The organism is Pseudomonas sp. Irchel 3F6, assembly GCF_900187595.1.
Taxonomy (GTDB): domain Bacteria; phylum Pseudomonadota; class Gammaproteobacteria; order Pseudomonadales; family Pseudomonadaceae; genus Aquipseudomonas; species Aquipseudomonas siliginis.
In genome coordinates this window covers 572,761-630,431 of the sequence record NZ_FYDP01000004.1, presented here as the reverse complement: position 1 = coordinate 630,431, position 57,671 = coordinate 572,761, and the positions used below count along the sequence as shown (strand labels likewise).

General features: G+C 60.0%; 52 protein-coding genes and 1 tRNA gene (2 of these 53 only partly in view). 29 read left to right on the top strand and 24 right to left on the bottom strand.

Features of this window, described 5'->3' with window-relative positions; translation table 11 throughout:
* Nucleotides 1-305 carry the final stretch of an anhydro-N-acetylmuramic acid kinase gene (locus tag CKW30_RS17390; RefSeq protein ID WP_095181424.1) on the top strand. 787 nt of this gene lie to the left of the window's left edge, so only the last 305 of its 1,092 coding nucleotides appear in the window; its start codon lies off the left edge, out of view; its stop codon occupies nt 303-305.
* 69 nt (nt 306-374) lie between these two features.
* On the opposite strand, the gene erpA is transcribed toward CKW30_RS17390, so the two are convergent.
* Nucleotides 375-725 (bottom strand): iron-sulfur cluster insertion protein ErpA, encoded by a 351-nt coding sequence (gene erpA, locus CKW30_RS17385; RefSeq protein ID WP_003228776.1) that lies wholly within the window; start codon nt 723-725, stop codon nt 375-377.
* A gap of 147 nt (nt 726-872) precedes the next feature.
* The gene (gene argC, locus CKW30_RS17380) at nt 873-1,907 is read right to left on the bottom strand and encodes an N-acetyl-gamma-glutamyl-phosphate reductase (protein ID WP_095181423.1); all 1,035 of its coding nucleotides are present in this window, start codon (nt 1,905-1,907) and stop codon (nt 873-875) included.
* 134 nt (nt 1,908-2,041) lie between these two features.
* On the opposite strand from argC, the gene hemJ reads away from it, so the two are divergent.
* The 6 genes from hemJ to coq7 all read left to right on the top strand — a co-directional run bounded on the left by hemJ (nt 2,042) and on the right by coq7 (nt 6,589).
* A complete protein-coding gene (gene hemJ / locus CKW30_RS17375) occupies nt 2,042-2,470 on the top strand; it encodes a protoporphyrinogen oxidase HemJ (RefSeq protein ID WP_039757756.1) in 429 nt (142 codons plus the stop codon).
* 33 nt (nt 2,471-2,503) lie between these two features.
* Nucleotides 2,504-3,472 (top strand): nitronate monooxygenase family protein, encoded by a 969-nt coding sequence (locus tag CKW30_RS17370; RefSeq protein WP_056786714.1) that lies wholly within the window; start codon nt 2,504-2,506, stop codon nt 3,470-3,472.
* Nucleotides 3,473-3,552: 80 nt separating this feature from the next.
* Complete coding sequence (locus CKW30_RS17365; protein ID WP_095181422.1) at nt 3,553-4,500, top strand: DUF805 domain-containing protein; 948 nt, start codon at nt 3,553-3,555, stop codon at nt 4,498-4,500.
* Between the two features lie 61 nt (nt 4,501-4,561).
* Entirely contained in the window at nt 4,562-5,350 is a 789-nt protein-coding gene (locus tag CKW30_RS17360; protein ID WP_041476677.1) for an SDR family oxidoreductase, read from the top strand.
* 56 nt (nt 5,351-5,406) lie between these two features.
* Nucleotides 5,407-5,745: a histidine triad nucleotide-binding protein gene (locus CKW30_RS17355; RefSeq protein ID WP_017128660.1), complete on the top strand. Its 339-nt coding sequence runs from the start codon at nt 5,407-5,409 to the stop codon at nt 5,743-5,745.
* Between the two features lie 196 nt (nt 5,746-5,941).
* Nucleotides 5,942-6,589, top strand: a complete 648-nt coding sequence (gene coq7 / locus CKW30_RS17350) for a 2-polyprenyl-3-methyl-6-methoxy-1,4-benzoquinone monooxygenase (RefSeq protein ID WP_056786706.1) — start codon at nt 5,942-5,944, stop codon at nt 6,587-6,589.
* A gap of 111 nt (nt 6,590-6,700) precedes the next feature.
* Here the strand turns inward: coq7 and speD are convergent, their stop codons facing one another.
* Nucleotides 6,701-7,495, bottom strand: a complete 795-nt coding sequence (speD, locus tag CKW30_RS17345; protein ID WP_024014530.1) for an adenosylmethionine decarboxylase — start codon at nt 7,493-7,495, stop codon at nt 6,701-6,703.
* Between the two features lie 237 nt (nt 7,496-7,732).
* Nucleotides 7,733-8,155: an OsmC family protein gene (locus CKW30_RS17340; protein WP_016772921.1), complete on the bottom strand. Its 423-nt coding sequence runs from the start codon at nt 8,153-8,155 to the stop codon at nt 7,733-7,735.
* A gap of 235 nt (nt 8,156-8,390) precedes the next feature.
* Here CKW30_RS17340 and crp point away from each other — a divergent pair, with 235 nt between their 5' ends.
* Nucleotides 8,391-9,035, top strand: coding sequence for a cAMP-activated global transcriptional regulator CRP (gene crp / locus CKW30_RS17335; protein ID WP_041476679.1), 645 nt, complete (start codon nt 8,391-8,393; stop codon nt 9,033-9,035).
* Here crp and CKW30_RS17330 read toward each other — a convergent pair.
* From CKW30_RS17330 to CKW30_RS17315, 4 genes are all read right to left on the bottom strand, one after another.
* Entirely contained in the window at nt 9,032-9,730 is a 699-nt protein-coding gene (locus tag CKW30_RS17330) for a lipoate--protein ligase family protein (protein WP_095181421.1), read from the bottom strand. The two genes, crp and CKW30_RS17330, sit on opposite strands and share 4 nt — an antisense overlap.
* 127 nt (nt 9,731-9,857) lie before the next feature.
* Nucleotides 9,858-10,694 carry an indole-3-glycerol phosphate synthase TrpC gene (gene trpC / locus CKW30_RS17325; protein WP_041476681.1) on the bottom strand — a complete coding sequence of 279 codons (837 nt, stop codon included), beginning with the start codon at nt 10,692-10,694 and terminating at the stop codon, nt 9,858-9,860.
* Entirely contained in the window at nt 10,691-11,740 is a 1,050-nt protein-coding gene (trpD, locus tag CKW30_RS17320) for an anthranilate phosphoribosyltransferase (RefSeq protein ID WP_041476682.1), read from the bottom strand. The genes trpC and trpD overlap by 4 nt, the downstream gene beginning before the upstream one ends.
* A 9-nt stretch (nt 11,741-11,749) precedes the next feature.
* Entirely contained in the window at nt 11,750-12,343 is a 594-nt protein-coding gene (locus tag CKW30_RS17315) for an aminodeoxychorismate/anthranilate synthase component II (protein WP_041476683.1), read from the bottom strand.
* A gap of 407 nt (nt 12,344-12,750) precedes the next feature.
* Here CKW30_RS17315 and estP point away from each other — a divergent pair, with 407 nt between their 5' ends.
* Nucleotides 12,751-14,658, top strand: coding sequence for an esterase EstP (gene estP, locus CKW30_RS17310; RefSeq protein WP_095181420.1), 1,908 nt, complete (start codon nt 12,751-12,753; stop codon nt 14,656-14,658).
* A gap of 172 nt (nt 14,659-14,830) precedes the next feature.
* On the opposite strand, the gene trpE is transcribed toward estP, so the two are convergent.
* The 10 genes from trpE to CKW30_RS17260 form a co-directional block, all read right to left on the bottom strand.
* Nucleotides 14,831-16,312 (bottom strand): anthranilate synthase component I, encoded by a 1,482-nt coding sequence (gene trpE / locus CKW30_RS17305; RefSeq protein ID WP_095181419.1) that lies wholly within the window; start codon nt 16,310-16,312, stop codon nt 14,831-14,833.
* 70 nt (nt 16,313-16,382) lie between these two features.
* The gene (locus CKW30_RS17300; RefSeq protein WP_095181418.1) at nt 16,383-17,201 is read right to left on the bottom strand and encodes a phosphoglycolate phosphatase; all 819 of its coding nucleotides are present in this window, start codon (nt 17,199-17,201) and stop codon (nt 16,383-16,385) included.
* Nucleotides 17,198-17,872 carry a ribulose-phosphate 3-epimerase gene (gene rpe, locus CKW30_RS17295; protein WP_007918813.1) on the bottom strand — a complete coding sequence of 225 codons (675 nt, stop codon included), beginning with the start codon at nt 17,870-17,872 and terminating at the stop codon, nt 17,198-17,200. Before rpe ends, CKW30_RS17300 begins: the two co-directional genes overlap by 4 nt.
* A 114-nt stretch (nt 17,873-17,986) precedes the next feature.
* On the bottom strand, nt 17,987-19,135 hold the full coding sequence (locus CKW30_RS17290) for an iron-containing alcohol dehydrogenase (protein WP_071173763.1): 1,149 nt from the start codon (nt 19,133-19,135) through the stop codon (nt 17,987-17,989).
* Nucleotides 19,136-19,420: 285 nt separating this feature from the next.
* Entirely contained in the window at nt 19,421-20,245 is an 825-nt protein-coding gene (locus tag CKW30_RS17285) for an ABC transporter permease (RefSeq protein WP_095181417.1), read from the bottom strand.
* A 12-nt stretch (nt 20,246-20,257) separates the two neighbouring features.
* Complete coding sequence (locus CKW30_RS17280; protein ID WP_095181416.1) at nt 20,258-21,505, bottom strand: ABC transporter permease; 1,248 nt, start codon at nt 21,503-21,505, stop codon at nt 20,258-20,260.
* A 258-nt stretch (nt 21,506-21,763) separates the two neighbouring features.
* On the bottom strand, nt 21,764-22,807 hold the full coding sequence (locus tag CKW30_RS17275; protein WP_016772907.1) for an ABC transporter substrate-binding protein: 1,044 nt from the start codon (nt 22,805-22,807) through the stop codon (nt 21,764-21,766).
* Nucleotides 22,808-22,855: 48 nt separating this feature from the next.
* The gene (locus CKW30_RS17270) at nt 22,856-23,980 is read right to left on the bottom strand and encodes an ABC transporter ATP-binding protein (protein ID WP_041476689.1); all 1,125 of its coding nucleotides are present in this window, start codon (nt 23,978-23,980) and stop codon (nt 22,856-22,858) included.
* Nucleotides 23,981-24,313: 333 nt separating this feature from the next.
* Nucleotides 24,314-24,943 carry a response regulator transcription factor gene (locus CKW30_RS17265; protein ID WP_003228820.1) on the bottom strand — a complete coding sequence of 210 codons (630 nt, stop codon included), beginning with the start codon at nt 24,941-24,943 and terminating at the stop codon, nt 24,314-24,316.
* Nucleotides 24,944-25,027: 84 nt separating this feature from the next.
* Nucleotides 25,028-27,424 (bottom strand): PAS domain S-box protein, encoded by a 2,397-nt coding sequence (locus CKW30_RS17260; RefSeq protein ID WP_056786693.1) that lies wholly within the window; start codon nt 27,422-27,424, stop codon nt 25,028-25,030.
* A gap of 73 nt (nt 27,425-27,497) precedes the next feature.
* Between CKW30_RS17260 and CKW30_RS17255 the strand changes: the two genes are divergently transcribed.
* Nucleotides 27,498-28,484 carry an alpha/beta hydrolase family protein gene (locus CKW30_RS17255; RefSeq protein WP_095181415.1) on the top strand — a complete coding sequence of 329 codons (987 nt, stop codon included), beginning with the start codon at nt 27,498-27,500 and terminating at the stop codon, nt 28,482-28,484.
* Between the two features lie 97 nt (nt 28,485-28,581).
* Here CKW30_RS17255 and CKW30_RS17250 read toward each other — a convergent pair whose 3' ends face one another.
* Genes CKW30_RS17250 through CKW30_RS17240 form a run of 3 tightly spaced genes read right to left on the bottom strand, consistent with a single transcriptional unit; the run spans nt 28,582 to nt 31,038 of the window.
* A complete protein-coding gene (locus CKW30_RS17250; RefSeq protein WP_095181414.1) occupies nt 28,582-29,349 on the bottom strand; it encodes a TerB family tellurite resistance protein in 768 nt (255 codons plus the stop codon).
* 1 nt (nt 29,350) lies between these two features.
* Entirely contained in the window at nt 29,351-30,022 is a 672-nt protein-coding gene (murU, locus tag CKW30_RS17245) for an N-acetylmuramate alpha-1-phosphate uridylyltransferase MurU (RefSeq protein ID WP_056786684.1), read from the bottom strand.
* The gene (locus tag CKW30_RS17240; RefSeq protein ID WP_095181413.1) at nt 30,019-31,038 is read right to left on the bottom strand and encodes an aminoglycoside phosphotransferase family protein; all 1,020 of its coding nucleotides are present in this window, start codon (nt 31,036-31,038) and stop codon (nt 30,019-30,021) included. The genes murU and CKW30_RS17240 overlap by 4 nt, the downstream gene beginning before the upstream one ends.
* A 130-nt stretch (nt 31,039-31,168) precedes the next feature.
* Here CKW30_RS17240 and CKW30_RS17235 point away from each other — a divergent pair, with 130 nt between their 5' ends.
* From CKW30_RS17235 to CKW30_RS17185, 11 genes are all read left to right on the top strand, one after another.
* On the top strand, nt 31,169-33,967 hold the full coding sequence (locus CKW30_RS17235; RefSeq protein ID WP_095181412.1) for an LPS-assembly protein LptD: 2,799 nt from the start codon (nt 31,169-31,171) through the stop codon (nt 33,965-33,967).
* Nucleotides 33,942-35,264: a peptidylprolyl isomerase SurA gene (gene surA, locus CKW30_RS17230; protein ID WP_177434216.1), complete on the top strand. Its 1,323-nt coding sequence runs from the start codon at nt 33,942-33,944 to the stop codon at nt 35,262-35,264. Before CKW30_RS17235 ends, surA begins: the two co-directional genes overlap by 26 nt.
* Nucleotides 35,261-36,250 (top strand): 4-hydroxythreonine-4-phosphate dehydrogenase PdxA, encoded by a 990-nt coding sequence (gene pdxA, locus CKW30_RS17225; RefSeq protein ID WP_016772897.1) that lies wholly within the window; start codon nt 35,261-35,263, stop codon nt 36,248-36,250. Before surA ends, pdxA begins: the two co-directional genes overlap by 4 nt.
* Nucleotides 36,247-37,065: a 16S rRNA (adenine(1518)-N(6)/adenine(1519)-N(6))-dimethyltransferase RsmA gene (rsmA, locus tag CKW30_RS17220; protein WP_016772896.1), complete on the top strand. Its 819-nt coding sequence runs from the start codon at nt 36,247-36,249 to the stop codon at nt 37,063-37,065. The genes pdxA and rsmA overlap by 4 nt, the downstream gene beginning before the upstream one ends.
* A gap of 113 nt (nt 37,066-37,178) precedes the next feature.
* Nucleotides 37,179-37,559: a Co2+/Mg2+ efflux protein ApaG gene (apaG, locus tag CKW30_RS17215; RefSeq protein ID WP_095181410.1), complete on the top strand. Its 381-nt coding sequence runs from the start codon at nt 37,179-37,181 to the stop codon at nt 37,557-37,559.
* On the top strand, nt 37,559-38,440 hold the full coding sequence (locus CKW30_RS17210; RefSeq protein WP_056786666.1) for a symmetrical bis(5'-nucleosyl)-tetraphosphatase: 882 nt from the start codon (nt 37,559-37,561) through the stop codon (nt 38,438-38,440). Before apaG ends, CKW30_RS17210 begins: the two co-directional genes overlap by 1 nt.
* A gap of 34 nt (nt 38,441-38,474) precedes the next feature.
* Nucleotides 38,475-38,804 carry a thiosulfate sulfurtransferase GlpE gene (gene glpE / locus CKW30_RS17205; protein ID WP_095181409.1) on the top strand — a complete coding sequence of 110 codons (330 nt, stop codon included), beginning with the start codon at nt 38,475-38,477 and terminating at the stop codon, nt 38,802-38,804.
* A gap of 296 nt (nt 38,805-39,100) precedes the next feature.
* Complete coding sequence (locus CKW30_RS17200; protein WP_016772892.1) at nt 39,101-41,023, top strand: PrkA family serine protein kinase; 1,923 nt, start codon at nt 39,101-39,103, stop codon at nt 41,021-41,023.
* 119 nt (nt 41,024-41,142) lie between these two features.
* Entirely contained in the window at nt 41,143-42,414 is a 1,272-nt protein-coding gene (locus CKW30_RS17195) for a YeaH/YhbH family protein (RefSeq protein ID WP_039757709.1), read from the top strand.
* Entirely contained in the window at nt 42,411-43,973 is a 1,563-nt protein-coding gene (locus tag CKW30_RS17190) for a SpoVR family protein (RefSeq protein WP_024014545.1), read from the top strand. The genes CKW30_RS17195 and CKW30_RS17190 overlap by 4 nt, the downstream gene beginning before the upstream one ends.
* 63 nt (nt 43,974-44,036) lie before the next feature.
* Entirely contained in the window at nt 44,037-45,266 is a 1,230-nt protein-coding gene (locus tag CKW30_RS17185) for a multifunctional CCA addition/repair protein (protein WP_095181408.1), read from the top strand.
* A gap of 85 nt (nt 45,267-45,351) precedes the next feature.
* Here CKW30_RS17185 and folK read toward each other — a convergent pair whose 3' ends face one another.
* Together folK and folB are read right to left on the bottom strand one after the other, a co-directional pair.
* Entirely contained in the window at nt 45,352-45,870 is a 519-nt protein-coding gene (folK, locus tag CKW30_RS17180; RefSeq protein WP_095181407.1) for a 2-amino-4-hydroxy-6-hydroxymethyldihydropteridine diphosphokinase, read from the bottom strand.
* Nucleotides 45,861-46,217, bottom strand: coding sequence for a dihydroneopterin aldolase (folB, locus tag CKW30_RS17175; protein ID WP_016772885.1), 357 nt, complete (start codon nt 46,215-46,217; stop codon nt 45,861-45,863). The genes folK and folB overlap by 10 nt, the downstream gene beginning before the upstream one ends.
* Before the next feature lie 74 nt (nt 46,218-46,291).
* Between folB and plsY the strand changes: the two genes are divergently transcribed.
* The gene (gene plsY / locus CKW30_RS17170; protein WP_041476705.1) at nt 46,292-46,861 is read left to right on the top strand and encodes a glycerol-3-phosphate 1-O-acyltransferase PlsY; all 570 of its coding nucleotides are present in this window, start codon (nt 46,292-46,294) and stop codon (nt 46,859-46,861) included.
* Nucleotides 46,862-46,884: 23 nt separating this feature from the next.
* Here plsY and tsaD read toward each other — a convergent pair whose 3' ends face one another.
* The gene (tsaD, locus tag CKW30_RS17165) at nt 46,885-47,910 is read right to left on the bottom strand and encodes a tRNA (adenosine(37)-N6)-threonylcarbamoyltransferase complex transferase subunit TsaD (RefSeq protein WP_039757706.1); all 1,026 of its coding nucleotides are present in this window, start codon (nt 47,908-47,910) and stop codon (nt 46,885-46,887) included.
* 199 nt (nt 47,911-48,109) lie between these two features.
* On the opposite strand from tsaD, the gene rpsU reads away from it, so the two are divergent.
* From rpsU to CKW30_RS17130, 7 genes are all read left to right on the top strand, one after another.
* The gene (gene rpsU / locus CKW30_RS17160) at nt 48,110-48,325 is read left to right on the top strand and encodes a 30S ribosomal protein S21 (RefSeq protein WP_002551877.1); all 216 of its coding nucleotides are present in this window, start codon (nt 48,110-48,112) and stop codon (nt 48,323-48,325) included.
* A gap of 486 nt (nt 48,326-48,811) precedes the next feature.
* Nucleotides 48,812-50,776: a DNA primase gene (gene dnaG, locus CKW30_RS17155; RefSeq protein WP_024014549.1), complete on the top strand. Its 1,965-nt coding sequence runs from the start codon at nt 48,812-48,814 to the stop codon at nt 50,774-50,776.
* Nucleotides 50,777-50,843: 67 nt separating this feature from the next.
* A complete protein-coding gene (rpoD, locus tag CKW30_RS17150; protein ID WP_024014550.1) occupies nt 50,844-52,691 on the top strand; it encodes an RNA polymerase sigma factor RpoD in 1,848 nt (615 codons plus the stop codon).
* A gap of 125 nt (nt 52,692-52,816) precedes the next feature.
* Nucleotides 52,817-56,563, top strand: coding sequence for a bifunctional diguanylate cyclase/phosphodiesterase (locus tag CKW30_RS17145; protein WP_095181406.1), 3,747 nt, complete (start codon nt 52,817-52,819; stop codon nt 56,561-56,563).
* 15 nt (nt 56,564-56,578) lie between these two features.
* Nucleotides 56,579-56,655 (top strand) — tRNA-Ile (locus CKW30_RS17140).
* 179 nt (nt 56,656-56,834) lie between these two features.
* Complete coding sequence (locus CKW30_RS17135) at nt 56,835-57,296, top strand: Lrp/AsnC family transcriptional regulator (protein WP_095181405.1); 462 nt, start codon at nt 56,835-56,837, stop codon at nt 57,294-57,296.
* Nucleotides 57,297-57,519: 223 nt separating this feature from the next.
* A protein-coding gene (locus CKW30_RS17130) for an NAD(P)/FAD-dependent oxidoreductase (RefSeq protein ID WP_016772878.1) crosses the window boundary here: on the top strand, nt 57,520-57,671 show its 5' end (the start). The gene runs 1,531 nt beyond the window's last position; only the first 152 of its 1,683 coding nucleotides appear in the window; it begins with the start codon at nt 57,520-57,522; its stop codon lies beyond the right edge, outside the window.

The window sequence follows — 57,671 nt, the reverse complement described above, 5'->3', positions numbered from 1 at the left end:
CCACCCTGCTCGAACTTACGGCGCTGACCATCGTCGAGTCGCTACAAAGCGCTCAATCGGGCACTCAGGAACTGCTGGTCTGTGGCGGCGGCGCGCACAACGCCACGCTGATGAAACGTCTGGCGGACCTGCTGCCAAATACCCAAGTCGCCAGCACCGCAACTCACGGGGTTGATCCAGATTGGGTGGAAGCCATGGCCTTCGCCTGGCTCGCCCATTGCTGCCTGGAAGGCATCGCCGCCAATCGGCCAAGCGTCACCGGCGCTCGCGGCCTGCGCGTACTCGGCGCCATCTACCCGGCATAACCTTCAGAAACAAAAACGCCGCAGAACCGAAAGGCTCTGCGGCGTTTTGTTGTGTGCTGTAAAGCGCGATCAGATCGAGAACGACGACCCGCAACCACAAGTCGTTGTCGCGTTCGGGTTCTTGATCACGAAGCGCGAACCTTCCAGACCTTCCTGGTAGTCCACCTCCGCACCGGCCAGGTACTGGAAACTCATCGGATCAACCACCAGACTCACGCCTTCGCGCTCGACAATGGTGTCGTCCTCGGCAACATCTTCATCGAAGGTGAAACCGTATTGAAACCCTGAACAACCGCCGCCCGTAACAAATACGCGCAGCTTCAAGCGATCATTCCCCTCTTCATCGACCAGGCTCTTCACCTTGTGCGCAGCACCTTGGGTGAATTGCAAAGCCGTGGGGGTGAAGGATTCGACGCTCATGCTGACTATCTCCCGGCGTTACGCCGCCATAATGCGTGATGACGCGCATTATCCGCTTGTCCTAGAAAATTGGTCAACTATTAGAAAGGCAGCTGCAAGCTTCAAGCGGTGAGCTTCAAGCTTGCGGCGCCTGACCTGTGACGGCCGTTAAGGAAGCATACCGGCGTGGGACAGACCGAAGCGCTCATCCAGTCCGAACAGAATGTTCATGTTCTGCACCGCCTGGCCCGAGGCGCCCTTGACCAGGTTGTCGATCACCGAGAGTACGACCACCAGATCGCCATCCTGTGGACGATGCACGGCGATGCGGCAGACGTTGGCGCCGCGCACGCTACGGGTTTCCGGGTGGCTGCCCGCAGGCATCACATCGACGAACGGTTCGTTGGCATAGCGCTTTTCGAACAGTGCCTGCAGATCCACCGAGCGATCGACCACAGTCGCGTAGAGCGTCGAATGGATACCGCGAATCATCGGCGTCAGGTGCGGGACGAAGGTCAGGCCGACATCCTTGCCCGCCGCGCGACGCAGGCCCTGGCGAATTTCCGGCAGGTGGCGATGACCTTTTACCGCGTAGGCCTTCATGCTTTCCGACGTCTCGGAGTACAAAGAACCTACAGCCGCGCCACGCCCGGCACCACTGACACCGGATTTGCAGTCGGCGATCAAACGCGATGCGTCAGCCAGACCTGCTTCCAGCAATGGCAGGAAACCCAATTGCGTTGCGGTCGGATAGCAACCTGGTACCGCGATCAGGCGCGCTTTCTTGATCTGCTCGCGATTGACTTCCGGCAGACCATAGACCGCTTCGTCCAGCAATTGCGGTGCGCCGTGCGGCTGGCCGTACCACTTGGCCCATTCATCAGCGTCTTGCAGACGGAAGTCGGCGGACAGGTCGATGACCTTGGTGCCCGCCGCCAGCAGCTCGCCTGCCAAGGCGTGAGCCACACCGTGTGGCGTGGCGAAGAAAACCACATCGCAGGCGCCAAGGGTTTTCACGTCCGGCACGCTGAACGCCAGCCCGTCATAGTGACCGCGCAGGTTCGGGTACATGTCAGCCACGGCCAGACCGGCCTCGGATCGGGAAGTGATGACGACCACTTCTGCCTGCGGATGCTGTGCCAACAGACGCAGCAGTTCGACACCGGTGTAACCCGTGCCGCCGACGATACCGACCTTGACCATAAACCTGCCCTCAACGAACCCACTGGAAAGCCGTCGATAATAGGGGCCGCGCGCGCCTGCGACAACCGCCAAGGTGACGCGCGGACGCTCAAGCCTCTACTATCTGGCTACCGTGAATGAGGGAATACCCAAAAATGCTCTATCTATGGCTCAAAGCGTTTCACATTGTCAGCGTCGTCTGCTGGTTTGCCGGACTGTTCTACTTGCCGCGCCTGTTCGTTTACCACGCGCAAAGCGCAGACACGATCAGCCAGGAACGCTTCAGCGTCATGGAGCGCAAGCTGTATCGCGGCATCATGGGCCCGGCGATGATCGCCACGCTGATCTTCGGTGGCTGGCTGATCTACCTCAACCCTAGCCTTTTCAGCCAGGGCGGCTGGATCCACGCCAAACTGACCCTGGTCGTATTGCTGATCGGCTACCACCACATGTGCGGCGCGCAGGTCAAACGCTTTGCCCGTGGCGAAAACACCCGCAGCCATGTCTTTTATCGCTGGTTCAATGAAGTGCCGGTTCTGATATTGCTGGCTATCGTAATTCTGGTCGTGGTCAAGCCGTTCTAACTTCAATCAATAAAAATCTTCGGGGTGTTCACAATGTCGCTGCCCGCTTTGCTCGAACAACGTCTGCGTCTGCCCGTGGTGGCGGCACCGATGTTCCTGATCTCCAATCCGGAACTGGTGCTCGCCTGCTGCCGCAATGGTGTGGTCGGCAGCTTTCCGGCGCTGAACCAACGCGAAAGCAGTGGGTTCAAGGCTTGGCTGGAACAGATCGAAGCGGGCCTGGCGACGCTGGATAATCCGGCCCCTTATGCGGTGAACCTGATTGTTCACCACAGCAATCCGCGCCTGCAGGCGGATCTGGACATCTGCGTGGAGCATAAGGTGCCGATCGTGATCACCAGTCTCGGCGCGGTGAAGGAACTGGTCGACGCGGTGCACAGCTATGGCGGTCTGGTGTTTCACGACGTGACCACGCGGCGCCATGCCGAGAAAGCCGCTGAAGCCGGTGTTGACGGGCTCATTGCCGTTGCGGCCGGTGCCGGCGGGCATGCTGGTACCTGGAGCCCGTTTGCGCTGATTGCCGAGATTCGTGAGTTCTTCGACAAGACACTCTTGCTTGCAGGATGTCTGAACCACGGCCATGAGATTCTCGCCGCACAGTTGCTCGGTGCGGATTTGGCCTACTTCGGTACGCGATTTATCGGCACCACAGAAAGTCACGCGCCTGACGCATACAAAGACATGCTGCTGACAGCCAAGGCCGCCGACATCATTCATACTCCAGCAGTGTCGGGAGTGCCGGCCAGTTTCATGCGCCAGAGCCTGGAGGCGGCCGGTTTCGACATGGCGGCACTGCAAGGCAAGGGCGAGGTGAACTTCGGCGACAAGCTCAAGCCGATCAACGATGAAGCCAAAGCCTGGAAGACCGTGTGGTCGGCGGGCCAGGGTGTTGGCCAGATTGGTGACCTGCCAAGCGTGGATCAGTTGATCGCACGGCTCGACGCAGAATATCGTCAGGCTCAGGCGCGCGCCGCACAGCTGCCGGAACGCTGGCCGCGCTGAGCAATACCCCCGGCCAGTCGCTATCAGACTGGCCTTGAACTGACTACTGCAAACCTAATCGCGACAAGGATGCCTCGGCCATGAGCGACACCCGTTACAAGATCGTCTTCGACGGCGCGCTGCAGCCCGGCGTCGACCTCACCACCGCCAAACTGAATCTGGCGGATCTGTTCAAAAGCGATGTGGCCGCCATCGAGCGCCTGTTCAGTGGCCGCACCGTCGCCCTCAAACGTGATCTGTCCCACAGCGATGCCCAGACGTATCTGCAGGCATTGAACAAAACCGGGATCGATGCGCGGATCGAAGCGGAAACCACCATTGAGCTGGATCTGGCGGATGTCCACGATAACCCTGCAGCGGCGGCGGAACCGGACTCGCCTTACGCCCCACCGCGCGCCAATGTCGGTGAAGCCCTGCCGCCATTCGCCACGCTCAAGCCATTCAGCGTCGAAGGCCGGATCGGTCGCCTGCGCTTTCTCGCCTGGACCATGGTCTTGAGCCTGGTGACCCTGCCCATCGTCGGCGTGTTTGCCTTGATTGCGCTGGGCCTGGTCAGCGGCGACTCGACTACCGGCCTGATCCTCGGCGGCATTCTGGCGGTCTTCCTGTTCCTCGGCTTCATGATCGTCAGCATTCTGTTCAGCGTTCAGCGCCTGCACGATATCGGCTGGTCGGGCTGGCTGTGGCTGTTGAATCTGGTGCCGTTCGTCGGCAGTTTCTTCCCGCTGGTAATGATGGTCGTACCCGGCAATACCGGCGCCAACCGCTATGGGCCGCCGCCACCGCCGAACAGCACGGCCGTCAAAGTGCTGTGCTCGTTATGGATCGTATTCTTCGCACTGATTTTTGCCGGAGGCCTTCTTGGCGGCTTCTCGGCTGTGCAGGAAGAATATGAAAGCAATCTGGAGAGCAGCTATGACAGCGGCGCGGTGACCACCGACGAAGTTGAGGTCGTCGAACCGCCAGTGATTTCCGCCGACGAGGCAGCCGAACCGGCGCAGGCCCCTGTAGACTCTGCGCAAGAATGAACAGCGCTCCCTGCCGCGACAACCGCGTCGCCGGCGCGGAGCTGTTGCGATGGAGAACTGCATGACCCGTTACGCTCTGATCACCGGTGCTTCCAGCGGCATCGGCCTGGCCATGGCCGAAGCACTGGCCCGGCGCGGCCGCAGCCTGATTCTGGTGGCACGACAGCGTGATCAGCTGGAAAGTATCGCCATCGAGCTGACCCAGCGTTTCGATGTCGAAGTATTGTTTCGCGCCTGCGACCTCGGCGAACCGTTGCGCCTTTCCGGTTTTTTGCTGGAGCTCGAAGAAGGTGACCGGCAGATCGATCTACTGGTCAACTGCGCCGGCATCGGCACTTGCGGGCCATTCCTCGCGCAGGACTGGATGACCGAGCAGGACCTCATCGAGGTCAACATTCTCGCCCTCACCCGCCTCTGTCATGCGGTGGGTAACAGCATGGCGCTGCTGGGTGGCGGGCAGATTCTCAACGTCGCGTCGGTCGCCGCCTACAGTCCTGGCCCGTGGATGAGCACGTACTACGCCAGCAAAGCCTATGTGCTGCATTTTTCCGAAGCCTTGCGCGTGGAGCTCAAACAAAGCGGCGTGAAAGTTTCGGTGCTGTGCCCCGGCCCGACGCGCACACCGTTCTTCCGAACCGCACAGATGAGTAGCGAAAAGATCGAAAGCAGCCACTCGCTGATGAGTCCGGAAGAAGTGGCACTGCATGCCGTACGCGCACTGGATAAAAACCGCGCCATCATCATTCCGGGACGACGCAATCGCTGGCTGGCGTTCCTGCCGCGGCTGGGTTCGCGCTGGCTCAATCGCACCATCGTCGGCATGATCAACAAAGCTTACTGCCCCCGCTAGGAAGACAACTTCGAAGCGGTACACTCGATTCAGCCCAACTCAACGGAGAAACAGCAGTGGATACTCTGTTCACCAAGATCATCAACCGGGAAATCCCGGCGAAGATCATTTACGAGGACGACCAGGTTCTGGCCTTCCACGACATCGCCCCCCAGGCTCCGGTGCACTTTCTGGTAATCCCGAAAAAACCGGTGCGCACGCTCAACGACCTGACCGAAGACGACAAGGCGCTGGCCGGGCACATCCTGTTCACCGCGCAGCGTCTGGCGCTGGAACTGGGTTGCGAAGAAGGCTTCCGCGTAGTGATGAACTGCAATGAACTTGGTGGGCAGACTGTCTATCACATTCATATGCACGTGCTGGGTCAGCGCCAGATGAACTGGCCGCCGGGCTGACTGGCGACAACCAACTGTGGGAGCGAGCCTGCTCGCGAAGGCGCCGATACATTCAACACTTCAGTATCCGATAATCCGCTTTCTCGAGCAGGCTCGCTCCCACAAAAAAGCCTGACCGCGCAGCAAGTGACCCAGCGCAAACCCTCGCCGGCCGATTCGGTTAAACTGGCCGCCGAGATTCTTCCCGGAGGTCAGCATGACTACCCAACGTCACTACTCGCCCATAGACCGTCTGCTGCTGCAAGCCGATGCCGCGATGCGCACTCTGTTGCCCTTCAGTGGCCAGCCGTACCGCCCGTCGCCAGCGATTCTGCAGCCGGATACGCAGATGAGCGATGAAGACACTCGCCACGTCGCCGGTCTGATGCGCATCAACCATACCGGCGAAGTCTGCGCTCAGGCGCTTTATCAGGGGCAAGCGCTGACCGCCAAGTTGCCGCAGGTACGCGCAGCCATGGAGCACGCGGCTGAAGAAGAGATCGATCATCTGGTCTGGTGTGAGCAGCGCATCCATCAGCTGGGTAGCCACACCAGCGTGCTGAACCCACTGTTTTACGGCATGTCGTTCGGTATCGGCGCGGTGGCCGGACTGATCAGCGACAAGGTCAGCCTTGGTTTCGTTGCGGCGACCGAGCATCAGGTCTGCAAACACTTGAACGAACATCTGGAGCAATTGCCGGCCAAGGACGAGAAGTCCCGGGCGATTCTTGAGCAGATGCGCATCGATGAAGAACACCATGCGGAAAGTGCCCTGGATGCGGGCGGGTTTCGTTTTCCGGCGCCGGTCAAGTTCGGGATGAGCTTGTTGGCCAAGGTGATGACCAAGAGTACTTATCGGATCTGAGATATGTATCGCCCGACATTGCCCTATCGCTGGCAAGCCAGCTCCCACAGGGGTTTTGTCTGAAGCATGAAAAAGGCGACCAGGAGGTCGCCTTTTTTGTTTCCGGGAATCTTAGGTCGGCATGTTGCGCGCGTAGAAGATTTCCAGCATTTCGTGTTTCACACGGTCGGTCACCTGGGCACGTTGCTCGGGCGAGAGGTTGCTGGTGGCGTCGCCGAACAGGTAGTTGTCCAGTTCGAAGTTCTTCAGCAGCATTTTGGTGTGGAACAGGTTTTCCTGGTACACGTTCACGTCGGTCATCTGGTACGCGTCGCGGGTGTCTTCGGAGAGGTAGTTCTGGATCGAGTTGATCTCGTGGTCGATGAAGTGCTTGTTGCCTTCAACGTCACGGGTGAAGCCGCGCACACGGTAATCCACGGTCACGATGTCCGAATCGAACTGGTGAATGAGGAAGTTGAGCGCTTTGAGCGGTGAAATGACACCACAGGTCGACACGTCGATATCCACACGGAACGTTGCAATACCGTCGTCCGGATGGATTTCCGGATAGGTGTGCACCGTGATGTGGCTCTTGTCGAGGTGGGCCAGAATGATTTCGGGCAACGGGCCCGGCGATTCTTCGATCTGGCTGTCAGTCGGGGTTACCGGCTCTTCCGAAATCAGAATCGTGACGCTGGCGCCCTGGGGTTCATAGTCCTGACTGGCGATGTTCAGGATGTTGGCACCAATGATCTCGACAACTTCTGTGAGAATCTGCGTCAGGCGTTTCGCGTTGTACTCTTGATTGATGTACTCAACGTAAGCCTGCTGGTCTTGCGGGGTTTCCGCGTAGCAGATGTCATAGATGTTGAAGCTCAAGGTCTTTGTCAGGTTATTGAACCCGTGGAGCTTGAGTTTGCTTTTCACCGTTAAAAACTCTCTATGTATGCGGCGCGGCCGCGTGATCAAGCATGCCCGTCAAGTGCGAACAACGCACCTGCGTAGGACGGTTAACACCTCTTCGCGATGGCGATTTTGGTTATCTGTTCAGGCGGATGACCTGCCGGCTGACCGATCACTGCCCTGAAAAAAGTGGCGCATTATGCAGACGTCAGCGGGGGATCGCCAGAGTCTGCACTGCTTTTATGATAGTTGAATGTCGGTTCAGCCGAGTTCGACGATTTCATAATCGTGAGTGATTGCCACGCCAGCCGCGCCGAGCATGATCGACGCCGAGCAATACTTCTCGGCCGACAGCTCGATGGCGCGCTTGACCTGAGCTTCCTTCAGGCCCCGGCCCTTGACCACGAAGTGCATGTGGATCTTGGTAAACACCTTGGGATCTTCAGTCGCACGCTCGGCGTCGAGAAAGGCTTCGCAGCTTTCAACGGCCTGGCGCGACTTCTTCAGGATGCTGACCACGTCGAAGTTGCTGCAACCGCCGACACCCAGCAAGAGCATTTCCATCGGGCGAACCCCGAGGTTACGGCCACCGGCGTCCGGCGGGCCGTCCATCACCACGACATGACCACTGCCGGATTCGCCGAGGAACATGGCTTCGCCAGCCCATTGGATGCGTGCCTTCATCGCCCAGACTCCACTGTAAAAAAAGGGTCGCCAGCTTAGCACAGCACTTTGTCCCGACAGGAACGACGTCCTAGGACCGATACTTTCTGGCTGTAGGTAATTTCTCGAATTTTCGACGAAGTGTCTGGTAAGCTGGCGCCAATTCGCTGGCGCCAATTCGTCAGCTCTGTAGCGACCGCCTTCAGCGCCTCATAAAAACTCAAACATCACCGTGCAGTCTTTTCGGGATACAACCATGGTTGCTATTACCCCCACACCCAAAATCAAGAACATCGACAAGCTGTTGATGCATTGCCAGCGCCGGCGTCATGCGGCCAAGAGCAATATCATCTGCGCCGGGGATCGCTCGGACACGCTGTTTTTCATCATCAAAGGCTCGGTCACCATCCTCATCGAAGACGACGATGGTCGCGAGATGATCATCGCTTACCTGAACGCCGGGGATTTCTTCGGCGAACTGGGTCTGTTCGAGCAGGCAGGTCAGGAGCAGGAACGCAGCGCCTGGGTGCGAGCCAAGGTTGAATGTGAAACCGCAGAAATCAGTTACGCCAAGTTCCGCGAACTGTCGCAGCAGGATCCAGACATTCTTTACGCCCTCAGCGGACAAATCGCACAACGCCTGCGTAACACCACGCGCAAAGTCGGCGACCTGGCATTTTTTGACGTCACCGGCCGCGTCGCCCGCTGCCTGCTGGAGTTGTGCAAACAACCGGACGCCATGACTCACCCGGACGGCATGCAGATCAAGGTCACCCGCCAGGAGATCGGTCGTATCGTCGGCTGTTCTCGAGAGATGGTCGGCCGCGTGCTCAAGGATCTGGAAGAACGCAACCTGGTCGATGTGAAAGGCAAGACCATGGTGGTCTTCGGCACGCGCTAGACGTAAATCTGCGCCAGCATCAAACGAAACAATTCATCGAGACGCGCCAATGCCTGTGGCGCGTTGAATTTCTCATACAGGGCAATGTGGCTTTGCGCCCTCACCCGCTGATCCAGGCCGCAGGCTACATTGAAGCGATTGACCGCAGCAACCATCGCTTCGCGCTCGTCATCCATCAGCATCGCACCATGCACCAGGCCAACCGGACGCTGGCCTCCCTGACTCTGGCGCCAGCGCTGGGCGGTGCCGACCATCTTGCGACCGTCGAGATTGACGTTGAAACGGCCGTCGCAGAATGCGCCGTCGATTTCCCCGACCGACGAGGTGCCACCCAACTCATCCAGCAACTGACAGATCGGATCGCACAGGCGGCGGTAGCCGGTTTCGATGCGGTTCAGATCGCCTTCGCTGCGAGGCGGGGCATATACCAAGGCAATGTTGACGGTCGCAGCGGATTGCGGGACGGGCTCACCGCCGGTTTCACGCAACAGCACCGGCCAGCCAGCAGCAGCGGAAACTTCGCAGGCGTGGTCGAAATGCGGGAGACGGTTGAGGCGGCGCGGCATGACCAGCGCGCGATCGGTGGGTTGCCAGAACAGCAGGCCGAATTCGGCGTCGCCGGCGCAGACCGAGGCCAGCAAGTCCTGTTCGGCTTGCAGGCCGGATTCGATGGTCAGCGGGGTTGGCAGCGACATGGTGAGCTCCGGCAGATTGAATCTCTTTAGCGGAATTTAGCGCCCCTTCGCGAGCAGGCTCGCTCCCACAGGGGGAAATGCATTCCAAATGTGGGAGCGAGCCTGCTCGCGAATGAGGTCGACTCGGTCAGTCGAGGGTCGAACCACTGATCGGCACACCACGCTCCGGAAAGAACAGGCGCTGCAATTCAATGCCCGGATTTTCCGCGCGCATGAACGCTTCGCCGACCAGGAACGAGTACACATCGCTGATTTCCATCAGCTCGACGTCGGCCCGATTGAGGATGCCGCTCTCGGTGATCACCAGGCGATCGCGCGGGATGCGCGGCAGCAGGTCGAGGGTGGTTTCCAGACTGACGTCGAATGTGTGCAGGTTGCGGTTGTTGACCCCGACCAGCGGCGTGTCGAGGGTCTTCAGCGCGCGCTCCAGCTCGTCACCGTCGTGCACCTCCACCAAGACGTCGAGACCGACGCCTTTGGCCACGGCGGCCAGCTCGGCCATTTTCACGTCGTCCAGGGCGGAGACGATCAACAACACGCAATCGGCGCCAAGCGCGCGGGCTTCAACGATCTGGTACGGATCGATCATGAAATCCTTGCGGATCACCGGCAATTTGCAGGCGGCGCGCGCCTGTTGCAGGTAGGCATCGGCGCCCTGGAAGTAGTCGATATCGGTCAGCACCGACAGACAGGTGGCCCCACCCTTTTCGTAGCTCTTGGCAATGTCTGCCGGCACGAAGTCTTCGCGGATCACGCCTTTGCTCGGCGAAGCCTTTTTGATTTCGGCAATCACGGCCGGTTGTTTCTTCTTCGCTTGCGCCAGCAAAGCCTGGGCAAAACCACGGGGTGCATCGGCCGCCTTGGCCAGACTTTCCAGCTCGCTCAGGCTGACCCGAGCGCTGCGCTCGGCGACTTCCTCAACCTTGCGCGCCAGAATGTTTTCCAGAACCGTCGGTACACTCATCCTTCATTCTCCACTTTGAATACCGCGGTAAAGGCACCCAGCTCCTCGAGCTTTTCCCGAGCGAGGCCGGTGTGCAGCGCGTCGTGCGCCAGCTCCACACCTTGTTTCAGACTGCTTGCGAGGTCGGCGGCATACAGCGCCGCACCGGCATTGAGCACAATCATCTCGGCAGCTTTCTGGCCGTTTTCGGTTTTGCGCTTGCCGAGGGCATCGCGGATCAGCGCCAGCGACGCTTCCGGGCCTTCAACCGACAGGCCGTGCAGGCTCTGGCTCTTCATGCCGAGGTCTTCCGGTTCGACCCAATACTCAGTGATTTCGTTGTTCTTCAACTCGGCAACAAAAGTCGGCGCGGCGAGGCTGAATTCGTCCAGGCCGTCCTTCGAATGCACGACCAGAACGTGTTTGCTGCCCAGTCTTTGCAAGACTTCGGCCAATGGCCGGCACAGCGCCTGAGTGAATACGCCGACGACCTGATGTTTCACACCGGCCGGATTCGTAAGCGGGCCGAGCATGTTGAACAGCGTGCGCAGACCGAGTTCGCGGCGCGGGCCGGCGGCGTACTTCATCGCTTTGTGGTGAGTCTGGGCGAACATGAAACCGATGCCGACGTTGTCGATGCAGCGCGCGACCTGCACCGGGGTCAGGTTCAGATAAATGCCGGCAGCTTCCAGCAGATCGGCACTGCCGCTCTTGCCGGACACCGCGCGGTTGCCGTGCTTGGCGACGGTGCAACCGGCGGCTGCGACAACAAAGGAAGACGCGGTCGATACGTTGAAGATATTCGCACCGTCACCGCCGGTGCCAACCACATCGACTACGCCGTCGAGGGTTTTCAGCTCGACCTGATCGGCCAGCTCGCGCATCACCGACACGGCGCCGACGATTTCGTCGATGCTCTCGCTTTTCATGCGCATGGCCATCATAAACGCGCCGATCTGCGCTTCGGTGCACTGGCCGGTCATGATCTCGCGCATCACATCGCGCATTTCATCGGTGCTGAGGTCGAGGTGTTCGACGATACGGCTGAGGGCTGTCTTGATATTCATGGGAAGTCCTTAGCGCGTGCCGCCGGTTTGTTTGAGGAAATTGGCAAACAGTTCATGACCCTGCTCGGTGAGGATCGATTCGGGGTGGAACTGCACACCCTCGATGTTCAGGGTCTTGTGACGCAGGCCCATGATCTCGTCGACCGAGCCGTCATCGTGCTGGGTCCATGCGGTCAGCTCGAGGCAATCGGGCAGGCTGTCGTGCTTGACGATCAGCGAGTGATAACGGGTAACGGTGAGCGGATGATTGAGGCCGGCAAACACGCCCTTGTCCTCGTGGAATACCGGGCTAGTCTTACCGTGCATGACTTGGCGGGCGCGGACTACATCACCGCCGAAGGCCTGGCCGATGGACTGGTGGCCGAGGCAGACGCCGAGGATCGGCAGTTTGCCGGCAAAGTGCTTGATCGCGTCGATGGAAACGCCCGCCTCGGTGGGCGTGCACGGCCCCGGGGAAACCACGATGCGCTCGGGATTCAGCGCTTCGATTTCGGCGATGGTCAGTTCGTCGTTGCGCACCACTTTGACCTCGGCACCCAGCTCGCCGAGGTATTGCACAACGTTGTAGGTAAAGGAGTCGTAGTTGTCGATCATCAGCAACATGGCGTTTCGAACCTCTTGAATTCTGACTTGATGACAGCCTTCAGATGACTTGCCCGCGGGTGGCTGCGCGATGTCGGACGCGCACAGGGCGCCAGCACAGCGGCATTTCAAACAGACAAGGAAGGCAAAGCGATACAGATCCGGCGGAGCCGGCAGAGAAGATTCAGGCGCGCCAACGCCAGCGGGCGTGTGCCTTGATGACTTGATCCAGGAGTTTGCTGGTGATCAACACGGGGAAGGTCTCGTTCATACGTTCCGGCACAGTAACTTAGCTGGGCGGAGCGTGCAATATGGCGGGGCCTGCGGGTTATAAAACGGCAGAGGGATTCACGACCGATGGCAAAACGCCGAACGTTTTTGGTACTGTCGTTTCGTTCACCTACAACAATAAATAAACGGACTTGCTCATGATCAGACAGACGTTGTTTGTACCGCTGGCCAGCTGCTTGCTCGCACTCGCTTGCGCTCAGGCCAATGCAGCGCCCAATCCTTATTCGAGTTTCATCGTCTTCGGCGACAGCCTCAACGATGCCGGCACCTTCGCCGACACCGGTGGCCCGGCGGGCTCCACCGAGCGTTACACCAACCGCACCGGGCCGGTGTATCAGGATGGCAGCGGCGAAGTTTTTTCATTGAATTCCACCCAGTTGCTCGGCGGCCGCCTGGGCTTTTCGCCCGACCAGACAGCCTCTTCCAGCTCCGCAGTGCGCGCGGAAAACGGCCAGCCCGACGGCAACAACTGGGCGGTCGGTGGTTATCGCACCGACCAGATTCTCGATTCGATCACCACCCAATCGGCCACCGGCGAGCGCACCCGCGCCGGTTACCTGCCGTCGAACGGCTTCCGCGCCGACCCGAATGCGCTGTATTACATTTCCGGTGGCGGCAACGATTTCCTCCAGGGCCGCATTCTCAGCCTGCCCCAGGCCAACGCCGCAGCCGATCGACTGGCCGATAGCGTGCAAACCCTGCAGACCGCCGGCGCCAAATACGTGATGGTCTGGCTGCTGCCCGACGTGGGCCTGACACCTGCTCTGAACGGCACGCCGCTGCAAGCGTTCAGCAGCACCCTCGCCAACCAGTTCAACAGTCAGTTGGTGACGCGCCTGCAAGGCATCAACGCCGAAGTCATTCCGCTGAACATTCCGGTGCTGCTCTCGGAAGTCTTCGCCGACCCGGGGCGCTTTGGTCTGGCTACCGATCAGAACCTAACCGCGACCTGCTTCAGTGGCAATAGCTGCACGGAAAACGCCCGCTACGGGATCAACAGCGCCACGCCGGATCCGACCAAACTGATCTACAACGATGGCGTACACCCGACCGAATCCGGGCAAAAACTGATCGCCGATTACGCCTATTCGCTGTTGGCTGCGCCATGGGAATTGAGCCTGCTACCGGAAATGGCCCACGGCACCGTGCGCGCGCATCAGGATGAATTGCGCAACCAATGGCAGGCGGACTGGGAGAACTGGCAAGCGGTCGGCCAATGGCGTGCGATTGTCTCGGCCGGCGGACAGCATCTGAATGTCGACAGCCAAAGCAGCGGCGCCAGCGCCGATGGCAGCGGTTACAACCTCAACGTCGGCGGCAGCTATCGCCTCAATGAGGCCTGGCGCGTGGGCGTGGCGGCCGGTTTGTACCGGCAGAATCTCGAGGCCGGGCACAACGATTCCGACTACAAACTCAACAGCTACATGGCCACCGCGTTCGCCCAGTTCCAGCAGAACCGCTGGTGGGCCGACGCGGCGCTGACCGGCGGCAAACTCGACTACGACAACCTCAAGCGCAAGTTCGACCTCGGCGCCAGCGAGGGCGCGGAGAAAGGCGATACCGACGGCAGCCTGTGGGCGTTCAGCACGCGCCTGGGCTATGACATTGCGCAACCGGGCAGCCAATGGCATCTGTCGCCGTTTGTCAGCGCCGATTACGCCAGTGTCGATGTCGACAGTTACTCTGAAAAGAGCAACCGCGCCACCGCGCTGACCTTCGATGACCAGAGCCGCGATTCGAAACGCCTGGGCCTGGGGATTCAAGGCAAGTACAACTTCACCGCGCAAACCCAGGTATATGGCGAATACGCTCACGAGCGTGAGTACGAAGATGACGTGCAGAAGGTCAACATCGCCCTCAACACCCTGCCGGCCAATGACTTCACCCTCGAAGGCTACACACCGGCAAGTCACCTGAACCGCTTGAGCCTGGGTGTCAGTCACAAGCTGACGGCAGATCTGGCCCTGCGTGGCGGTTATACGTTCCGCAAGGATGATGACTTCAAGCAGCAGGGCCTGAATGTCGGGGTTGTGCTGGATTTCTGAGTCGTAGATGCAAAAAAACGGCGCCTGTCAGGGCGCCGCTTTTTTTATGCCTCAACACAAAACCCAATGTGGGAGCGAGCCTGCTCGCGAAAGCGCTGGGTCAGTCAATATCAACGGTGACTGACACACCCTCTTCGCGAGCAGGCTCGCTCCCACATGGGAAATTCGTGTCTCAGGCGTCCGGGGTTTGCTCGGCCAGGGCCACGGCGCGGAACATCGCGCGGCGTTTGTTCAGGGTTTCTTCCCATTCCAGCGCCGGCACCGAGTCGGCGACGATGCCGCCGCCGGCCTGCACGTGCAATTCACCGTTCTTGATCACCGCTGTGCGAATGGCAATGGCGGTGTCCATGTTGCCGTTCCAGGCGAAGTAACCGACCGCACCGCCATACACGCCACGCTTGACCGGCTCAAGTTCGTCGATGATTTCCATCGCGCGAATTTTCGGCGCACCCGACAACGTACCCGCCGGCAGGATCGCCCGCAGTGCGTCCATCGCGGTCAGGCCCGACTTCAACTGGCCGGTGACGTTGGAGACGATGTGCATCACGTTGGAATAACGTTCGATGACCATTTTCTCGGTGAGCTTCACCGAGCCGATTTCCGAGACTCGCCCGGTATCGTTGCGGCCCAGATCGATCAGCATCAAGTGCTCGGCGATCTCCTTGTCATCCGAGAGCAGGTCCTGCTCCAGCGCCACGTCGGCTTCTTCGGTGGCGCCGCGTGGGCGCGTGCCGGCGATCGGGCGCACGGTGATCAGGTTGTCTTCGACGCGCACCAGCACTTCCGGCGAGCTGCCGACGACGTGGAAATCGCCGAAGTTGAAGAAGTACATGTACGGCGTCGGGTTGAAGCAACGCAGCGCGCGATACAGATCGATCGGCGCAGCCTTGAAGTCGATCGACATGCGCTGCGACGGCACCACCTGCATGCAGTCGCCAGCAAGGATGTATTCCTTGATGGTGTCGACGGCTTTTTCGTAATCGTCCTGAGTGAAGCTGGAACGGAACACCGGATCGGCCGATTGCTGTTTGCTGAAATCCAGGCCACGACGCGGGGTGATCGGCTGACGCAGTTGCTCGAGCAGTTCCTGCAAACGCGCCTGGCCTTGCTCGAAGGCATCGGACTGGGCCGGGTCGGCGAGGACGATCGCGTGCATCTTGCCAGCCAGGTTGTCGAACACCACAACGGCGTCGGAGACCATTAGCAGAATGTCCGGCACGCCCAGCGGATCCGGGTTCGGGCATTTGCCCAGACGCTTTTCCACGTAGCGCACGCAGTCATAACCGAAGTAACCGACCAGGCCCCCGTTGAAGCGCGGCAGGCCGGTAATGGTCGGCACGTTGTAACGGGCCTTGAAGGTTTCAACGAAGGCCAGCGGGTCTTCAACCTCGTGGCTTTCGGTCTCGACGCCATCAACGGTGATGCTGACGTGATGGTCGTGCACCCGCAGCACGGTGCGGCACGGCAGGCCGATGATCGAGTAACGGCCCCATTTCTCACCGCCCTGCACCGATTCGAGCAGGTAGGAGTTGGGCTGGTCGGCCAGTTTCAGGTAGATCGACAGCGGCGTGTCGAAGTCGGCCAGGGTTTCGCAGGCCAACGGGATGCGGTTATAGCCGTCAGCGGCCAGACGCAGGAATTCTTCGCGATTCATAAAGTGCCTCGTGGGGTGAGGTGCAATCAGTCAGGTATGCAAACGCGCCGGCAGGGCCGGCCAGAATCAGTCAGGCGCGCCAACGCCAGCGGGCCAGGGCCTTGATGACTTTCATCCAGAGTTTGCGGGTGACCACCACGATGGCGTTTCCAGAAGGGGGTTGAACAGCGTCGGGCAACGTTATCCCACCGGCCAGATCCAGGCAACCGGGAATTAGTTTGCGCAAATCGTCGATCACCAGTGCCGGCGATTCCTCGGCAATCGGCCGGCCATGGTTGTAGCCGTAACTCAGCGCCACACACTTGACCCCCGCTGCTTTCGCCGCCTGCACATCGCTGCGCGAGTCGCCGACGAACAACGATTGCGAGGCCGGAATGTTGGCCATTTTCATCACGAAAAACAGCGCCGCCGGGTCAGGCTTCTTCTGCGGCAGGGTATCGCCGCCGATGATCCACTTGAAGTAGCGGCCGATTTTCATCTGATCGAGCAGCGGCGCGACGAAGCGCTCCGGCTTGTTGGTGATCAACGCCATGGCCACGCCTTGCTTGTGCAGCCACTTGAGCGTGTCGCGCACACCGGGATAGACCACGGTCAGTTCATGGCTGGCGCCGTACGCCTCCATGAAAATCTCCAGTGCACGCTCGGCTTCAACGTCGTCCACTGCGGAGTGATCGATACCACCCGCCAAGGCCCGACGCACCAGCACCGGCGCGCCATTGCCGACCCATTCGCGCACCGCTTCGATACCTGCCGGCGGACGGCCGAGGGAGAGCAGCATGGTGTCCACCGCCGCTGCCAGGTCGGGAACCGAATCGATCAGCGTGCCATCCAGATCGAACATCACCAACCGTGGCAACTGCCCCGGGAACAACTGCTCAAAACCGCTCATGGGCGCGCCAGTGCCAGTTCGGAACGCATCTTGTCGATGACTTCCTGATAGTTTGGCGCGTTGAAAATGGCCGAGCCGGCGACGAAGGTATCGGCGCCAGCAGCGGCAATTTCGCGGATGTTGTTGACGTTGACGCCGCCGTCGATTTCCAGACGGATGTCGCGACCGGAAGCGTCGATGATCGCCCGCGCTTCACGCAATTTGTCGAGGGTGCCGGGAATGAACTTCTGCCCACCGAAGCCCGGGTTGACGCTCATCAGCAGGACCATGTCGACCTTGTCGATCACGTACTTGAGCACGTCCAGCGGGGTCGCCGGGTTGAACACCAGACCGGATTTGCAACCACCTTCGCGGATCAGTTGCAGCGAGCGATCGACGTGCAAAGTGGCTTCCGGGTGGAAGGTGATGTAAGTCGCGCCGGCTTCGATGAAGTCGCCGACGATGCGGTCCACCGGGCTGACCATCAGGTGCGCGTCGATCGGCGCGGTGACGCCGTACTTGCGCAGCGCCGCGCAGACCATCGGGCCGATCGTCAGGTTGGGCACGTAGTGGTTGTCCATGACATCGAAGTGGACGAAGTCGGCGCCGGCGGCGAGAACGTTGTCCACTTCCTCGCCGAGGCGGGCGAAGTCGGCGGAGAGGATCGACGGAGCAATTACGAAGGGCTGCATGACGCACCTGTGCTGAGCTAAATCACGATGGCGCGCATTGTATACCTCAAGTTTCCACGCGCGCACCGGGACCGCGATGATTGGGTTGTGCCATGTGCCCTCAGCGCCCGCGCCTCAGTAAGCCGCGCGGTAGATCTTCTCGATGTCGCCGGCGCTGAGTTTGCGCGGGTTGTTGCGCATCAAGCGCTCGATGCCGGCGGCCTCCACGGCCATCGCCGGAATTGCTTCCTCCGGCACGCCGAAACTGCGCAGCCCGGCAGGGATTTCCACTGCCGCGCACAGGTCGGTCATGGCCTGCACGGCTTTGTCCGCGGCTTCGCTGGCGCTCAGATGCGCGGTCTTCACGCCCATGGCTTCGGCAATATCCTGCATGCGTTCGACACAGGCCATTTTGTTCCAGGTCATCACATAGGGCAGCAGCAAGGCGTTGCTGACACCGTGGGCAATGTTGAAGCGCCCGCCCAGCGGATACGCCAACGCATGCACCGCACCGACCCCGGCGTTACCGAACGCCATGCCGGCCATCAGGCTGGCGGTGGCCATGTCTTCGCGGGCTTGCAGGTTGGCGCCGTTGGCGTAGGCCTTGGGCAAGGCGCTGGCGATCAACTTGATTGCGCCAATGGCGAGGGAGTCGGTGATCGGCGAGGCATTCACCGACAGGTAGGATTCGATGGCGTGCACCAGTGCATCGACACCACTGGCGGCGGTAACGCTGCGCGGACAGGTCAGGGTCATTTGCGGACTGACCAGCGCCACGTCCGGCAACAGATAGTCGCTGACGATGCCTTTCTTCACCTGCGCGACCTTGTCCGAGAGGATTGCCACGTTGGTGACTTCAGAGCCGGTGCCGGCGGTGGTCGGGATGGCGATCAGCGGCGGGCCTTTGCGCGGCACCTGATCGACGCCGAACAGATCTTCCAGCGCGCCGTGATATCCGGCGTAGGCGGCGACACTTTTGGCAATATCGATGGCGCTGCCGCCCCCGAGGCCGATCAAACCGTCATGGCCGCCTTCGCGATAGGCGCGCATGCAGTCTTCGACGATGGCGATTTCCGGATCGGGCAGTACACGGTCGAATATTTCGTAGTCGCGCCCGCCGAGTTGCACCAGCGCCAGTTCGACAGTACCGGACTTGACCAGCGCGGCGTCGGTGACGATCAGCGGGTTATCGATGTCCAGACGAGTGAGTTCAGCGGCCAGTTGTTCGATGGCTGCGGCGCCGGTGATCAGTTTATGAGCGATTTTGAACTGGGACAGACTCATGGTGCGCAGCCTCTTATAGATGTGGGAGCCGGGCACAAGATTAGCTGGGGATTTGGGGTTGTCTGCTATTCAGGGTGTGAATGGTTGATCGGATAGGAAGATCAAGAGCCCCTCACCCTAACCCTCTCCCGGAGGGAGAGGGGACTGACCGGGTTGTACTCTCGAAATACATCGACCTGAATTACCGAGTCGAACTCCAACCGCGAAAGCCACGAAGATCTGCTCCCTTCCCCCTCGCCCCCTTGGGGAGAGGGCTGGGGTGAGGGGTGGCTTTTGACCTTGATCTCAGACTTGCGCAGTACGCAGTTTCTCGCTACGCCCGCGCAGCCATTCCAGCGTCAGCAGCAGGATGACGGAGAAGGCAATCAGCAACGTCGCAGCAGCCGCAATCGTCGGACTGAGGTTTTCGCGAATCCCGCTGAACATCTGCCGAGGCAATGTCGCCTGCTCAGGCCCGGCAAGAAACAGCGTCACCACCACTTCATCGAAAGAAGTGGCAAAGGCAAACAGCGCCCCGGAAATCACTCCCGGCGCAATCAGCGGCAAGGTCACCCGGCGGAATGCAGTCAGCGGCGATGCACCGAGACTCGCAGCAGCACGCACCAGGTTGTGATTGAAGCCCTGCAACGTCGCCGACACGGTGATGATCACAAACGGCACACCCAATACCGCATGCACGACGATCAGCGAGAAGAAGCTGTTGCCCAGCCCCAGTGGCGCGAAGAACAGATAGCTGGCCACGCCGATGATCACCACCGGCACCACCATCGGCGAAATCACCAGCGCCATCACCAGTGACTTGCCAGGGAAGTCGCCACGGGTCAGTCCGATCGCCGCCAGCGTGCCGAAGATCATCGCCAGCACCGTTGCCGCCGGTGCGACGATGATGCTGTTCTTCAGCGCGCGCATCCATTCCGCCGAGGCGAAGAAGTCGTGGTACCACTGCAGCGATAAACCCTGCAGCGGATAGACCAGAAAACTCCCCGAGTTGAACGACAGCGGAATGATCACCAGCACCGGCAGGATAAGGAACAACAGAATCAGGCCGCAGAGAATCCGCAGGCTGTAGAACCACACCCGTTCGATGGGCGACATGTAAGGACTCAGCATCGCAAATTCCCCTTAGCTCAGGCGCAGGCGACTGGCGCCGACCAGCCAGCTGTAGATCAGATAAAGCACCACGGTCGCCAGCAACAGCAGCCCGCCGAGCGCGGTGGCCATGCCCCAGTTGATGCTGGTGTTGGTGTAGAAGGCGACGAAGTAGCTGACCATTTGGTCGTTCGGGCTGCCGAGCAGCGCCGGGGTGATGTAGTAGCCAATCGCGAGGATGAACACCAACAGGCAGCCGGCGCCAACACCGGCGTAGGTCTGCGGGAAGTACACCCGCCAGAAACTGGCGAACGGATGACAGCCGAGGGAAATCGCCGCGCGCATGTAGGTCGGCGAGATGCCTTTCATCACGCTGTAGATCGGCAGAATCATGAACGGCAGCAGAATGTGCACCATCGAGATGTACACGCCGGTGCGGTTGAACACCAGTTCCAGCGGTTTATCGATGATGCCCATGGCCAACAGCGCACTGTTGATCAGGCCGCCCGATTGCAGCAGCACGATCCACGCTGCGACCCGCACCAGAATCGAGGTCCAGAACGGCAGCAGCACCAGGATCATCAGCAGGTTGCTCTGCCGCGAAGGCAGGTTCGCCAGCAGATAAGCCAGTGGATAGGCGAGCAGCAGGCAGATCGCGGTGATGACCAGGCCCATCCAGAAGGTGCGGGCGAAGATGTCGAGGTAGATAGCCTGATCCGGGGTGGCCGGGGCCAGTTCGCCGAGATCATCGATACGGTGATCGACTGCCGCCAGCAGGTAATACGGAGTGATGCTGCTGGTGTTGCGTTGCACCGCTTGCCAATAAGCCGGATCGCCCCAGCGTTCATCGAGCGCTTCCAGCGCTTCTTTATAAGAAGCCGGTTCGCTGGCGAACGGCAGCGCCCGGGCGGTTTTGGTCAGCAGGCTGCGGTAGCCGGCCAACTCCATGTTCAAGCGCTTGGACAGATCGCCCAGCGTCTGGTTTTTGCGGGCTTCGGCGAGGTCTTCGCTGGCCGCCTTGTACACCGGTTCGGCGGGCAGACCACGGCCGTCCCAACTCGCGATGGCAGTGACAGTGCGCGGCATGCCGCCAACCACTTCCGGGTTGCCGACGCTTTTATAGAGCAGCGCCACGATCGGCACCAGAAACACCAGCAGCAGAAACAGCACCAGCGGCGCAATCAGTGCCTGGGCCTTCCAGCGGTTGACCCGCTCGGCGTGCTTGAGCTTCTGCTTCAAGGTGGGGCTGGCGCCCTCGTTCAGGGGAACGGCGATGGCCATGACGTACTCCGCAAATCTTTGATCGTTACAGAGGTGACGAACCACCTCTGTTGCGTTGAAACACTGCTACCTGTGGGAGCGAGCCTGGTGGCGAGGGGATTTATCCCCGTTCGGCTGCGCAGCAGTCGTAAAACCTGAGAATGCGGTTTATCTGACCCACCGAGCGGGTATGGCTTTGGGGCTGCTTCGCAACCCGACGGGGATAAATCCCCTCACCACAAAAGCCCCCTTGCCATCTCCATACAGGTAAATAAGTGGTTATTTCGCCGCCCAGGAATTGAAGCGCTGTTCCAGTTGCTCGCCGTTGTCAGCCCAGAAGCTGACGTCGATCTGCACCTGGTTGGCGATGTTTTCCGGGGTGGTCGGCATGTCTTTCAGGACATCCTTGGCCAGCAGCGGCACAGCCTGGGTATTGGCCGGGCCGTAGGCGATGTTTTCCGAGTAGGTCTTCTGCTGCTGCGGCTGCACCGAGAAGGCAATGAACTTCTTCGCCGCTTCGGCGCGCTTGGCGTCCAGACCTTTCGGGATGGCCCAGGCGTCGAAGTCGTAGATGCCGCCGTTCCATACCACTTTCAGGTTGGATTCTTTCTGCACCGCCGCAATGCGACCGTTGTACGCCGAGCTCATCACCACGTCACCGGAAGCGAGGTACTGCGGCGGTTGTGCACCGGCTTCCCACCACTGAATGCTTGGCTTGAGCTCATCGAGCTTCTTGAAGGCGCGATCCTGGCCGCCCTTGCTCGCCAGCTCTTTGTAGACGTCTTTGGGCGCCACGCCATCGGCCATCAGCGCGAATTCGAGGGTGTACTTGGCGCCTTTGCGCAGGCCGCGCTTGCCCGGGAATTTCTTGGTGTCCCAGAAATCCGCCCAACTGGTCGGCGCGGTTTTCAGCTTGTCAGCGTTGTAAGCCAGTACGGTCGACCAGACGAAGAAACCTACGCCGCACGGCTGAATGGCGCCTTTGACGTAGTCTTCGGTCTTGCCGAACAGGGCCGGGTCGAGTTGCTCGAACATGTCTTCGTCGCAACCCCGGGACAGCTCTGGCGATTCAACTTCGACCAGATCCCACGACACGCTCTTGGTGTCGACCATGGCTTTGACCTTGGCCATCTCGCCGTTGTATTCGCCAGCGACGATCTTGCCGTTACCCGCCGCTTCCCAGGGTGCATAGAAGGCTTTGACTTGCGCCGCCTTGTTCGCCCCGCCAAACGACACCACGGTCAAGTCCGGGCCGGCGGCCATTGCGCCGGTCGCACCCATCAGGCCCAGAGTCAGGGCGGTGAACTTCAGGGATCTCAACATTTATTGTTCTCTCCACGTGCAGGGTTGGTGTTGGTATTGCCGGGGCGCTTAGTGCGCCTCTAAAAGCGGATCGAGCGCACGAACGTGCTCGACCTGCCAGCCAAGCGGTACCACGTCGCCGACGCTGAGCGCAGGATCGAGCTCGGCAATTGGTTGTTTCACGAAGAAGTCGGTCTTGCCGCAGACTTCCAGGCGCACCCGGACGTGGTCGCCCAGATAGATGAATTCCGCCACCCTCCCTGAGAAGCGGTTGACGCATTGATCGCTCGAACCGTTGAGGCTGACGCGCTCCGGACGGATCGACAGGGTCACCGGTTCGCCGGTCTGGCCAACGTTGACGGCCAGCGCCTCGACCTTTTCGCCACGGCCCAACTCGACCACACAGCGCTCGCCGCTCTGGCTGAGCAGGCGGCCGTTGAGGCGGTTGTTCTCGCCAATGAAGTTGGCGACGAAGGTGTTTTTCGGTTCTTCGTAAAGCGTGCGCGGCGGCGCAATCTGCTGGATCTCGCCTTGATGGAATACCGCGACGCGGTCGGACATGGTCAGTGCTTCGCCCTGGTCGTGGGTCACGTAGACCACGGTCACGCCGAGGCGCTGGTGCAGGTGCTTGATCTCCATCTGCATGTGTTCACGCAGTTGTTTGTCGAGGGCGCCCAGCGGTTCGTCCATCAGTACCAGTTGCGGCTCGAACACCAACGCGCGGGCCAGTGCCACACGTTGCTGCTGTCCACCGGACAACTGCGCCGGATAACGCGAGGCGAAGGCATCGAGCTGAACCATACTGAGGACTTTCTTCACCCGCTCGCTGACATCGCTTTTATTCAGGCCGCGCACGGTCAACGGGAAAGCAAGGTTCTCCGCGACAGTCATGTGCGGGAACAGCGCGTAGTTCTGGAACACCATGCCGATATCGCGCTTGTGCGGCGGCACGTTGTTGATCGAACGCCCGGACAGAAGGATTTCACCGGCGGTCGGCGTTTCGAATCCGGCGAGCATCATCAGGCTGGTGGTCTTGCCGGAACCGGACGGCCCGAGCAGGGTGAGGAATTCGCCTTTGCGAATGTCCAGGTTGAGGTCTTTGACGATCAGGTTCTCGCCGTCGTAGCTCTTCTGCACACCACGAAAGCTGACCAGCACATCACTGGTCCCTGCGCTTGTATCGACCTGGCTCATACCCACACCTTTGTTGTTGATGACTGCTTGTTCATCAAGCCTAGTGGCTGGCGGCGGCCACGCAAATCGGGGTGCAGGAGAGAATCGCTTAAGCGCAATGGAAGGTTGGGGGTAGGGATTGCCCTACAAGGATGGCGCGTTTGGGCAAACGCAGCGGCAAGGGGCAAGCTGCAAGCCGCTAGTAAAGGCAAAAGCGTCTGTCGCTAATGGATATGCCAACTCCGAACCTGTGGGAGCGAGCCTGCTCGCGAATGCGGTGGGTCATCAAACTGAATGGCTGACTGTTACGCCGCCTTCGCGAGCAGGCTCGCTCCCACATGAGGGCGGTGACGGTCAAAGGAGTTTGTGCTCCATCGCATATTTCACCAGCTCCGCCAGCGAGGTGATGTTGAGCTTCTGCATCAGCCGCGCCTTGTGCGTGCTGATGGTCTTGCTGCTCAAGGCCAGTTGCTGGGCGATATCGTTGACGTTGGCGCCTTGGGCCAGGCGTTCGAACACCGAGAATTCGCGTTCTGACAACAGCGAATGCAGCGGCCGGGTATCGGTCAGGCCGACTTCGAAGACCATGCGGTCGGCCAGTTCCGGGTCAATGTAACGCCCGCCCGCTGCGACTTTGCGGATCGCCGTGAGCAGCAGCGCCGGATCGCTGTCCTTGGTCGCATACCCGGCCGCGCCGACCTTCAAGGCGCGCGCGGCCATTTGCGCTTCGTCGTGCATCGACAGCACCAGAATCGCCGGCGGATTGTTCAGCGCACGGATACGCGGGATCGCTTCAAGTCCGTTGACGCCAGGCATGGAGATGTCCAGCAGCACCACCTCGCACGGCACGCTGCGCAGGGTTTCGAGCAGTTGCTCACCATTGCTCGCCTCTCCGACCACTTGCAGATCCTTGGCCAGGCCGATCAATTGCTTGATGCCCTCGCGGACGATGGTGTGGTCTTCGGCTACCAATACACGGATCACGTTTTTCTCCAGATTTCAGGTACACACCAGTCCCTGTGGGAGCGAGCCTGCTCGCGAAGGCGTCAGCACTCACAATACAAAACCTCAGACCTCACTTACCGGCACCCACACTTGAAGACTGGTGCCCTCCCCCGGCTCACTCACAAGCTCCAGCCGCCCGCCCATGATCAGCACCCGCTCACGCATACCGACCAGACCAAACGACGTCGGCCTACCCTCGGCCGCGACAAATCCTACGCCATCATCGCTGACCGTCAGGCACAATTCATCGCCCGCAAGCACCAGCGTCAGCTCCACCGTGTGCGCCTGAGCATGGCGCATCACGTTGGTCAGCGCCTCCTGCAAAATCCGGAACAGCCCCACCGCCTTGGCATCGCTGAGCGCCGGCAGGTTGTCCGGCACCTGCACCAGACACGGAATCTGCGTGCGCGCCTCGAACCGCCGCGCCTGCCACTCGATCGCCGAGGCAATCCCGGCATCCAGAATCGGCGGACGCAACGCGGTCGCCACATCGCGCACCAGCTGAAATAACTGTGCGATCAGGCGCTTCATGCTGTTGAGCCGCTCGTTCAGACCGGGATCGAGTTGCGCGTAGGCCAATTCGCACATCGATGTCTCCAGTTTCAGCACGGTGAGCATCTGTCCCAACTCATCATGGACTTCCCGGGCGATACGCGCCTTCTCTTCTTCGCGCACGCTCTCCAGATGCGCCGACAATTCGCGCAGTTGCTCGCGCGAGGCGGCCAGTTCCAGCTCGATGCGTTTGCTTTCGCTGATGTCCCAGACGATGCCGTCCCACACATAGGCGCCGTCCTCCAACTGGCGGGTGATCGCCTTGATCTCGGCCCAGCGTTGCTCGCCCTGGCGCGTGACGATGCGGCCCTGCCACGACCAGTCGCTGTCAGTGTCCAGCGCCTGATCCTGGGTACGGTGATAACTGGCCCTGTCATCGGGGTGCACCAGGCTGCGCAAGCCCATGTCGCGATGAGCGATGGCTGCCGGCGCATAACCGACCAGACTTTCGCTGCCCTCACTGATGTAGGCAAAGTCGATCTGCCCGGTGACCGGTGCCCGCTCCAGCCTGAACACCAGACCCGGAACGTTGGCGGCGATGCCTTGCAGGCGCGCCTCGCTTTCCTGCAAAGCGGCGAGCGCGCGGCGGCGGTCGGTGACGTCGGTGAGGTAGACCACCAGATATTCACTGTCGCGAAAACGCAGAAAACTCAAAGACACGTCGGCCGGCAGCACGCTGCCATCGGCACGCAGGCAGCTGGTTTCGAAGCTCAGCGGCCCTTCTTCACTGGCCCGCGCACGCTTCCACAGATTGAGCCAGCGATCCATGTGCAGGCCGGGCTCGAAATCGATCAGTGGCCGTTCGATCAGCCCGCCCGAGGGATAGCCGAGCATGTTTTCCGCTGCGCGGTTGGCGTAGCGCACATGGCTGTCCCAATTGACCCAGAGGATGCCGACGGTGCTTTGATCGATGGAAAACTGCGTCAGCCGCAGGGCCTCTTCGCTGGCGGCGCGCAACGCGATGTCCTCGCGGGCGCTGAGCAAGCGTTGTTCGAGGCTGTGTTGTTGGCGCCGCTGCCACACCACGATCACCGCGCAACTGAGCAGCATCACCGCGAACAACAGGCTGAGGTTCTGCCAGAATCCCGGAGACTCGGTCAGCCGTGGGTATTTCGGCTGTAGCCATTGATTGTGCAGTTGTTCCAGGTCCTTGGCCGGTATTGCGCGCAAGGCGCTCTGGACGATGCCGGCCAGTTCCGGCCAATCGCGCCGCGAGGCCACGCGCAGCAACTGCGGCAGGCCGATATCGCCGACCACCACCAGTTCGGCAAACTCCGGCTCCACCGACAGACGCCCCAACTGCGCTTCGTCGACCACTGCGTAGGAGGCTTGCTGACTCAACAGCAGTTGCAAGGCCTGACGCTCCAGCGGCACGCCTTGCAGATTCAAGTGCGGATAATTGCTGCGCAGGTAATCGGCGGTGCTGCTGGGCATGCGCACGGCGACGCGGGTCTGGCTGTCGAGTTTTTCCAGATCGACCGCGCCGCTGCTTTTCTGATCGCTGACCACCAGTTGCGGCACGCGCATGTACGGGTCGGAAAACTGCCAGAGACGCAGCGCGCTCGGGGTCTGGCTGAGGCCCGGAGCGATGTCGATCTCGCCCTCGCGCAAAGCGTTTTCCAACTGCCCGAGATCCTGAAAGTTGCGCCAGCTCAGTTCCACGCCGAGGGTTTTGGCCAGCAGCTTCATCAACTCGACATTGGCCCCGGACAATCGCTGCAGGCGCCGATCGTAGGTCGCATAGGGCGCCTGCAACACCAGGCCGACGCGCAATTCGTTGTGCTGCGCCAGCCATTGTTGCTGCTCTGGCGACAATTGCGCGGCATGGCCCGGCGGCGCAGGCGCCGCCCAGCCCATCAAGGGAAACCACAAACAGCCGATAACCCACAGGCAGCAAAATCGCTTCATTGAAGTCTCATACACTGACAAATTCTGACCAACCCATTAGGCTGCCGGGATACTTTCTGGCCTGGAATAACCGATGCCCTCTGTCTACCGCCTGGCACTGCCAGCATTGTGCCTGTCGCTGATCCTGCCTTGTGCGTTTTCCGCCGAAGCCGCAGACCCTGCGCCTGCGGCCACGGATAAACCCGCCGAAGAAAAACCGGCCGAGCGCCAGCCACTGCTTGAGCGTAGTCAGGAAGAGGCCGCCGCACTGCAACGTAAACTGCCGGCGCAAGAGCAGCAACAACTGCAGGCTGGCAGCGACACTTTCCTCGCCCTGTGGAAACCGGCCAACAGCGCCGAACCCAAAGGCGCGGTGATCATCGTTCCCGGTGCCGGCGAAACCGCTGACTGGCCGCAGGCAGTTGGCCCGTTGCGAGGCAAATTGCCGGATGCCGAGTGGAGCAGCCTGAGTATCACCCTGCCGGATCTGCAAAGCGACGCCATTGCTCCGCGCGTAATCGAACCGGCCGCCGCGCCGAAAGCCCCGGAAACCACAAGCAAAGACGCCACCACCGCACAACCGATCGAACAGGCCGCTGGCGGTGAAGCGGAAGTCGCCGAACAGGTAGTGGCCGAGACCAGCGAAGAACAAACCAAAGCCGACGCCGAGCGCATTTTCGGACGCATCGACGCAGCGATTGCCTACGCCGAACAGCAGAGCGCGCGCAGCATTGTCGTGCTCGGTCACGGCACCGGCGCCTACTGGGCGGCGCGTTTTCTCAGTGAGAGACAAACGCCGCAGGTGGAGAAACTGGTCATGGTTGACGCGCAAGCACCGGCCAAAGCCCTGCCGCCACTCGCTGAACTGACGCCGACGCTGAAGCTGCCGACGGTGGATATTTTCTACATGGACAGAGCGCTGGATCGCAACGCAGCGCTGGAGCGCATGCAAGCGAGCAAGCGCCTGAAGACCTCGGCGTTCAGCCAGGTGGCGCTGAAGGTGTTGCCGGACAAGAAGGCTGAGCAGGAACAGTTGTTTCGGCGGGTGCGGGGCTGGTTGAATCCACAAAATACGGACTGATAAAAGCAAAAGATCGCAGCCTTCGGCAGCTCCTACAGGAAAAATGCATTCCAAAGGTAGGAGCTGCCGAAGGCTGCGATCTTTTGATCTTCAAGGGTCAGCGAAAATCCCGTCGCTCGCGAATCAGCGTATAGGCGCTATGCAGTTCCCGCGTACGCTCGGTCGCGTCACGCACCTGCGCCGGGGTCGCGCCGCTGCCGGCGATTTTGTCCGGGTGATGGCGACTGAGCAATCGCCGGTAAGCGCGCTTGATCTGTGCCGGCTCGCTGCTCGCCGACACCCCAAGCAGCTTCATCGCCTCCTGATAGCTCACTGCCGCACTGACGATCGGCCGCTTGCCCGGCTCGTAATCGCTGGCCAGCGCTTGCACCTGCTGCGACGTCCAGCCGAGCCACTTGCCCCACTGCGCCAGCAACTCGCGTTCGCTGACCCCGGCGCGACCATCAGCCCAAACCATTCGCCAACAGGCGCGCAACACACCTTCGGCCGCGTGCGGTTGAGAACTCAGACGACGCAGATAGCCGCGCAGATTGTCGCTGTCGGACTTGCCGCGATTGAACGCGGCAATTGCCCGCCGTGTCGCCGGCTCGCTCATTTCCAGCGCGCGCATTTCATTGCGCGCCTGCTGGATATGCCCGTCAGTGACGCGCCCGTCGCTCTTGGCCAGACGCCCGAGCAACACGAACAGCAGTTCATCGTTGCGCAGCATCGGCCGGCCGCCGAGCTTTTCGCGTAAGTGTCCCCAGCTCTGCAAGTGCAGGCGCCGATCCAGCGCCTGCCCCAACAACGCCCCAAGCATGGCCCCCGGAATGCTGGCAATCGCGTACCCCACTCCGGCTCCAATCAGAGTCCCTGGCCACAGCATCTCAGCGACTCGCTTCTATCAAGGCTTCGGCTTCGGCCAGACGCTCGTGGGTACCGACATCCACCCAATGCCCCTTCAGGCGCTCGCCCGTCACTTCACCTTTGGCCATGGCGTTGCGTAGCAGCGGCGCGAGCTTGAACGCGCCATCGCTGCAACCATCGAACAACTGCGGATGCAGCACGGCGATACCGCTGTAGGTCAGCGTCTGCGCATCAGGCTCGCCGTCCTGCACTTTGCCGTCGATGAGAGTGAAGTCGCCTTTCGGGTGATGCGCCGGATTGTCCGCCAGCACCAGATGCGCCAGGCCATTGATTGGCTGGTGCAGCACGCTGAAGTCGTAATCGGTCCAGATGTCGCCGTTGACCACCAGAAAAGCATCGTCACCAAGTAACGGCAGCGCACGGAAAATCCCGCCACCGGTTTCCAGCGGCTCGCCCTCCGGCGAGTACTGAATACTCAGGCCGAAACGCGAACCGTCGCCCAGATGATCCTCGATCTGCTGACCAAGCCAGGCGTGGTTGATGACGATTTCGTTGAAACCTGCGGCCGCGAGGGCGTGCAGGTGATACTCGATCAGCGGCACGCCAGCGGCCTGCACCAGCGGTTTCGGCGTGGTCAGGGTCAGCGGGCGCATACGCTCGCCTTTGCCCGCCGCCAGAATCATTGCCTTCATGCCGTCGCTCCAGCACGCAAGCTGCTGAACAGCGCTTGCAGCTCCGCCAGTTCAGGACGGCGGGCGATCACTGCTTCTATATAAGAGAAGAAGCGCGGCACATCGGCCAGATAACGCGGCTTGCCATCGCGATGGCAGATACGCGCGAAGATGCCGATGACTTTCAGGTGACGTTGCACGCCCATCAAGTCGCTGGCGCGCAGGAAGTCTTCGAAATCAGCTTGCACCGGAATGTCCAGTGCCGAGGCTTGCTGCCAATAACTTTCCAGCCAGCCGCGTACACGTTCTTCCGGCCAGCTGAGGAAAGCGTCCTTGAACAGGCAAGTCACGTCGTAGGTCACCGGGCCGTACACCGCGTCCTGGAAGTCCAGCACGCCAGGGTTCGGCTCGCTGAGCATCAGGTTGCGCGGCATGTAGTCGCGGTGCACCAGCACTTTCGGCTGCGCCAGCGCGCTGTCGATCAAGAGCTCGCTGATGTGCTGCCACTGTTGCTGCTGGGCCGCATCGAACTCGACGCCCAGCTCATGCTTGACGTACCACTCGGGGAACAACTCAAGCTCACGACGCAACAAGGCGACGTCGTAACTGGGCAACGGCGCAACCATCGGCAACTGTTGAAAAGCCAACAGCGCTTGCAGGGCATCGTGGAATAACGCGTCGGCATTTTCGCCATCGATGACGTCGAGATAGGTCTTGTTGCCCAGGTCATTGAGCAAAAGAAAACCGCGTTCGAGGTCTTCGGCGTAAATTTTCGGCACATTAATTCCGGATTTCGCCAGCAAAAAAGCGATATCCACGAACGGTTTGCAGTTTTCCTGGGGTGGCGGCGCGTCCATCACGACGAAGCTGCGACCATCGCCCTCCCAGCGGAAGTAGCGGCGGAAACTCGCGTCGCTGCTGGCCGCGGTCAACGTGGCCGGGGGCACGGTGCCCCAGCCCTGCTCGGCAAACAGCTTTGCCAACTGCTCATCGAGCCAAACTTTCAGGTGTTGCAAGCGTACATCTTGGTCAGGCATTGCAAGGGTCTCCGACGGCGCTAGCCGTCAAGCGGGTCATGCTTTATTATCCAGCATCTTTTTCAGACCATCGAGAGGCGTGCGGCCCACACCGCGGGCAGATGGCACGCAGGAAGCCCGGACTAATAAGATGGCATTGAAATCCCCCGCGTTTCGTAAAAAATTTCCATTGTTGGTAACCGGCAGTCTGCTGGCTATGCAACCTCTGGCCAGTCAATTCGTTGTTGCCGCCGAGCAGTATGACTGCTCCGTCTCGGCTACGGGTGGCTGGGACTGTGCGCCCAAGTCGCCCGCCGCGGCATTGCCGCCGCGCCCGGTGCATGACGGCAGTGCCGTCAGCGCCGCCGGCGAGCCTGCGGCCGACAAGGGTTCCGACGCCGACACTGGCGCGAAAACCGCACTGGTCACCGAGTCTAAAGGCCGCGGCCTGAAATCCCGTAGCGAAGACTACAGTCACCTCGACTGGGTTCCGCGCGAGAAGCTCACCGCCGCGCAATTGGCCGAGACCGGTCCTTACTGCTCTGGTTCCTATATCGAACCGATTCGTCCTGGCATGAATGACAAGACGAATAAAAGTGACGCGCCGACCTTCATCGGTGCCAAAGCGTCGCGTTACGAGCAGGACACCCAGGTCGCCAGCCTTGCCGGTGACGTGATCATGCGTCAGGGCAGCATGCAGGTCGAAGCCGACGAGGCCAATCTGTATCAGGCCGAGAGCCGTGGCGAACTGGCCGGCAACGTGCGCATCCGCGACAACGGCGCGCTTATCGTCGGCGACCACGCCGATGTGCAGCTCGACACCGGCGAAGCCAAGGTCGACAACGCCGAATACGTGATGCACAAATCGCGCATCCGCGGTAACGCGCTGTATGCCAAGCGTGCCGAAAACGCGATCATCCGCTTGAAGGACGGCACGTACACCACGTGCGAACCGAACAGCAACGCCTGGCAGCTCAAGGGCAACAACATCACCTTGAACCCGGCGACCGGTTTCGGCACCGCGACCAACGTGACGTTGCGCGTCAAAGACATCCCGATTCTGTATACCCCGTACATCTACTTCCCGATCGACGACCGTCGCCAGTCAGGTTTCCTCCCGCCGACCATCGGTTCGGGCAGCGACACCGGCTTCATGCTGGTCACCCCGTACTACTTCAACCTGGCGCCGAACTACGACGCCACGTTGTACCCGCGCTACATGAGCAAGCGCGGCATGTTGGTGGAGGGCGAGTTCCGCTACCTGACCAAGTCGAGTGAAGGGCAGTTCGGTGCGGCGTATCTCAACGATGAGAACGACGATCGCAAGCTTCAGTCCGACTACAAAGACACCCGCTATATGTACAACTGGCAGCACAAGGGCGGTCTCGACTCCCGTGTGCTCACAGAAGTTGATTACACCAAGATCAGCGATCCGTATTACTTCCAGGATCTGCAGACCGATCAGATTGGTGTGAAGAGCGATGATTTCGTCAATCAGCAGGGTGCGGTCAGCTACCGTGGCGACAACTACACCGCACGCCTGAATGCTCAGCAATATCAGCTGGCTACCGTTTCCAACATCACACCCTATGGTCGTCTGCCGCAGATCACCTTCAATGGTCAGCTGCCGTACCATCCGGAAGGTCTGAATTTCGATTACGAGACCGAGCTGGTTCGTTTCGATCGCGATCTACGTGATGGCGACTTCATCAATGAAGATGGCATTGCCGAACGTCGTCTGGACACAAACATCAGCGGTCTGGCCCGCGCCAACGGTGATCGCCTGAATCTGAAGCCGGGCGTCAGCCTGCCGATGAACTGGACGTATGGTTTCCTCAAACCATCGTTGAAGTATCAGTACACGCAGTATCAGCTTGATCTGGATAACACCGGCAAATCCCAGATTGATGCGCTGTCGCCGGAAAACCAGAAGCTTTATGGCAAGTTCGACAGCAACCAGAGCCGTGGCGTCCCGATTGCCAGCATCGACAGCGGCCTGTATTTCGATCGCGATACTTCCTACTTCGGCAAGAATTACCGCCAAACTCTGGAACCGCGCCTGTTCTACCTCTATGTTCCCGAAACAGATCAGGAAGACATTCCGGTCTTCGACACCAGCGAATATACCTTCAATTACTCTTCGCTGTTCCGCGACAACCGCTTCTCCGGCGCCGACCGTGTAGGCGACGAGAACAAACTATCGCTGGGCGTTACCAGTCGCTGGATCGAAGAAAACGGGTTTGAACGTCAGCGCATCAGCGTGGGCCAGGCGTACTACTTCAAGAACCGCGAAGTGCAATTGCCTGGTATCGATGCGAAAACTCGTGAAGACTCCAAATCCAGTGTTTCGCCGTACGCGCTCGAATATGAATACCGCTGGAACCGTGACTGGCGCGCCACTGCCGATTACAACTGGGATCCGGACAGCCGCAGCCCGCGCTCCGGCAGCGCGATGTTCCATTACCAGCCTGCGGACAACCCGAACAAGGTCATCAACGCCGGTTACCGCTATCGCAACGACCAGGTTCGATACGACCAGAATACTGGTCAATGGTCGGTGGGCGGCGGCGACTACGGCACCCCGGGTCAACCTGGCTACGTGAAGGACTACTACAAGATCCAGCAGCATGACTTCTCGGTCATCTGGCCGATCGTTCCGCAGTGGAACGCCATCAGTCGCTGGCAGTACGACTACAACCGCAATCGCACGCTGGAAGCCTTCGGTGGTTTCGAATACGACAACTGCTGCTGGAAACTGCGCCTGATCAACCGTTACTGGGTCGCCTATGACGAAAACAGTCAGAACGCCCCGGAAAACGAAAAAGGCGACCATGGCATCTTCCTCCAAATTGTTCTGAAGGGACTCGGCGGCCTGACTGGCGCCAAGGTAGAGAGCTTCCTCGACAAAGGCATTCAAGGTTATCGTGAACGTGAAGACCAAGCTTTCTGATTGTCTGCGCCCGGTGCTGCTGGGCGCGCTGTTCCTGGGTACGGCGGCCAACGCCGCCGTACAGTCCATCGATAAAGTGGTGGCGATCGTCGATAACGACGTGGTCATGCAGAGCCAACTGGACCAGCGCGTTCACGAAGTTCAGCAGACCATCGCCAAGCGCGGTGGCGGTCTGCCGCCTCCGGGTGTGCTCGATCAGCAAGTGCTCGAGCGTCTGATCGTCGAAAACCTGCAACTGCAGATCGGCGAACGCTCGGGCATCCGCATCACTGACGAAGAGTTGAACCAGGCTGTCGGCACCATTGCTCAGCGCAACAACATGAGTGTCGATCAGTTTCGCGCTGCGCTCGCTCGTGACGGCCTGAACTATGACGACGCCCGTGATCAGATCAAGCGCGAAATGATCATCAGCCGTGTGCGTCAGCGTCGTGTGGCGGAGCGTATCCAGGTGTCCGAGCAGGAAGTGAAGAACTTCCTCGCCTCCGACCTCGGTAAGATGCAGCTGTCCGAAGAACTGCACTTGGCCAACATCCTGATTCCGACCCCGGAAAGCGCCAACTCTGAAGCCATTCAGAGCGCTTATCGTCAGGCGATGGATGTATACCAGCAGCTCAAGCAAGGCGCCGACTTCGGTCAGATGGCCGTGGCCAAATCCGGTAGCGACAACGCGCTGGAAGGCGGCGAGATGGGCTGGCGTAAAGCCGCACAACTGCCACCTCCGTTCGATCGTGAGCTGAGCAGCATGGCGGTTGGCGACATCACTCAGCCTGCGCGCACGCCGGGCGGCTTCATCATTCTGAAGCTGCTGGGCAAACGTGGCGGCGAAGCGCAGATGCGCGACGAAGTGCATGTCCGCCACATCCTGGTCAAGCCGAGCCCGATCCGCGACGAAGCCAAGACCAAGGCACTGGTGCAATCGTTGTATGACCGCATCACCGCCGGCGAAGACTTTGCCGAGCTGGCGAAAAACTACTCGGAAGATCCGGGTTCCGCCCTCAACGGCGGCGACCTGAACTGGATCGACCCGAACGTGCTGGTACCGGAATTCCGCGAAGTGATGGCTTCGACCCCACAAGGTCAGCTGTCCAAGCCATTCCAGACCCAATACGGCTGGCACGTGCTGGAAGTCCTTGGCCGTCGCGCCACTGACGGCACCGAACAGGCCCGTGAGCAGCAAGCAATGACTGTACTGCGTAACCGCAAATACGATGAAGAGCTGCAAACCTGGCTGCGTCAGATCCGTGACGAAGCATACGTAGAGATCAAACTCCCTGGTGCAGACCAGGCAGCGCAGTGAAACCCAAGCGTTTCGCGCTGACACCCGGCGAACCGGCCGGCATCGGTCCCGACCTGTGCCTGCTGCTCGCCTCGCAAGCCCAGCCACATCCCCTGATTGCCATCACCAGCCGCGACCTACTCCTTGAGCGGGCCGCGCAGCTGGGGCTGGCCGTCAGTCTGCTGGATGTCGCGCCGGGGCAGTGGCCAGATGTTCCAGCACCGGCCAACAGCCTGTACGTCTGGGACACGCCGCTCAGCGCACCGGTAATCGCCGGGCAACTGGACAAGGCCAACGCTGCATTCGTCCTCGAAACCCTGACCCGCGCCGGCAACGGATGCCTGAACGGTGATTTCGCAGGGATGATCACCGCGCCGGTGCACAAAGGTGTGATCAACGAGTCGGGCATCGCGTTCTCTGGACACACTGAATTTCTCGCCGACCTGACGCACACCGCGCAAGTAGTGATGATGCTGGCCACTCGCGGTTTGCGCGTGGCGCTGGTCACCACCCACCTGCCCCTGCGCGAGATTGCCGACGCGATCACCCCGGAGCGGCTGGAGCGGGTCACGCGAATCCTGCACGCCGACCTGCAAGACAAATTCGGCATCGCCCGGCCCCGCATCCTGGTCTGCGGTCTCAACCCGCATGCCGGTGAAGGCGGCCACCTGGGCCATGAAGAAATCGACATCATCGAACCGACATTAGAGCGCCTGCGCGGCGAGGGCATGGACCTTCGTGGCCCGCTGCCTGCCGACACTCTGTTTACCCCCAAATATCTGGAGCACTGCGACGCAGTGCTGGCGATGTACCACGACCAGGGCTTGCCCGTGCTCAAGTACAAAGGCTTCGGCGCTGCCGTCAACGTGACGCTGGGCCTGCCGATCATCCGCACCTCGGTCGACCATGGCACCGCCCTGGATCTGGCCGGCAGCGGCAGGATCGATACCGGCAGCCTGCAAGTCGCCCTGGAAACCGCCTACCAGATGGCCGAGACCCGTTTATGAACGAGCAATATCAACACAAGGCGCGCAAACGCTTTGGTCAGAACTTCCTGCACGATGCCGGCGTTATCGACCGCATCCTGCGCTCCATCCATGCCAAGCCTGACGATCGCCTGCTGGAAATCGGCCCCGGTCAGGGTGCGCTGACCCAAGGTTTGCTGGGCTCCGGCGCGCAACTCGACGTAGTGGAGCTGGACAAGGATCTGATCCCGATCCTCAACCAGCAGTTTGCCGGCATGAGTAATTTCAACCTGCATCAGGGCGATGCGCTGAAGTTCGACTTCAATACACTGAACGCCGCGCCAAACAGCCTGCGGGTGGTCGGCAACCTGCCGTACAACATCTCCACGCCGTTGATTTTTCACCTGTTGAACAACGCCGGCATCATTCGCGACATGCACTTCATGCTGCAGAAAGAAGTGGTCGAGCGCTTGGCCGCAGGCCCGGGTGGCGGTGACTGGGGTCGTCTGTCGATCATGGTCCAGTACCATTGCCGCGTGGAACATCTGTTCAACGTCGGCCCGGGCGCATTCAACCCGCCGCCGAAAGTCGACTCGGCGATCGTTCGTCTGGTGCCCCACGCGGTACTGCCGCACCCGGCCAAAGATCACAAGTTGCTGGAGCGCGTGGTGCGCGAAGCCTTCAATCAGCGCCGTAAAACCTTGCGCAACACCCTCAAGCAATTGCTCAGCAATGCCGAAATCGAAGCCGCCGGCGTCGATGGCAGCCTGCGTCCCGAGCAGCTGGATCTGGCTGCATTCGTGCGTCTGGCCGACCAGCTCGCGATACAGGTCCCGGCCACTCCTGCCGCCGACTGACTCGCGATGAACGCTATCGGGCAGCACACCACTCTGGTTTACTGCCCGATACTTGCCTAGACTGATTCCCCATCAGCTACGCCCCGCGTTCCGCTTCATTAAGGCCTTCTTGCATGTCCGATTCCCGTTATCAGGTCGATGTCAGCGTCGTCACCCGCTATCTGCCAGACCAATCGCAACCCGAACACGACCGTTTCGCCTTCGCGTACACCATCACCGTACAGAACAACGGCAAGGTTGCGGCCAAGCTTCTGTCCCGGCACTGGGTGATCACCGATGGTGACGGCCATGTCGAACACGTGCGCGGTGAAGGCGTCGTCGGCCAGCAACCGTCGATCGATGTAGGCAAGAGCCATGTCTACACCAGCGGCACAGTGATGACCACCAAGGTCGGCACCATGCAGGGCACTTATCAAATGCTCGCCGACGACGGCAAACATTTCGATGCAATCATTGAACCGTTTCGCCTCGCCGTGCCCGGAGCCCTGCACTGATGACGACGTATGCCGTCGGTGACCTGCAAGGCTGCCTCGAACCGCTCAAGTGCCTGCTCAAACAAGTTGCCTTCGACCCGGCGCTTGACCGGCTGTGGCTGGTCGGCGATCTGGTCAACCGTGGCCCGCAGTCGCTGGAAACCCTGCGTTTTCTCTTTGGCATGCGTGAGTCGCTGGTCTGCGTGCTCGGCAATCACGACCTGCACCTGCTGGCCGCCGCGAAGAAGATCGAGCGTTTGAAGAAAAGCGACACACTGCGCGAAATCATCGAGGCCCCCGATGGGCCGCAGCTGATGGAATGGCTGCGCCAGCAGAAGCTGATGCATTACGATGAAACACGCGATGTTGCGATGGTCCATGCCGGCATCCCGCCGCAGTGGTCGCTGCGCCGTGCGTTGAAGTGCGCCGCCGAAGTCGAGACCGCCCTGCGTGACGACAACGTATTCCCCGCCTACCTTGACGGTATGTACGGCAACGAGCCGGCAAAATGGGACAACGACCTCAAAGGCATTGATCGTCTGCGAGTGATCACCAATTACTTCACACGCATGCGCTTTTGCACCGCCGAGGGCAAGCTCGACCTCAAAAGCAAGGAAGGCCTCGACAGCGCCCCACCCGGCTACAAGCCGTGGTTTCAGCACAAGGAGCGCAAGACCAAAGGCCTGCGCATCATCTTCGGTCACTGGGCGGCGCTCGAGGGCAATATCCACGAGCCGGGCATTTCCGCGCTGGACACCGGATGCGTATGGGGCGGCAGTCTGACGCTTATGAACGTCGACAGCGGCGAACGCCTGTCATGCAAATGCGACGAGCACGGCGGACTTGCGCCATCAGTCGCCCCACTCACCCCTAACGATTCGCCCGTCAACGCCTCGCGTTAGACTGCGCCTTCAGTAGAGCAACAGGTACTTTGTCATGACCGAATTCAAACGAATCCCCCCGGAACAGGCGCAGGCCCTGCGTGAACAGGGCGCAGTCGTAGTCGACGTACGCGATCCGGCGACCTTTGCCGCGCTGCACATCAGCGGCTCCAAACATCTCGACAACCATTCCCTGCACGCTTTCATTCAAGGCGCCGACCTCGATGCACCGACCGTCGTGGTCTGCTACCACGGCAATTCCAGCCAGGGCGCAGCCGCCTATCTGGTCAGCCAAGGCTTCTCCGACGTTTACAGCATGGACGGCGGCTTTGAGCTGTGGCGTACGACTTATCCGTCGGAAACCGCGCAAGGCACCGCCGAATAATTTTTTTGCGCAGCGCAGGCCCCGGCTGCCGTGGGCCTGCGCGCGGCAGACGAACGGTCTGCCACAACTAATTACGTATCTCGCCTTTACCTCTCGAATTCCCAACTATCCTTAAGCGCAGGCCATCCAAAACAGGGGAGAGCCGGTACACCGGCGCGCGGGTCATCGGGAGTAGCTTTCGCGGTTTGTCGACCGTGGGAGAATTCTGGGGGGTAAACAGCAGCTGCCACAGCGACTGCTGCCAGCATCGACTGAGTGATCCGGCGTCGGCTCCACGTATCGAGCGAGGTGACGTCATGAGTATCTTTAGCCACTTCCAACAACGCTTCGAATCCACACGCCAGGAAGAACTCTCTCTGCAGGAGTACCTGGAGCTGTGCAAAAACGATCGCAGCGCCTACGTTTCCGCCGCCGAACGTCTGTTGATGGCGATCGGCGAACCGGAACTGCTCGACACTTCGACCAATTCGAGGCTGTCGCGCATCTTCTCCAACAAGGTGATCCGCCGCTATCCGGCCTTTGAAGACTTCCACGGGATGGAAGAATGCATCGACCAGATCGTCTCGTATTTCCGCCACGCCGCCCAAGGCCTGGAAGAAAAGAAACAGATTCTTTATCTGCTCGGCCCCGTCGGTGGCGGTAAATCGTCCCTGGCCGAGAAGCTGAAACAGCTGATGGAGAAAGTGCCCTTTTATGCCATCAAGGGCTCGCCGGTCTTCGAGTCGCCTCTGGGTCTGTTCAACGCCACCGAAGATGGCGCGATCCTCGAGGAAGATTTCGGCATTCCACGGCGCTACCTGAACACCATCATGTCGCCCTGGGCGACCAAGCGCCTGGCCGAATTCGGCGGCGACATCAGCCAGTTCCGCGTGGTCAAGCTGTACCCATCGATCCTCAATCAGATTGCCGTGGCCAAGACCGAACCCGGTGACGAGAACAACCAGGACATCTCGGCGCTGGTCGGCAAGGTCGATATCCGCAAACTCGAAGAATTCCCACAGAACGACGCTGACGCCTATAGCTACTCCGGTGCGCTGTGCCGGGCCAACCAGGGCCTGATGGAGTTCGTCGAGATGTTCAAGGCGCCGATCAAGGTGCTGCACCCATTGCTGACTGCTACCCAAGAGGGCAACTACAACAGTACCGAAGGCCTCGGCGCGATTCCGTTTACCGGCATCCTGCTGGCTCACTCCAATGAATCGGAGTGGCACACCTTCCGCAACAACAAGAACAACGAGGCGTTCATCGACCGGATCTACATCGTCAAAGTGCCGTACTGCCTGCGCGTCAGCGACGAAGTGAAGATCTACGACAAACTGCTTTTCAACAGCTCCCTGTCCAAGGCGCACTGCGCACCGGACACCCTGAAAATGCTCGCGCAGTTCACCGTGTTGTCGCGCCTCAAGGAGCCGGAAAACTCCAACATCTATTCGAAGATGCGCGTCTACGACGGCGAAAACCTCAAGGACACCGATCCGAAGGCCAAGTCGATTCAGGAGTACCGCGATTCGGCCGGTGTCGACGAAGGCATGAACGGCCTGTCGACCCGCTTCGCCTTCAAGATTCTCTCCAAGGTATTCAACTTCGACCCGCATGAAATCGCCGCCAACCCGGTGCACCTGCTCTATGTGCTGGAGCAGCAGATCGAACAGGAACAGTTCCAGGCCGAAACCCGCGAACGCTACCTGCGCTATCTGAAGGAATACCTGGCGCCGCGCTACATCGAGTTCATCGGCAAGGAAATCCAGACTGCTTATCTGGAGTCCTACAGCGAATACGGTCAGAACATCTTCGATCGCTACGTGCTGTACGCGGATTTCTGGATTCAGGATCAGGAGTATCGCGACCCGGAAACCGGCGAGATCCTCAACCGCGTGGCCCTGAACGAAGAGCTGGAAAAAATCGAGAAACCGGCCGGCATCAGTAATCCGAAGGATTTCCGCAACGAGATCGTCAACTTCGTCCTGCGCGCCCGGGCCAACAACAACGGCAAGAACCCGACCTGGCTCAGCTACGAAAAACTGCGGGTGGTCATCGAGAAGAAAATGTTCTCCAACACCGAAGACCTGCTGCCCGTCATCAGCTTCAACGCCAAGGCCAGCAAGGAGGATCAGCAGAAACACAACGACTTCGTTACGCGAATGGTTGAACGTGGCTACACCGATAAACAGGTACGCCTGCTGTCCGAATGGTACCTGCGGGTCCGCAAGTCGCAGTGAGGCAGCTGCAAGCTATAAGCCACAAGCTGCAAGAACAAAGCGTGTGCCCCCTGAAACACGGGCATTCGCTTCCACTTGCAGCTTGCAGCTCAAAACTTGAAGCTCCCCGGAGGGGCCTTATGAGCTATGTGATCGACCGACGCCTCAATGGCAAGAACAAGAGCACGGTAAACCGTCAGCGTTTTCTGCGGCGTTACCGTGACCACATCAAAAAGGCTGTCGAAGAGGCAGTCAGTCGCCGCTCCATTACCGATATGGAGCACGGTGAGCAGATCAGCATTCCCGGTCGCGACATCGACGAACCGGTGCTTCATCACGGACGCGGCGGCAAACAGACCGTGGTGCATCCCGGCAACAAAGAGTTCACGGCCGGTGAACATATCGCCCGTCCACCGGGAGGCGGTGGCGGACGCGGTCCGGGCAAGGCCGGCAACTCCGGCGAAGGCATGGACGAGTTCGTCTTCCAGATCACGCAGGAAGAGTTTCTCGAATTCATGTTCGAAGATCTGGAACTGCCGAACCTGGTCAAACGCAACCTGACCGGCACCGACACGTTCAAAACCGTCCGCGCCGGGATCAGCAATGAAGGTAACCCTTCACGCATCAATATCATCCGCACGTTGCGCTCGGCTCATGCGCGTCGTATCGCCCTGTCTGGCAGCAGCCGCGCGAAATTGCGCGAAGCCAAGGAAGAGCTGGCACGGCTCAAGCGCGAAGAACCGGACAACTTCGGCGATATTCAGGAACTCGAAGCTGAAATCGAGAAACTCAGCGCGCGCATTCACCGCGTGCCGTTCCTCGACACCTTCGACTTGAAATACAACCTGTTGGTCAAGCAACCCAACCCCAGCTCCAAAGCAGTGATGTTCTGCTTGATGGACGTGTCCGGTTCTATGACGCAGGCCACCAAGGACATCGCCAAGCGCTTTTTCATCCTGCTTTACCTGTTTCTCAAACGTAACTACGACAAGATCGACGTGGTGTTCATCCGTCACCACACCAGCGCCCGAGAGGTGGACGAGGAGGAGTTTTTCTATTCTCGTGAGACCGGCGGCACCATTGTTTCCAGCGCCCTGAAGCTGATGCAGGAAATCATGGCCGAGCGCTATCCGAGCAACGAGTGGAACATCTACGCCGCTCAGGCCTCCGACGGCGACAACTGGAACGACGATTCGCCGATCTGCCGCGACATCCTGATCAATCAGATCATGCCGTTTGTGCAGTACTACACTTACGTGGAGATCACCCCGCGCGAACATCAGGCCCTGTGGTACGAATACGAACGCATCGCCGAAGCCTTCTCTGACACCTTTGCCCAGCAGCAACTGGTCTCGGCCGGAGATATCTATCCGGTCTTCCGTGAACTCTTCCAGCGCAGGTTAGTGACATGACCGCCAAAGAGCAGAAGCGCCAACCCATATCCACCGGCTCCGAATGGACATTCGAGCTGATCCAGACCTACGACCGCGAAATCGCCCGGATCGCGGCCCGCTACGCGCTGGATACCTATCCCAACCAGATTGAAGTGATTACCGCCGAGCAGATGATGGACGCCTATGCCTCAGTGGGCATGCCGCTGGGCTATCACCACTGGTCCTACGGCAAACACTTCCTCAGTACCGAAAAATCCTACAGTCGCGGACAAATGGGCCTGGCTTACGAGATCGTGATCAACTCCGACCCGTGCATCGCCTATCTGATGGAAGAAAACACCATCTGCATGCAGGCGCTGGTGGTGGCCCATGCCTGCTATGGCCACAACAGCTTCTTCAAGGGCAACTACCTGTTCCGTACCTGGACTGACGCCAGTTCGATCATCGATTACCTGGTGTTCGCCAAGCAGTACATCATGCAGTGCGAAGAGCGCCACGGCATCGATGCCGTGGAAGACCTGCTCGATTCCTGCCATGCCCTGATGAATTACGGTGTCGACCGCTACAAGCGCCCGTATCCGATTTCCGCCGAAGAAGAGCGCCGGCGGCAGAAGGATCGCGAAGAGCACATGCAGAAGCAGATCAATGATCTGTGGCGCACCATTCCCAAAGGCGCGGACAAATACAGCGACAAGGACAACGCCCGCTTCCCGGCCGAACCGCAGGAAAACATCCTCTATTTCATCGAGAAACACGCGCCGCTGCTGGAACCCTGGCAGCGAGAGATCGTACGGATCGTGCGCAAGATCGCCCAGTATTTCTATCCGCAGCGCCAGACCCAAGTCATGAACGAAGGCTGGGCAACGTTCTGGCATTACACGCTGATGAATGACCTGTATGACGAAGGCCTGGTGACCGACGGCTTCATGATGGAATTCCTCACCTCGCACACCAGCGTGGTGTTTCAGCCTGGCTTTGACAGTCCGTACTACAGCGGCATCAACCCCTATGCATTGGGTTTCGCCATGTACCGCGACATTCGGCGCATGTGCGAAGAGCCTACCGAAGAGGATCGCCGCTGGTTCCCGGACATCGCCGGTTCCGACTGGCTGTCGACCATCAAGTTCGCCATGAGCAGTTTCAAGGATGAGAGCTTCATCCTGCAGTACCTGTCGCCCAAGGTGATCCGTGATCTAAAGCTGTTCAGCATTCTCGATGACGACCAGAAAGACGACTTGCTGGTGCCGGCCATTCATGATGAGGGCGGCTACCGCATCATCCGTGAAACCCTGGCTGCGCAATACAACCTCGGCAATCGTGAGCCGAACGTGCAGATCTACAGCATCGATCGGCGCGGTGATCGCTCGCTGACCCTGCGCCATCAGCAGCACGACCGCAAACCCTTGGGCGACTCCACCGAGGAAGTCCTCAAGCACCTGCACCGGCTCTGGGGCTTCGACATTCATCTGGAAACCCTGCAAGGCGACCAGATCATGAAAACCCATCACGTGCCGCCACGCAGTGAACACAGCGAAGGCGATTACGGCCGGCTCGATCTGGCCGTGATTCATCTTTGATCCGGTTCCGGCCTCCGAAAGTCTGACGCAAGGGTTATCCTGTCGGACTGACGGAGGTTTTTTATGCAGGTTTACAAGGTTGGCGGCGCGGTACGTGATCGCCTGTTAGGGTTGCCGGTCACTGATGTCGACCGGGTCGTGGTCGGTGCGACCACTGAAGAAATGCTCGCCAAGGGATTCCGCCCGGTTGGCGCCGATTTTCCGGTGTTTCTGCACCCGAAAACCGGAGAGGAATATGCCCTCGCCCGTACGGAACGCAAGAGTGGCCGGGGTTACGGCGGCTTCACCTTCTACGCAAGTCCCGAAGTGACGCTTGAAGAAGACCTGATTCGCCGCGACCTGACGATCAACGCGATGGCGGAGGACGATCAGCTCAACCTGACCGATCCGTACCATGGCCAGCGCGATCTTGAAGCGCGAATCCTGCGCCATGTATCCCCGGCATTCGCCGAAGATCCGCTCCGTGTCCTGCGTGTTGCCCGTTTTGCTGCGCGCTACGCAGGATTGGGCTTTACGGTCGCCGATGAAACCATGGACTTGATGCGCCAGCTCAGTGAGTCCGGCGAATTGCAGGCGCTGACTGCCGAACGTAGCTGGAAGGAGATTTCCCGGGCACTGATGGAAGATCATCCACAGGTGTTCATCCAGGTCTTGCGCGACTGTGGCGCACTCAAAGAGCTATTGCCGGAAGTCGAAGCCTTGTTCGGCGTGCCGCAGCCAGAGACCCATCACCCGGAAATTGACACAGGCCTGCACACCCTGAGCGTGCTGGAGCAATCAGCCCAGCACAAACAACCACTGACAGTGCGCTGGGCCTGCCTGCTGCATGACTTGGGCAAAGGCCTGACGCCGGAAGATGAGTGGCCCAGGCATATCGCCCATGAGCACACCGGGCTGAAGCTGATCAAAGCGGTCAACGAGCGCTTCAAGGTCCCCAAGGACTGTCAGGAACTGGCGCTGCTGGCCGGCCAGTACCACACCCATGGGCACCGGGCGCTGGAGCTGAAAGCCTCGACGCTGCTGGAGTTGCTGCAGAGTTTCGATATTTATCGCCGGCCGCAGCGATTCGAAGAGTTTATCGCCGCGTGCGAGATGGACGCCCGTGGCCGCAAGGGCCTGGAGCAGCGCAGTTATCCACAGGCGGATTATTTGCGCGGAGCGGCGAAGGCTGCGCGAGCGGTGGCGGTGCAGCCGTTGCTGGAGCAGGGATTCAAGGGGCCGGAACTGGGCGAAGCGCTGAAGCGGGAACGACTGAAGGCGTTGAAAGCCTACAAAGAGGCGGCGACAGCCTGATAAAAAACTTCGCGAGCAGGCTCGCTCCCACATGAGACCTCGATCCAATGTGGGAGCGAGCCTGCTCGCGAAAGCGCATTTGATATCACCGCAAATCCGAAGGCGTGAGCTGCTCCCCCCGCCATTCGAACGCAACCGGCGCCAACACCTGATCAATCTGCGCTTCAGCCCACAACATCGCAAAGCTCTTGCCCACCCCCGGATGCACCCGATCCGGCGCAATCAACGACAGCGGCCACAGCACAAAGGCATTTTTCAGGATTTCAGCACGCGGCAGCATCAATCCATCGAAATTACCCACCAGATCGCCATACAGCAGCACGTCGATATCCAGCGGCAGACCTTTGCGATCCGGGGCATAACGACCGTTGTCCGCCTCGATGAATTTCAAGCGGCGGTCAAGCTCCATCAACGGCAGATCGGTGTAGGCCGAGACCACGAAATTGAAGAACGGCCCGCTCTTGATGCCCACCGGTTGGCTCTCGAACACCGCCGAACAACGGATATCCACCAGGAACGTGGCCAGCGCATCGAGACCGGCGCGCAAATGGGTTTCGCGCTCGATATTGCTACCGAGCCCGAGGTAGACCTGAGTCAGCGACATCCGCGCTCGATCTCCACACCCACACCACCCTTGGCCGCTGGAACGGCGCCCGGCTTGGTCAGTTTCAGTCGCACCCAAGTGATCTTGAATTCGGCCATGAGCACTTCAACCAGACGCTCGGCGAAGGTTTCGACCAGCTGGAACTGCGCCTGCTCGGCGAAGGCCTGAATGCGCGTGGAAACACTGGCGTAATCGAGCGCCAGGGTCAGGTCGTCACCGGCGGCGGCCGGGCGATTGTCCCAGGCGAAGCTCAGATCAAGACGCAGGCACTGACGGATGCCGCGCTCCCAGTCGTAGGCACCGATCACGGTGTCGACTTCCAGGCCCTCGATAAACACTCTGTCCAAGCACTTCTCTCCGCTGCACGACAAGGGCGCGATGCGCCGTTAGAATCAGGGCGTCCTCGCCCGGAATAGTTAGCATGTTTTGGTTACTGGCGATTCTCGCCTACCTGCTCGGCTCGCTGTCCTTTGCCATTTTGCTCAGCCGCCTGACCGGAAATCCGGATCCGCGAATGAGTGGCTCGGGTAATGCCGGCGCCACCAACATGCTGCGCCTGGCCGGTCGCAAACTGGCGATCCTGACCCTGCTCGGTGATCTGTGCAAAGGCCTGCTGCCGGTGCTGATCGCCTCGGGCGCGGGCCTTTCAGTGCAGGATCAGGCCTGGATCGGCGTGTGCGCCGTGATCGGTCACCTGTTCCCTTTGTACTTTCGCTTTCGCGGCGGCAAAGGCGTTGCCACTGCCGCAGGCATGCTGCTCGGCCTGTATCCACCCGCCGCGCTGCTGGCAGTATGTGCCTGGCTACTGACGTTTTACCTGACCCGCACCAGCTCGCTGGCGGCGCTGATTGCCACGCCACTGACCCTGCCATTGCTGGCCTGGCAGGAGCCGGAAGCCTTGCTGCCAATGAGCGCGCTGACCTTGCTGATTGTCTGGCGCCATCGCGGCAATCTACGCGACCTGTTTGCCGGGCGCGAACGGCATTTCTGACTGCCGTCCATGAGCGTCGCTCATTACAGCGCCGACAACTGCTCCATTGGCCAGCGTGCCTGCACGGTGATTGCCAGACTTTCCTGCTGGCCGGCCTTCAGGCGCTGGCAACCGGCAAATGCGATCATCGCGCCATTGTCGGTGCAGAACTCCGGGCGCGCATAGAACACATCACCCTTCATATCGCCGAGCATTTTTTCCAGCGAAACCCGCAACGCCTTGTTGGCGCTGACGCCGCCGGCAATCACCAGTCGCTTCATGCCCGCCTGTTTCAGGGCGCGCTTGCACTTGATGGTCAAAGTCTCCACCACGGCCTGCTGGAACGCCAGCGCGATGTCGCAACGGGCTTGCTCGCCGTCGTCCCCGGCGCTGACGCATTGCTGCCAGGTATTGAGGGCGAAGGTTTTCAGGCCGCTGAAACTGAAGTCCAGACCCGGGCGATCACACATCGGACGCGGAAAGGTGAAACGTCCTGCGACGCCCTTCTCGGCCAGCTTGGCGATTTCCGGCCCGCCGGGGTAATTGAGGCCCATCATCTTCGCGGTTTTGTCGAAAGCTTCGCCGGCCGCATCGTCGAGCGTCTCGCCGAGCAGGCTGTATTGGCCAATGCCGTCGACCTGAACCAACTGGGTATGACCACCGGAAACCAACAAAGCGACGAACGGGAATTCCGGCGGTTTCGGTTCCAGCATCGGCGCCAGCAAGTGGCCTTCCATGTGGTGCACGCCAAGCGCCGGAATGCCCCAGGCAAACGCCAGCGCCTGCGCGCAGGATGCACCGACCAGCAGCGCGCCGACCAGGCCAGGACCTGCGGTGTAGGCGATTGCGTCGATCTCGGTCGGCACACAGTCGGCCTCGGCCAACACCTGACGGATCAAGGGCAGCATGCGTTTGACGTGGTCACGCGAGGCCAGCTCCGGCACCACACCGCCATAGACACGGTGCAGGTCGATCTGACTGAACAGCGCGTCGGCCAGCAGACCGCGTTCACTGTCATACAATGCGACGCCGGTTTCGTCGCAGGAGGTTTCTAATCCCAGTACTAGCATGGGTTTGCGCCTTGTTTAGGCTGAATTCGAAGGCGCGCATAATAGTCGCCACGTGATGCCCCGACCAGCGGTTTTCGATCAGAGGCTTTGCATTCCGAGCGATGAGGGGTTAACATCCGCAACCCTTAAAAACCGACGTCTTCAAGTGCTCTTTTGCCGCGAGGATGTTGACCCCGGTAATGAATGAAGGTAGCTCTGGATGCCAGCCGTCAAAGTAAAAGAGAACGAACCCTTCGACGTAGCTCTGCGTCGTTTCAAGCGCTCCTGCGAAAAAGCCGGTGTACTGGCTGAAGTTCGTAGCCGCGAATTTTACGAGAAGCCAACTTCTGAGCGTAAGCGCAAGGCAGCAGCCGCTGTTAAGCGTCACGCCAAGAAAGTTCAGCGCGAACAGCGCCGCGCCGTTCGTCTGTACTAATCCACAGACGTTCGTAGCAAGCTTCTTGCCTAAGCCCGGCCCTCAGCCGGGCTAATGGCATTTGCGTAAAACGCTTGATGCTTCACCGTCGACGCCGCCGATGCGACCGAGACAAATCTGCTTCACCGCGTCAGGCCTGGCTCTTTTGCCAGCGGTGCACGTCTTTTCTGACGAGCCTTTCAAGGCTACTGACGAGCACACCCACTGATTCCTCTTACGACGATCAGCCCAAGGCACCTGCATGCGTGCCCGCTTTATTGAGCTATCCGAGGTCGACAATCGGCCGTCAGCGGATTCAGCGCAACACTTTCACATAGTCGAAGACTGATAGGTACTAACGTCAGTGGATTTTCGGCAGATACACTTCCCGACAGCGATTACGCAGACGACACCGGTCGAGCCGCACTTTTTGTGCGTTTCCAGCAATGGCCCGCGTCCGACGGCCTGTCGCAACGGATTTATTGCAGCGCAGACGACGAGAACGCCATGGCCGGGCTGATTCCCCAGAGCTTCATTGACGACCTGCTGAACCGCACCGACATCGTCGACGTGGTCAGCTCGCGCGTGCAATTGAAGAAGGCCGGCAAGAACTACACCGCCTGCTGCCCGTTCCATAAAGAGAAAACCCCGTCATTCAGCGTCAGCCCCGACAAACAGTTCTATTACTGCTTCGGTTGCGGCGCCGGCGGCAACGCCCTCGGCTTTCTCATGGATCACGACAACCTGGACTTCCCCCAGGCCGTCGAAGATCTGGCCAAAGCCGCCGGCATGGAAATCCCCCGCGAAGAAAGCGGTCGCGAGCGCAAGCCGCGCCAGCCGACCGATTCGCCGCTGTACCCGCTGCTGACCGCCGCCGCTGATTTTTACCGACAGGCACTCAAGAGTCATCCGTCGCGCAAGGCTGCGGTGGATTACCTCAAGGGGCGCGGGCTGACGGGCGAGATCGCTCGGGATTTCGGCCTCGGTTTTGCGCCGCCGGGCTGGGACAACCTGCTCAAGCATCTGAGCAGCGACACGTTGCAACAGAAGGCCATGATCGAAGCTGGCCTGCTGATCGAGAACGCCGAAACCGGCAAACGCTATGACCGCTTCCGCGATCGCGTGATGTTCCCGATTCGCGATACCCGTGGACGGATCATCGCCTTCGGCGGTCGCGTACTGGGCGACGACAAGCCCAAGTACCTGAACTCACCGGAAACCCCGGTATTCCATAAAGGCCAGGAACTCTACGGCCTTTATGAAGCACGCAAGAACAATCGCAACCTCGACGAAATCATCGTCGTCGAGGGTTACATGGACGTCATAGCCCTCGCCCAGCAAGGCTTGCGCAATGCCGTCGCCACGCTGGGTACCGCGACCAGCGAAGAACACCTCAAGCGCTTGTTCCGCGTCGTCCCGAACGTGTTGTTCTGCTTCGACGGCGACCAGGCCGGCCGCAACGCAGCCTGGCGTGCACTGGAAGCGACCCTGCCGTGCCTGCAGGACGGTCGTCGCGCGCGGTTCCTGTTTTTGCCCGAAGGCGAAGACCCGGACACCCTGGTTCGCGCGGAAGGCACCGACGCATTCAAGGCGCGCATCAATCAGCACGCGCAGCCGCTGGCCGATTATTTTTTCCAGCAACTGACCGAAGAATCCGACCCGCGCTCTCTTGAGGGCAAGGCGCACATGGCCACCCTCGCCGCACCATTGATCGACAAGGTGCCGGGCGCAAACCTGCGTATTCTCATGCGTCAGCGCCTGACCGAAATCACTGGCCTGAGCAGCGAAACCGTCAGCCAATTGGTTCAGAGTGCGCCGCAGGAAGCACCGCCCGCCTACGATCCGGGCTTCGATTATGACGCCATGCCGGACTACAGCGACTACCATCAGCCGCAGGCGCAGGACATGTATGCGCCGCAGCAGGAATGGACGCCGAAGAAACCCGGCGCCGGCGGCAAGAAGTGGGACAAGAAACCGTGGGACAAGAACGGCAAGCGTGGTGGCGATCGCGAACAGCAGCGCCCGCGCACGCCGATTGGCGTTGAATCGCCAACCCTGACGGCACTGCGAACATTGCTCCATCATCCGCAACTGGCCAAGCGCGTCGAAGACGCCGGGCACATTGCCGATGAAAATCAGACCAACGCCCAGCTGCTTGTGGCGCTGCTCGAAGCCGTACAGAAGAATCCCAAGCTAAACTCATTTCAGCTGATCGCGCGATGGCACGGTACTGAACAGGGTCGCTTACTCAAGGCGCTGGCAGAAAAGGAATGGCTGATTGACGGAGATAACCTTGAACAACAGTTTTTCGACACCATTACTAGCTTGTCCGCCCGCCAACGCGAGCGAAATCTCGAACAGTTACTCAGGAAAGCGCGGCAAAGCGAACTGAGCGTCGAAGAGAAAAATCAACTGCGCGACCTTTTAAGTCGCAATGTTTCCGCATCAAACCCGACCTCAACTGGCGCGTGAGGTCATAGCTCAGGTATAATCCTCGGCTTGTTTTTTGCCCGCCAAGACCTTCAGTGGATAGGGTGTTATGTCCGGAAAAGCGCAACAGCAGTCTCGTATTATTGAGTTGATCAAACTGGGTCGTGAGCAGAAGTATCTGACTTACGCCGAGGTCAACGACCACCTGCCCGAGGATATTTCAGATCCGGAGCAGGTGGAAGACATCATCCGCATGATTAACGACATGGGGATCCCCGTACACGAGAGTGCTCCGGATGCGGACGCCCTTATGTTGGCCGACGCCGATACCGACGAGGCCGCTGCGGAAGAAGCAGCCGCTGCGTTGGCGGCGGTGGAGACCGATATCGGTCGCACCACTGACCCGGTGCGCATGTACATGCGTGAAATGGGTACGGTCGAGCTTCTGACCCGTGAAGGCGAAATCGAAATCGCCAAGCGGATCGAAGAAGGCATTCGTGAAGTGATGAGCGCAATTGCGCACTTCCCTGGCACGGTTGACCACATTCTCTCCGAGTACACCCGCGTCACCACCGAAGGTGGTCGCCTGTCCGACGTCCTGAGCGGTTATATCGACCCGGACGACGGCATCGCGCCGCCTGCGGCAGAAGTGCCGCCGCCGGTTGACCCGAAAGCCGTGAAGGCCGACGACGATACCGATGACGATGATGCCGAATCTTCCGACGACGAAGAAGAAGCCGAAAGCGGTCCGGACCCGGTCATCGCTGCACAGCGCTTCGGCGCCGTGGCGGACCAGATGGAAATCACCCGCAAGGCCCTGAAAAAGCACGGTCGTCACAACAAGGCAGCGGTTGCCGAGTTGCTGGCCCTGGCCGAGCTGTTCATGCCGATCAAACTGGTGCCGAAGCAATTCGAAGCCTTGGTCGAGCGTGTGCGCAGTGCCCTGGATCGTCTGCGTCAGCAAGAGCGCGCGATCATGCAGCTGTGCGTACGTGATGCACGTATGCCACGCGCCGATTTCCTGCGTCAGTTCCCGGGCAACGAAGTCGACGAAAGCTGGTCCGACGCCCTGGCCAAAGGCAAGAGCAAGTACGCCGAAGCCATCGGTCGCGTGCAGCCGGACATCATCCGTTGCCAGCAGAAGCTGATTGCGCTGGAAACCGAGACCGGCCTGACCATCGCAGAAATCAAGGACATCAACCGTCGCATGTCGATCGGGGAGGCCAAGGCCCGCCGCGCGAAGAAAGAGATGGTTGAAGCCAACCTGCGTCTGGTGATCTCGATCGCCAAGAAGTACACCAACCGCGGCCTGCAATTCCTCGATCTGATCCAGGAAGGCAACATCGGTCTGATGAAGGCGGTGGACAAGTTCGAATACCGTCGTGGTTACAAGTTCTCGACTTATGCCACCTGGTGGATCCGTCAGGCGATCACTCGCTCGATCGCCGACCAGGCGCGCACCATCCGTATCCCGGTGCACATGATCGAGACGATCAACAAGCTCAACCGTATTTCCCGGCAGATGTTGCAGGAAATGGGTCGCGAACCGACTCCGGAAGAGCTGGGCGAACGCATGGAAATGCCTGAGGACAAGATCCGCAAGGTACTGAAGATCGCCAAAGAGCCGATCTCCATGGAAACCCCGATCGGTGATGACGAAGACTCCCATCTGGGCGACTTCATCGAAGACTCGACCATGCAGTCGCCAATCGATGTCGCCACAGTGGAAAGCCTGAAGGAAGCGACTCGCGAAGTGCTGTCCGGCCTCACTGCCCGTGAAGCCAAGGTACTACGCATGCGTTTCGGTATCGACATGAACACCGACCACACGCTCGAAGAGGTGGGCAAACAGTTTGACGTAACGCGTGAGCGGATCCGTCAGATCGAAGCCAAGGCGCTGCGCAAGCTGCGCCACCCGACGCGAAGCGAGCATCTGCGCTCCTTCCTCGACGAGTGATACCAGAACCCCCGGCCCAGGCCGGGGGTTTTGTTTTATGGCAGATTAAATTCCCCGCTCCGCCCTCCCCGTCGCGTACCCCGTCTACACTCGAAACAATCATCCCAAGCCCTGACGAGAGCGTTATGCCCAGACTGGCGCCCGTGCTTTTTCTGCTGTCATTGATGATCTGCACCGCCACGGCTGACGCGCTGACTCTCACCGATGAAGAACGCAGCTGGCTGGCGGCTCACCCTGACTTGCGCCTGGGTGTTGATGCATCGTGGCCGCCTTTCGAATTTCGTGACGACCAGAACCGCTATCAGGGTCTCGCCGCTGACTATATCGACGTGATTCGCCAACGTTTGGCGATCAAGCTGACGCCCATCGAACCGGCAAGCTGGACGGTGGTGCTGGAGCAGGTCAAAAAAGGCAAGATCGATTTGCTGCCGGGAATCATGTCCACGCCGGAACGCCAGAATTACCTGTCATTTACCCGGCCGTACCTCGACTTCCCGATCGTCATTCTGGCCCATGTCGGCGGGGCCCAGCCGCGCAAACTCGACGACCTGTACGGTCTGAAAATCGCCGTAGTGGAAAACTACGCTCCCCACGAACTGCTGCGCACTCACCATCCCGATCTGAATCTGGTGGCCATGCCCAATGTTAGTTCGGCGCTGCAAGCCCTGGCGACCGATGAAGTGGACGCGGTGGTCGGCGATCTGGCTTCGAGCGTGTGGAGCCTGCGCCAGCTCAAACTCGACGGCCTCTACGTCAGCGGCGAAACCCCGTATCGTTATCAACTGGCAATGGCCGTGCCTCGCGATAACAAAATGTTGGTGGGCATCCTCGATAAAGTCCTGGCCGACATGACACCGGCGGAAATCAGCAGCATTCAGGAACATTGGGTCGGTAATGTGCTCGACCACCGCACGTTCTGGTCGGACCTGCTGATGTATGGCCTGCCCGGTCTGTTGTTGTTGATGACGGTGCTGGCCGTGGTGATTCGCATCAACCGTCGCCTGAGCTCGGAAATCTCCCGGCGCATCGACCTCGAACAGGAATTGCGCAGCAGCGAATATCACTACCGTGGCCTGGTGGAGAGCTTGTCGGCGATTGCCTGGGAAGCGCGGATGAGCGACTTCACCTACAGCTATGTTTCGCCCCATGCTGAAGACCTGCTCGGGTATCCACAGTCTCACTGGCTGATTCCGGGTTTCTGGCACAACATCATTCACCCCGCCGACCTGACCCGCACGCAAAACTATTGCAGGGAAGCGCTGCGCCAGGGCCGCGATCACATCGTCGACTATCGCGTGATCACCGCCGACGGCCGCTGCCTGTGGGTGCGCGACATTGTCAGCCTGATCGAGCATGGCCACGAACCGGTGATGCGCGGGTTGATGATCGATATCAGCGAAATCAAACGCACCGAAGAAGCGCTGCGGCTGTCCGAGCAGAAGTTCGCTTCGGTGTTTGAGCAATGCCCGGACATTCTGGTGATTGCGCGCCTGTCCGACGGCTGCCTGCTGGAGGTTAACGAGGCCTTCGAAGAGCAGATCGGCCTCAGGGCCGAGGAGGTGATCGGCCAGACCGCCACCAACCTCAATATCTGGGGCATCCCCGGGGTGGGGCCGGGCCTCTTGCAGCGTTTGCAGGCCGGCAGCATCCGTAATCTGGAAATGCCCTTTCGCCGCAACAACGGCCAACTGTTCACCGGGCTGATTTCCGCCGAGCCCTTCGACCTCGATACCACACCGGCGCTGGTGGTTGTAGTACGCGACATCAGCCAGCTCAAGGAAACCCAACAGCAACTGCAAACCTCTGAAGAAAAATTCGCCAAGGCTTTCCATGCGTCGCCCGACGGCCTGTTGCTGTCGCGCCAGAGCGACGGCCTGCTGCTGGAGGTTAACGAAGGTTTCAGCCGCATCACCGGTTTCAACAGCGCCATGTCGGTGGATCGGTCGACACTGGACCTGGGTATCTGGGTCAACCTCAACGAACGCAAGCAGATGCTCGATCTGCTAAAGCGCGACGGGTTTGTCCGCGACTTCACTTGCCACATCCGTCGCAGCGACGGGCAGATTCGCCTGTGCGAAGTGTCCAGTCGACCGCTGCCGATCGGCGACGAGGATTGCATGCTGACCATCGCCCGCGACATCACCGAACGCCATCTCATGCAGGAAAAACTGCAGCAGGCCGCGACCGTTTTCGAGAGCACCGCCGAGGGCGTGTTGATCACCGATACTCAACAACACATCAGCGCCGTCAATCGCGCATTCACCGAAATCACCGGTTACAGCGAAAGTGAAGCGCTGGGCCACACGCCACGCTTGCTGGCGTCAGGGCTGCATGACAGCGCTTTCTACGCGGCGATGTGGCACCAATTGACTGACGAAGGCCACTGGCAAGGCGAGATTTCCAACCGGCGCAAGAACGGCGAGCTGTACCCGAGCTGGCTGACCATCAGCGCCGTGCGCAATCGCGACAAGTTCATCACTCACTTCGTCGCGGTGTTCGCCGATATTTCCAGCCTCAAGCATGCCCAGGCCAAGCTCGATTACCAGGCTCACCACGACCCCCTCACCGGTTTGCCCAACCGCACCTTGTTCGAGAGTCGCCTGCAAATGGCCCTGACCAGCCAGCAGGAAAATGGCGGCCAGGGCGCGGTGCTGTTTCTCGATCTCGACCGCTTCAAACACATCAACGACAGCCTCGGCCACCCGGTCGGCGACCTGTTGCTCAAGGGCATTGCCGTGCGCTTGAAAGAACAATTGCGCGATATCGACACGGTCGCGCGATTGGGCGGTGACGAATTCATCATCCTGTTGCCAGGCTTGCAGCAAGCCAGTGACGCCGACAACATCGCGACGAAACTGCTCAACTGCTTCGGTGCGCCGTTCCAGGCCGGCGAACACGAGTTTTTTATCAGCGCGAGCATCGGCACCAGCCTTTATCCCCGCGACGGCTGCGATGTCGCCACACTGGTGAAAAACGCCGACGCGGCGATGTACCGCTCCAAAGCCAAGGGGCGTAACCGCGTCGAAAGCTACACCCGCGACCTCACCGCCCAGGCCAGCGAGCGCGTAGCGCTGGAACACGAACTGCGCCGCGCCATCGAGCGCGATGAGCTGTTTCTCTGTTACCAACCGAAAATCAGCCTGGTCGACCACAGTCTGGTCGGTGCAGAGGCGCTGATTCGCTGGCGCCACCCAACCTTCGGCGACGTGCCGCCCGAGCATTTCATTCCGCTGGCCGAAGAGAACGGCATGATCCTGCAGATCGGTGACTGGGTGCTGGAGACCGCTTGCCGGCAAATGTTCGAGTGGAGCCGAATCTACCAACCGCTGGGGCCGCTCTCGGTGAACCTCGCTGGCGCGCAGCTGCGTCAGCCGAACCTGTTGGTGCGCATCGAGCAACTGCTCAAGGACAACCGCCTCAGGCCGGATTTACTGCAACTGGAAATTACCGAGAATTTCATCATGAGTCAGGCCGAAGAGGCGCTGGCAGTGCTGCACCAGCTCAAACACCTCGGCGTGCAACTGGCGATCGATGACTTCGGCACCGGCTACTCCTCGCTCAGCTATCTCAAACGCCTGCCGCTGGACATCCTCAAGATCGACCAGTCCTTCGTCCGCGGACTGCCTGACGACCCCCACGACGCAGCGATCGTACGCGCCATCATCGCGCTCGGTCGCAGCATGCAATTCACCGTGATTGCCGAAGGCGTGGAAACCCAGGCGCAACAACAATTCCTCGCCGCAGAAGGTTGTGAACAGATCCAGGGCTACATCGTCAGCCTGCCGCTGCCCCCGGACGAATTCGCCGCGACGTTTCTGCATGTAACCGTATCGGATTTTTCGGATAGCACAGCCGCGAAACCGTCGCTATAATCCGCGGCCTACTGAGGGCCTATAGCTCAGTTGGTTAGAGCAGAGGACTCATAATCCTTTGGTCCACGGTTCGAGTCCGTGTGGGCCCACCAAATTGAAAAGCCGCGCTTGATGCGCGGCTTTTTTGTGGGCGAGTGGTTGGGTTTCGTCTTGGCGGGCGCAACGTTCTGGAACTGCGCAAGAAAATCCGTTTGAGAGAACGCAGAAAGCCCCAACGCGATTGTCCCTGTACCATCCTTAACCTGATTGTCCCATGCCACCGGAGTCCCCCTTGCCAGACACCCGCCAACCCATGCTCGACGAAATCGACCGCCAGCTAATCGCCGCGCTGCAAATCAACGCCCGCGAAAGCGTGGCCATGCTCGCCCGTCAGCTAGGCATTGCTCGCACGACGGTGACGTCGCGCCTGGCCCGGCTGGAAAAGGCCAGAGTGATCACCGGTTATGGCGTGCGTCTTGGTCAGCGTGTGGTCGATGGTGGCTTGCAGGCGTACGTCGGGATCAAGGTGCAGCCGCGTTCCGGCAAGGACGTGTTGCGGCGTTTGAGTGCGATGGCGCAGGTGCAGCAGTTGTGTGCAGTGAGTGGCGAGTTTGATTATGTGGCGTGGTTGCGCACCGACTCGCCGGAGCAGCTCGATCAGTTGCTGGATCAGATTGGCAGCGTCGATGGGGTGGAGAAGACCACGACGTCGATCATTCTGAGCAGCAAGATTGATCGGGGGCAGCCGGTTTAAGATTTTGATCGAGCTTCTGGGGTGAATTTCAGAGCCTCTTCGCGAGCAGGCTCGCTCCCACATTTTGGTCGGTATGCAGCCTGCAATCGTCAGTCTGCACAACAATCAGGCAAAACGACGACACATTGCGTCTTATTAACGCGCTCCACGCTCCCTAGAATGGCTGACATCTTTTCCTATACTCAGACGCGAATCCTGCGTCGGGTCGCCAACAAGGTCAGCCATGAACAAGAACAACCGCCATCCTGCAGACGGAAAAAAACCTGTCACCATTTTCGGTCCGGACTTTCCGTTCGCGTTTGACGACTGGATCGAGCATCCCGCCGGGCTGGGGAGCATTCCTGAGCAGCACCATGGCGCTGAGGTGGCGATTGT

Excerpts from the sequence above, each read along its gene's own strand:
- CKW30_RS17235 (WP_095181412.1), top strand. The coding sequence starts at position 31,169 with ATGGCATTGAAATCCCCCGCGTTTCGTAAAAAATTTCCATTGTTGGTA.
- CKW30_RS17145 (WP_095181406.1), top strand. The coding sequence starts at position 52,817 with ATGCCCAGACTGGCGCCCGTGCTTTTTCTGCTGTCATTGATGATCTGC.
- CKW30_RS17260 (WP_056786693.1), bottom strand. The coding sequence starts at position 27,424 with ATGAAGCGATTTTGCTGCCTGTGGGTTATCGGCTGTTTGTGGTTTCCC.
- CKW30_RS17195 (WP_039757709.1), top strand. The coding sequence starts at position 41,143 with ATGAGCTATGTGATCGACCGACGCCTCAATGGCAAGAACAAGAGCACG.
- rsmA (WP_016772896.1), top strand. The coding sequence starts at position 36,247 with ATGAACGAGCAATATCAACACAAGGCGCGCAAACGCTTTGGTCAGAAC.
- CKW30_RS17255 (WP_095181415.1), top strand. The coding sequence starts at position 27,498 with ATGCCCTCTGTCTACCGCCTGGCACTGCCAGCATTGTGCCTGTCGCTG.
- tsaD (WP_039757706.1), bottom strand. The coding sequence starts at position 47,910 with ATGCTAGTACTGGGATTAGAAACCTCCTGCGACGAAACCGGCGTCGCA.
- CKW30_RS17275 (WP_016772907.1), bottom strand. The coding sequence starts at position 22,807 with ATGTTGAGATCCCTGAAGTTCACCGCCCTGACTCTGGGCCTGATGGGT.
- CKW30_RS17360 (WP_041476677.1), top strand. The coding sequence starts at position 4,562 with ATGACCCGTTACGCTCTGATCACCGGTGCTTCCAGCGGCATCGGCCTG.
- CKW30_RS17270 (WP_041476689.1), bottom strand. The coding sequence starts at position 23,980 with ATGAGCCAGGTCGATACAAGCGCAGGGACCAGTGATGTGCTGGTCAGC.
- CKW30_RS17370 (WP_056786714.1), top strand. The coding sequence starts at position 2,504 with ATGTCGCTGCCCGCTTTGCTCGAACAACGTCTGCGTCTGCCCGTGGTG.
- CKW30_RS17300 (WP_095181418.1), bottom strand. The coding sequence starts at position 17,201 with ATGAGCGGTTTTGAGCAGTTGTTCCCGGGGCAGTTGCCACGGTTGGTG.
- trpE (WP_095181419.1), bottom strand. The coding sequence starts at position 16,312 with ATGAATCGCGAAGAATTCCTGCGTCTGGCCGCTGACGGCTATAACCGC.
- erpA (WP_003228776.1), bottom strand. The coding sequence starts at position 725 with ATGAGCGTCGAATCCTTCACCCCCACGGCTTTGCAATTCACCCAAGGT.
- estP (WP_095181420.1), top strand. The coding sequence starts at position 12,751 with ATGATCAGACAGACGTTGTTTGTACCGCTGGCCAGCTGCTTGCTCGCA.
- CKW30_RS17210 (WP_056786666.1), top strand. The coding sequence starts at position 37,559 with ATGACGACGTATGCCGTCGGTGACCTGCAAGGCTGCCTCGAACCGCTC.
- CKW30_RS17280 (WP_095181416.1), bottom strand. The coding sequence starts at position 21,505 with ATGGCCATCGCCGTTCCCCTGAACGAGGGCGCCAGCCCCACCTTGAAG.
- CKW30_RS17330 (WP_095181421.1), bottom strand. The coding sequence starts at position 9,730 with ATGTCGCTGCCAACCCCGCTGACCATCGAATCCGGCCTGCAAGCCGAA.
- CKW30_RS17250 (WP_095181414.1), bottom strand. The coding sequence starts at position 29,349 with ATGCTGTGGCCAGGGACTCTGATTGGAGCCGGAGTGGGGTACGCGATT.
- CKW30_RS17285 (WP_095181417.1), bottom strand. The coding sequence starts at position 20,245 with ATGCTGAGTCCTTACATGTCGCCCATCGAACGGGTGTGGTTCTACAGC.
- plsY (WP_041476705.1), top strand. The coding sequence starts at position 46,292 with ATGTTTTGGTTACTGGCGATTCTCGCCTACCTGCTCGGCTCGCTGTCC.
- folK (WP_095181407.1), bottom strand. The coding sequence starts at position 45,870 with ATGTCGCTGACTCAGGTCTACCTCGGGCTCGGTAGCAATATCGAGCGC.
- crp (WP_041476679.1), top strand. The coding sequence starts at position 8,391 with ATGGTTGCTATTACCCCCACACCCAAAATCAAGAACATCGACAAGCTG.
- CKW30_RS17290 (WP_071173763.1), bottom strand. The coding sequence starts at position 19,135 with ATGAGTCTGTCCCAGTTCAAAATCGCTCATAAACTGATCACCGGCGCC.
- CKW30_RS17315 (WP_041476683.1), bottom strand. The coding sequence starts at position 12,343 with ATGTTGCTGATGATCGACAACTACGACTCCTTTACCTACAACGTTGTG.
- rpe (WP_007918813.1), bottom strand. The coding sequence starts at position 17,872 with ATGCAGCCCTTCGTAATTGCTCCGTCGATCCTCTCCGCCGACTTCGCC.
- CKW30_RS17365 (WP_095181422.1), top strand. The coding sequence starts at position 3,553 with ATGAGCGACACCCGTTACAAGATCGTCTTCGACGGCGCGCTGCAGCCC.
- apaG (WP_095181410.1), top strand. The coding sequence starts at position 37,179 with ATGTCCGATTCCCGTTATCAGGTCGATGTCAGCGTCGTCACCCGCTAT.
- rpoD (WP_024014550.1), top strand. The coding sequence starts at position 50,844 with ATGTCCGGAAAAGCGCAACAGCAGTCTCGTATTATTGAGTTGATCAAA.
- hemJ (WP_039757756.1), top strand. The coding sequence starts at position 2,042 with ATGCTCTATCTATGGCTCAAAGCGTTTCACATTGTCAGCGTCGTCTGC.
- dnaG (WP_024014549.1), top strand. The coding sequence starts at position 48,812 with ATGGCCGGGCTGATTCCCCAGAGCTTCATTGACGACCTGCTGAACCGC.
- CKW30_RS17185 (WP_095181408.1), top strand. The coding sequence starts at position 44,037 with ATGCAGGTTTACAAGGTTGGCGGCGCGGTACGTGATCGCCTGTTAGGG.
- trpC (WP_041476681.1), bottom strand. The coding sequence starts at position 10,694 with ATGAGTGTACCGACGGTTCTGGAAAACATTCTGGCGCGCAAGGTTGAG.
- CKW30_RS17200 (WP_016772892.1), top strand. The coding sequence starts at position 39,101 with ATGAGTATCTTTAGCCACTTCCAACAACGCTTCGAATCCACACGCCAG.
- CKW30_RS17240 (WP_095181413.1), bottom strand. The coding sequence starts at position 31,038 with ATGCCTGACCAAGATGTACGCTTGCAACACCTGAAAGTTTGGCTCGAT.
- coq7 (WP_056786706.1), top strand. The coding sequence starts at position 5,942 with ATGACTACCCAACGTCACTACTCGCCCATAGACCGTCTGCTGCTGCAA.
- CKW30_RS17190 (WP_024014545.1), top strand. The coding sequence starts at position 42,411 with ATGACCGCCAAAGAGCAGAAGCGCCAACCCATATCCACCGGCTCCGAA.
- rpsU (WP_002551877.1), top strand. The coding sequence starts at position 48,110 with ATGCCAGCCGTCAAAGTAAAAGAGAACGAACCCTTCGACGTAGCTCTG.
- glpE (WP_095181409.1), top strand. The coding sequence starts at position 38,475 with ATGACCGAATTCAAACGAATCCCCCCGGAACAGGCGCAGGCCCTGCGT.
- trpD (WP_041476682.1), bottom strand. The coding sequence starts at position 11,740 with ATGAATATCAAGACAGCCCTCAGCCGTATCGTCGAACACCTCGACCTC.
- argC (WP_095181423.1), bottom strand. The coding sequence starts at position 1,907 with ATGGTCAAGGTCGGTATCGTCGGCGGCACGGGTTACACCGGTGTCGAA.
- CKW30_RS17340 (WP_016772921.1), bottom strand. The coding sequence starts at position 8,155 with ATGAAGGCACGCATCCAATGGGCTGGCGAAGCCATGTTCCTCGGCGAA.
- murU (WP_056786684.1), bottom strand. The coding sequence starts at position 30,022 with ATGAAGGCAATGATTCTGGCGGCGGGCAAAGGCGAGCGTATGCGCCCG.